53 protein-coding genes and 2 tRNA genes (1 of these 55 cut by a window edge) are annotated in these 57145 nt (G+C 71.6%); 26 read left to right on the top strand and 29 right to left on the bottom strand.

Features of this window, described 5'->3' with window-relative positions:
• Together G6R13_RS10140 and G6R13_RS10135 are read left to right on the top strand one after the other, a co-directional pair.
• Positions 1-114, top strand: the end of a protein-coding gene (locus tag G6R13_RS10140) for a cytochrome c biogenesis protein CcdA (protein WP_058623030.1). It extends 807 nt beyond the left edge of the window; the window shows 114 of its 921 coding nt (coding positions 808-921); the start codon falls outside the window, past its left edge; the stop codon is at positions 112-114.
• 69 nt (positions 115-183) lie between these two features.
• Positions 184-1185: an IS481 family transposase gene (locus tag G6R13_RS10135; protein ID WP_145950735.1), complete on the top strand. Its 1002-nt coding sequence runs from the start codon at positions 184-186 to the stop codon at positions 1183-1185.
• Here the strand turns inward: G6R13_RS10135 and G6R13_RS10130 are convergent.
• Together G6R13_RS10130 and G6R13_RS10125 are read right to left on the bottom strand one after the other, a co-directional pair.
• Complete coding sequence (locus G6R13_RS10130) at positions 1182-2123, bottom strand: rhomboid family intramembrane serine protease (RefSeq protein WP_012750684.1); 942 nt, start codon at positions 2121-2123, stop codon at positions 1182-1184. The two genes, G6R13_RS10135 and G6R13_RS10130, sit on opposite strands and share 4 nt — an antisense overlap.
• Positions 2124-2134: 11 nt before the next feature.
• Positions 2135-2665 carry a peptidylprolyl isomerase gene (locus G6R13_RS10125; protein ID WP_163721618.1) on the bottom strand — a complete coding sequence of 177 codons (531 nt, stop codon included), beginning with the start codon at positions 2663-2665 and terminating at the stop codon, positions 2135-2137.
• A gap of 186 nt (positions 2666-2851) precedes the next feature.
• Between G6R13_RS10125 and G6R13_RS10120 the strand changes: the two genes are divergently transcribed.
• Positions 2852-4087, top strand: coding sequence for a hypothetical protein (locus G6R13_RS10120; RefSeq protein WP_163721615.1), 1236 nt, complete (start codon positions 2852-2854; stop codon positions 4085-4087).
• A gap of 216 nt (positions 4088-4303) precedes the next feature.
• The gene (locus tag G6R13_RS10115; protein WP_163721613.1) at positions 4304-4951 is read left to right on the top strand and encodes an MBL fold metallo-hydrolase; all 648 of its coding nucleotides are present in this window, start codon (positions 4304-4306) and stop codon (positions 4949-4951) included.
• Between the two features lie 33 nt (positions 4952-4984).
• On the opposite strand, the gene G6R13_RS10110 is transcribed toward G6R13_RS10115, so the two are convergent.
• The 12 genes from G6R13_RS10110 to dnaA all read right to left on the bottom strand — a co-directional run bounded on the left by G6R13_RS10110 (position 4985) and on the right by dnaA (position 17797).
• Positions 4985-5212, bottom strand: coding sequence for an amphi-Trp domain-containing protein (locus G6R13_RS10110; protein ID WP_020624434.1), 228 nt, complete (start codon positions 5210-5212; stop codon positions 4985-4987).
• 76 nt (positions 5213-5288) lie between these two features.
• Positions 5289-6077 (bottom strand): queuosine precursor transporter, encoded by a 789-nt coding sequence (locus G6R13_RS10105; protein WP_049145006.1) that lies wholly within the window; start codon positions 6075-6077, stop codon positions 5289-5291.
• Positions 6078-6329: 252 nt separating this feature from the next.
• Positions 6330-6402 (bottom strand) — tRNA-Ala (locus G6R13_RS10100).
• 11 nt (positions 6403-6413) lie between these two features.
• On the bottom strand, positions 6414-6575 hold the full coding sequence (locus G6R13_RS12240; RefSeq protein ID WP_020624432.1) for a hypothetical protein: 162 nt from the start codon (positions 6573-6575) through the stop codon (positions 6414-6416).
• Between the two features lie 58 nt (positions 6576-6633).
• A tRNA-Ile gene (locus tag G6R13_RS10095) sits at positions 6634-6707 on the bottom strand.
• Positions 6708-6807: 100 nt separating this feature from the next.
• Positions 6808-7308 carry a DUF3566 domain-containing protein gene (locus tag G6R13_RS10090; protein ID WP_163721611.1) on the bottom strand — a complete coding sequence of 167 codons (501 nt, stop codon included), beginning with the start codon at positions 7306-7308 and terminating at the stop codon, positions 6808-6810.
• Complete coding sequence (gene gyrA / locus G6R13_RS10085; RefSeq protein WP_163721609.1) at positions 7305-10001, bottom strand: DNA gyrase subunit A; 2697 nt, start codon at positions 9999-10001, stop codon at positions 7305-7307. Before gyrA ends, G6R13_RS10090 begins: the two co-directional genes overlap by 4 nt.
• Before the next feature lie 68 nt (positions 10002-10069).
• A complete protein-coding gene (gene gyrB, locus G6R13_RS10080; RefSeq protein WP_095353490.1) occupies positions 10070-12232 on the bottom strand; it encodes a DNA topoisomerase (ATP-hydrolyzing) subunit B in 2163 nt (720 codons plus the stop codon).
• Positions 12233-12590: 358 nt separating this feature from the next.
• The gene (locus G6R13_RS10075; protein ID WP_010079771.1) at positions 12591-13154 is read right to left on the bottom strand and encodes a DciA family protein; all 564 of its coding nucleotides are present in this window, start codon (positions 13152-13154) and stop codon (positions 12591-12593) included.
• Positions 13147-14361: a DNA replication/repair protein RecF gene (recF, locus tag G6R13_RS10070; protein WP_073117166.1), complete on the bottom strand. Its 1215-nt coding sequence runs from the start codon at positions 14359-14361 to the stop codon at positions 13147-13149. Before recF ends, G6R13_RS10075 begins: the two co-directional genes overlap by 8 nt.
• A gap of 21 nt (positions 14362-14382) precedes the next feature.
• Entirely contained in the window at positions 14383-15498 is a 1116-nt protein-coding gene (gene dnaN, locus G6R13_RS10065; protein WP_002856446.1) for a DNA polymerase III subunit beta, read from the bottom strand.
• 751 nt (positions 15499-16249) lie between these two features.
• Complete coding sequence (dnaA, locus tag G6R13_RS10060; RefSeq protein ID WP_095353492.1) at positions 16250-17797, bottom strand: chromosomal replication initiator protein DnaA; 1548 nt, start codon at positions 17795-17797, stop codon at positions 16250-16252.
• A gap of 342 nt (positions 17798-18139) precedes the next feature.
• Between dnaA and rpmH the strand changes: the two genes are divergently transcribed.
• The 8 genes from rpmH to G6R13_RS10020 all read left to right on the top strand — a co-directional run bounded on the left by rpmH (position 18140) and on the right by G6R13_RS10020 (position 26286).
• Positions 18140-18277: a 50S ribosomal protein L34 gene (gene rpmH / locus G6R13_RS10055; protein ID WP_002856443.1), complete on the top strand. Its 138-nt coding sequence runs from the start codon at positions 18140-18142 to the stop codon at positions 18275-18277.
• A 28-nt stretch (positions 18278-18305) separates the two neighbouring features.
• Complete coding sequence (rnpA, locus tag G6R13_RS10050; protein ID WP_002856442.1) at positions 18306-18704, top strand: ribonuclease P protein component; 399 nt, start codon at positions 18306-18308, stop codon at positions 18702-18704.
• The gene (gene yidD, locus G6R13_RS10045) at positions 18705-19073 is read left to right on the top strand and encodes a membrane protein insertion efficiency factor YidD (RefSeq protein ID WP_002856440.1); all 369 of its coding nucleotides are present in this window, start codon (positions 18705-18707) and stop codon (positions 19071-19073) included. It begins immediately after the preceding gene.
• 5 nt (positions 19074-19078) lie between these two features.
• Positions 19079-20077 (top strand): membrane protein insertase YidC, encoded by a 999-nt coding sequence (yidC, locus tag G6R13_RS10040; protein ID WP_119217656.1) that lies wholly within the window; start codon positions 19079-19081, stop codon positions 20075-20077.
• Positions 20078-20079: 2 nt separating this feature from the next.
• Positions 20080-20664, top strand: a complete 585-nt coding sequence (locus G6R13_RS10035; protein WP_049145024.1) for a R3H domain-containing nucleic acid-binding protein — start codon at positions 20080-20082, stop codon at positions 20662-20664.
• Complete coding sequence (rsmG, locus tag G6R13_RS10030; protein ID WP_095353493.1) at positions 20657-21382, top strand: 16S rRNA (guanine(527)-N(7))-methyltransferase RsmG; 726 nt, start codon at positions 20657-20659, stop codon at positions 21380-21382. The genes G6R13_RS10035 and rsmG overlap by 8 nt, the downstream gene beginning before the upstream one ends.
• 74 nt (positions 21383-21456) lie before the next feature.
• Positions 21457-22401 carry a ParA family protein gene (locus tag G6R13_RS10025; protein WP_036384450.1) on the top strand — a complete coding sequence of 315 codons (945 nt, stop codon included), beginning with the start codon at positions 21457-21459 and terminating at the stop codon, positions 22399-22401.
• Between the two features lie 2511 nt (positions 22402-24912).
• On the top strand, positions 24913-26286 hold the full coding sequence (locus G6R13_RS10020; protein WP_081097781.1) for a ParB/RepB/Spo0J family partition protein: 1374 nt from the start codon (positions 24913-24915) through the stop codon (positions 26284-26286).
• Between the two features lie 117 nt (positions 26287-26403).
• Here G6R13_RS10020 and trxA read toward each other — a convergent pair whose 3' ends face one another.
• From trxA to G6R13_RS09995, 5 genes are all read right to left on the bottom strand, one after another.
• Complete coding sequence (gene trxA / locus G6R13_RS10015; RefSeq protein WP_002857810.1) at positions 26404-26793, bottom strand: thioredoxin; 390 nt, start codon at positions 26791-26793, stop codon at positions 26404-26406.
• A 31-nt stretch (positions 26794-26824) separates the two neighbouring features.
• On the bottom strand, positions 26825-27826 hold the full coding sequence (gene trxB, locus G6R13_RS10010; protein WP_002857809.1) for a thioredoxin-disulfide reductase: 1002 nt from the start codon (positions 27824-27826) through the stop codon (positions 26825-26827).
• A gap of 148 nt (positions 27827-27974) precedes the next feature.
• Complete coding sequence (locus tag G6R13_RS10005) at positions 27975-30098, bottom strand: hypothetical protein (protein ID WP_163721607.1); 2124 nt, start codon at positions 30096-30098, stop codon at positions 27975-27977.
• A gap of 65 nt (positions 30099-30163) precedes the next feature.
• On the bottom strand, positions 30164-32017 hold the full coding sequence (locus G6R13_RS10000) for a lipid II flippase MurJ (RefSeq protein ID WP_163721605.1): 1854 nt from the start codon (positions 32015-32017) through the stop codon (positions 30164-30166).
• A 46-nt stretch (positions 32018-32063) separates the two neighbouring features.
• Entirely contained in the window at positions 32064-32675 is a 612-nt protein-coding gene (locus tag G6R13_RS09995) for an NUDIX hydrolase (RefSeq protein WP_073117174.1), read from the bottom strand.
• 65 nt (positions 32676-32740) lie between these two features.
• Between G6R13_RS09995 and G6R13_RS09990 the strand changes: the two genes are divergently transcribed.
• The 3 genes from G6R13_RS09990 (at position 32741) to G6R13_RS12355 (ending at position 36826) form a co-directional block, all read left to right on the top strand.
• On the top strand, positions 32741-34192 hold the full coding sequence (locus tag G6R13_RS09990) for a CCA tRNA nucleotidyltransferase (protein ID WP_163721603.1): 1452 nt from the start codon (positions 32741-32743) through the stop codon (positions 34190-34192).
• Positions 34193-34244: 52 nt separating this feature from the next.
• Positions 34245-34544: a Rho termination factor N-terminal domain-containing protein gene (locus G6R13_RS09985; protein ID WP_002857801.1), complete on the top strand. Its 300-nt coding sequence runs from the start codon at positions 34245-34247 to the stop codon at positions 34542-34544.
• A 143-nt stretch (positions 34545-34687) separates the two neighbouring features.
• Positions 34688-36826, top strand: coding sequence for an acyltransferase family protein (locus G6R13_RS12355; RefSeq protein ID WP_240335736.1), 2139 nt, complete (start codon positions 34688-34690; stop codon positions 36824-36826).
• Between the two features lie 106 nt (positions 36827-36932).
• On the opposite strand, the gene G6R13_RS09970 is transcribed toward G6R13_RS12355, so the two are convergent.
• On the bottom strand, positions 36933-38018 hold the full coding sequence (locus tag G6R13_RS09970) for an inositol-3-phosphate synthase (RefSeq protein ID WP_010079791.1): 1086 nt from the start codon (positions 38016-38018) through the stop codon (positions 36933-36935).
• A 168-nt stretch (positions 38019-38186) separates the two neighbouring features.
• Between G6R13_RS09970 and G6R13_RS09965 the strand changes: the two genes are divergently transcribed.
• Positions 38187-39710 (top strand): glycosyltransferase 87 family protein, encoded by a 1524-nt coding sequence (locus tag G6R13_RS09965; RefSeq protein WP_163721599.1) that lies wholly within the window; start codon positions 38187-38189, stop codon positions 39708-39710.
• Here G6R13_RS09965 and G6R13_RS09960 read toward each other — a convergent pair.
• Complete coding sequence (locus tag G6R13_RS09960) at positions 39701-40030, bottom strand: hypothetical protein (RefSeq protein ID WP_240335737.1); 330 nt, start codon at positions 40028-40030, stop codon at positions 39701-39703. The two genes, G6R13_RS09965 and G6R13_RS09960, sit on opposite strands and share 10 nt — an antisense overlap.
• 106 nt (positions 40031-40136) lie before the next feature.
• Between G6R13_RS09960 and G6R13_RS09955 the strand changes: the two genes are divergently transcribed.
• Positions 40137-41624 (top strand): M18 family aminopeptidase, encoded by a 1488-nt coding sequence (locus tag G6R13_RS09955; protein ID WP_163721594.1) that lies wholly within the window; start codon positions 40137-40139, stop codon positions 41622-41624.
• Between the two features lie 64 nt (positions 41625-41688).
• Here the strand turns inward: G6R13_RS09955 and G6R13_RS09950 are convergent, their stop codons facing one another.
• Positions 41689-42267: a hypothetical protein gene (locus G6R13_RS09950; RefSeq protein ID WP_163721592.1), complete on the bottom strand. Its 579-nt coding sequence runs from the start codon at positions 42265-42267 to the stop codon at positions 41689-41691.
• Positions 42268-42611: 344 nt separating this feature from the next.
• Between G6R13_RS09950 and rpsF the strand changes: the two genes are divergently transcribed.
• From rpsF to G6R13_RS09925, 5 genes are all read left to right on the top strand, one after another.
• On the top strand, positions 42612-42917 hold the full coding sequence (rpsF, locus tag G6R13_RS09945) for a 30S ribosomal protein S6 (protein WP_002857790.1): 306 nt from the start codon (positions 42612-42614) through the stop codon (positions 42915-42917).
• A gap of 132 nt (positions 42918-43049) precedes the next feature.
• Entirely contained in the window at positions 43050-43649 is a 600-nt protein-coding gene (locus G6R13_RS09940) for a single-stranded DNA-binding protein (RefSeq protein ID WP_002857789.1), read from the top strand.
• Between the two features lie 230 nt (positions 43650-43879).
• Complete coding sequence (gene rpsR, locus G6R13_RS09935; protein ID WP_002857788.1) at positions 43880-44119, top strand: 30S ribosomal protein S18; 240 nt, start codon at positions 43880-43882, stop codon at positions 44117-44119.
• Between the two features lie 28 nt (positions 44120-44147).
• Positions 44148-44609 (top strand): 50S ribosomal protein L9, encoded by a 462-nt coding sequence (gene rplI, locus G6R13_RS09930; protein WP_002857787.1) that lies wholly within the window; start codon positions 44148-44150, stop codon positions 44607-44609.
• Between the two features lie 103 nt (positions 44610-44712).
• On the top strand, positions 44713-45936 hold the full coding sequence (locus tag G6R13_RS09925) for an MFS transporter (RefSeq protein WP_239074468.1): 1224 nt from the start codon (positions 44713-44715) through the stop codon (positions 45934-45936).
• Between the two features lie 40 nt (positions 45937-45976).
• Here the strand turns inward: G6R13_RS09925 and G6R13_RS09920 are convergent, their stop codons facing one another.
• Both G6R13_RS09920 and G6R13_RS09915 read right to left on the bottom strand, forming a co-directional pair.
• The gene (locus G6R13_RS09920) at positions 45977-47092 is read right to left on the bottom strand and encodes a succinylglutamate desuccinylase/aspartoacylase family protein (protein ID WP_163721588.1); all 1116 of its coding nucleotides are present in this window, start codon (positions 47090-47092) and stop codon (positions 45977-45979) included.
• Positions 47089-47619: an ATP-dependent zinc protease gene (locus G6R13_RS09915; protein WP_144861770.1), complete on the bottom strand. Its 531-nt coding sequence runs from the start codon at positions 47617-47619 to the stop codon at positions 47089-47091. The genes G6R13_RS09920 and G6R13_RS09915 overlap by 4 nt, the downstream gene beginning before the upstream one ends.
• Positions 47620-47646: 27 nt before the next feature.
• Here G6R13_RS09915 and rimK point away from each other — a divergent pair, with 27 nt between their 5' ends.
• On the top strand, positions 47647-48882 hold the full coding sequence (rimK, locus tag G6R13_RS09910) for a 30S ribosomal protein S6--L-glutamate ligase (protein ID WP_144861768.1): 1236 nt from the start codon (positions 47647-47649) through the stop codon (positions 48880-48882).
• Positions 48883-48897: 15 nt separating this feature from the next.
• Here rimK and G6R13_RS09905 read toward each other — a convergent pair whose 3' ends face one another.
• Both G6R13_RS09905 and G6R13_RS09900 read right to left on the bottom strand, forming a co-directional pair.
• Positions 48898-50124 carry an acyl-CoA dehydrogenase family protein gene (locus G6R13_RS09905; RefSeq protein WP_102708266.1) on the bottom strand — a complete coding sequence of 409 codons (1227 nt, stop codon included), beginning with the start codon at positions 50122-50124 and terminating at the stop codon, positions 48898-48900.
• Between the two features lie 25 nt (positions 50125-50149).
• Positions 50150-51325: a CoA transferase gene (locus G6R13_RS09900; protein ID WP_163721586.1), complete on the bottom strand. Its 1176-nt coding sequence runs from the start codon at positions 51323-51325 to the stop codon at positions 50150-50152.
• Positions 51326-52107: 782 nt separating this feature from the next.
• Between G6R13_RS09900 and dnaB the strand changes: the two genes are divergently transcribed.
• Positions 52108-53436 (top strand): replicative DNA helicase, encoded by a 1329-nt coding sequence (gene dnaB, locus G6R13_RS09895; protein ID WP_111763569.1) that lies wholly within the window; start codon positions 52108-52110, stop codon positions 53434-53436.
• 43 nt (positions 53437-53479) lie between these two features.
• Positions 53480-54235 (top strand): type II toxin-antitoxin system death-on-curing family toxin, encoded by a 756-nt coding sequence (locus G6R13_RS09890; RefSeq protein WP_098471014.1) that lies wholly within the window; start codon positions 53480-53482, stop codon positions 54233-54235.
• On the opposite strand, the gene G6R13_RS09885 is transcribed toward G6R13_RS09890, so the two are convergent.
• Positions 54128-54481: an endonuclease NucS domain-containing protein gene (locus G6R13_RS09885; protein WP_237069428.1), complete on the bottom strand. Its 354-nt coding sequence runs from the start codon at positions 54479-54481 to the stop codon at positions 54128-54130. The genes G6R13_RS09890 and G6R13_RS09885 overlap by 108 nt on opposite strands.
• A 135-nt stretch (positions 54482-54616) precedes the next feature.
• Positions 54617-55606, bottom strand: a complete 990-nt coding sequence (locus G6R13_RS09880; RefSeq protein WP_152744298.1) for a GIY-YIG nuclease family protein — start codon at positions 55604-55606, stop codon at positions 54617-54619.
• 89 nt (positions 55607-55695) lie between these two features.
• Here G6R13_RS09880 and G6R13_RS09875 point away from each other — a divergent pair, with 89 nt between their 5' ends.
• Positions 55696-56697 (top strand): GIY-YIG nuclease family protein, encoded by a 1002-nt coding sequence (locus tag G6R13_RS09875; protein ID WP_152744299.1) that lies wholly within the window; start codon positions 55696-55698, stop codon positions 56695-56697.
• 152 nt (positions 56698-56849) lie between these two features.
• Here G6R13_RS09875 and G6R13_RS09870 read toward each other — a convergent pair.
• A partial coding sequence (locus tag G6R13_RS09870) for an integrase core domain-containing protein (protein ID WP_163721584.1) occupies positions 56850-57145 on the bottom strand: 296 nt, incomplete at its 5' end.

The raw sequence follows: 57145 nt of genomic DNA, 5'->3' as shown, positions 1-57145 counted from the left end.
GCCCTTGGCGCCGCCCATAGGCGGCGTCGAGCCAGTTCCGAATCGCCGGAGGCCTGCTGCGACACCACGAACGTCGGCCTCGGCGTGTCAGGCGGCGACCACGAGGGTCAGTAGCCGACGGCTGAATGGGGGGCTTGGTCCGGGACTCAGCGACTCGACTGGAACATTCTTCGAAGGACGTGCATGACTCACCGCAACTCGCCACTGTCAGTCGAGGGACGTCGGCGGCTGGTCGAGCGTTGCAAGACCCGGCCGATCGCTCACGTGGCAGCTGAGATGGGAATCTCCCGCGCTACCGCGTCAAAGTGGGTCCATCGCCATCGTGAGTTCGGTGAGGTCGGTCTGCTCGACCGCTCATCGACGCCTAAGCAATCCCCGACAGCCACCCCCAACGTCGTTGTTCGCGAAGTCGAACGCATGCGGCGCGAGCACAAGTGGTCAGCGGCTCGGATCACGTTCGAGCTCGAACAGGTCGGCATTCAGATCAGTCGGCGCACGGTGAGTCGCATCCTCACCGACCTGCAGCTCAACCGGCGCCGCTTCATCGACCCGACCGGGGAAAGTAACCGCGAAGCGAGGAAGATTGTCGCTCGGTGCCCCGGCCACATGGTTCACCTGGACGTCAAGAAGGTCGGCCGAATCCCCGATGGCGGCGGATGGCGGGCTCATGGCAAGGACAGCCCGGAAGCTCGCGCCGTCGCGCGGACGAAAACCCGCGGCACGCGAGCCGGCTACGTCTACCTCCACTCAGCGATTGACGGCTACTCACGCCTCGCGTACACCGAGGCTTTGCCGAACGAGCAGGCCGCGACGGCCGTTGCGTTCCTCGCGCGAGCGCGGGCATGGTTCGCGGCTCATGGCATCACGCACATCGAACGGATCGTGACCGACAACGGATCCTGTTACCGCGCCTCAGCGTTCGCCGATGCACTGGCCGGGTCGCGGCACCAACGGATCACGCCCTACACGCCCCGCCACAACGGAAAGATCGAGCGGTACAACCGGATCCTTGCCGAAGAGTTCCTCTATGCACGGACATGGACCTCAGAAGACGAACGCGCCAACGCCCTCGAGCGCTGGAACCTGCACTACAACTACCACCGCCCGCACGGTGCCGCGGACGGTCAGCCGCCGGCCACGCTCGTGCCAATTCGCGTCAACAACCTCCTGGCCTCATACATCTAGCCGAGCAGGCCGGCCACCGTGACCCGTGCGGCGCCGAGCACCGTGAGCGCCGCCAGCGCCGCCGCCACGACCACGAGGCCGGCTGCCTGGGCGCCCACGGACGGCACGCGCGCGCGGCCGGGCCGCAGCCCGCCGGCCAGGGAGAACACGACGGCGACGACGGCGCCCGTCAGCAGCCCGCCCACGTGCACCTGCCAGGCCACCCCGGGCAACAGGAACGAGAACACGAGGTTCAGGCCGATCAGCACGGCGATCGAGCGCACCTGGCCGCCCCGCACCCGGGTGAGCAGGAACAGGGCCGCGAACATGCCGTACACGGCGCCGGACGCCCCGACGACGGGCTGCAGCGGGTCCGAGACCCACAGCGCGAACACCGCGCCGCCCACGGCGGAGAGCACGTAGAGGGCGAGGAACCGCCACCAGCCCAGCGCGGGCTCGAGCACGCGCCCGATCACCCACAGCGCGAGCATGTTCAGCAGCAGGTGCGTGGGACCGGAGACGTCGTGCACGAGCGCGTAGGAGGCCATCCGCCACGGCTCCATGCCGTACGGGGACGTGTAGAGCCCGGCGTACCAGAGCGCCTCGGTCACGCCGGACGCCTGGTCCCGGGTCATCCACTGCGCCGCGTAGACCACCGCCGTGACCGCCAGCAGGATCCAGGTGACGGGCGAGGCGGCGAAGCCCGTCCGCCGTCGGACCGGGACCGACGCGGCGGCGCCGGCGGGAGCCACCGTCGGAGCAGGGCCGGCCACGACGCCGGACGCACAGTCCACGCAGACCGGTCCGGCCGCGGAGCCGGGACGCTGGCAGTCGAGGCACGCGGGGCGCCGGCAGACGGCGCAGCGCACATACGCGGCACGGCCCGGATGCCGCGGGCACACCGGGGGTGTGCCGTCCGCGGAGTCCGGGCCGTGCGGGTCAGAGGGGGTGGTGCTCACCGAGGGGCTGCTCAGGCCTCGTCGATGTCGATGGACTCGATGACGACGTCCTCGAGCGGGCGGTCACGGGGATCGGTGGCGACGGCGTTGAGCTCGTCCACGACCTTCTGGGAGGCCTCGTCCTTCACCTGGCCGAAGATGGTGTGCTTGCCGTTGAGCCAGCCGGTGGGCACGGAGGTGATGAAGAACTGCGAGCCGTTGGTGCCGGGGCCGGCGTTGGCCATGGCCAGCAGGTAGGGACGGTCGAACTGCAGCTCGGGGTGGATCTCGTCGCCGAACTGGTAGCCGGGGCCGCCGATGCCCATGCCGAGCGGGTCGCCGCCCTGGATCATGAAGTCCTTGATGATGCGGTGGAACACGGTGCCGGAGTACAGCGGGGCGCCGTTGTTCTTCTCACCGGTCTGCGGGTGGGTCCACTCCTGCTCGCCGGTGGCGAGACCCACGAAGTTCTTCACGGTCTTCGGGGCGTGGTTGCCGAACAGCTCGACGACGATGTCGCCGTGGTTCGTGTGGATGGTCGCGGTGTGCGTCTTGTTCGCCATGCGCCCCATTGTTCCATCCGCGGCGGCGGGCCGTCCGGATCCCGCCGTCCGGGCTCGGGATCTTCCGCGATCGGCGTACGCACTCCCGGCGTGCCGGGACCCGTGCCACGGCGGGGGTCGGCCACTAGGCTGGGCCTCGAGGACCACCGCGTTCAACGACCATCCAGAACTCACGGGAGGCATCACATGGCTCGCACGACCCTGCACGACGAGATCCAGCACGACGGCGGCGCGAACGCGTTCGTCGCACGCCAGGCGGAGAACCTGCGCCACTGGGCCGCCCCGAAGGTGGAGTCCACCCGCGCCTGGAGCGAGGTGGCCGCGGCCTACGGGCTGATCGGCGGCTCCGCCGCGGCCGAGGAGGGCCGCCGCAAGGCCCAGGACGCCAAGAAGGAGTACGGCCCCGTGGTCGAGCGCGGGGCGCGGAAGGCCGGCGAGGCCGTCGCGCACCAGTACGGGCTGCTGGCCCCCGCCGTCGCCAAGGGCGTGGACACCGTCCAGGACTTCCTCGAGCACCTGCAGGCCCAGGCGCAGGACGCCGGCCACGAGGTGCAGCAGCAGTTCGCCGCGGCGCGCAAGGACGCCGAGAGGGCCGCGAAGAAGGGCCGCCGTCGTGGGGGCCGCAAGGCCAAGCAGCTGCGCCGGGACGGCCGCCAGACCGCCAAGGGCCTGCGCAAGGACGCGAAGAAGGCCGCCAAGGGCGCCCGCAAGGACGCGCAGCGGTCCGCCGCCCTGTTCAGCGACCGTGCCGGCCAGGCCAAGGACGCCGCCGCCGCGGGCGGCCTGACCCTCGCCGGCCTCCTCGCCACGGGTCTGTCCGCGCTGCAGGAGCAGGGCGGGAAGGTGGGCCCGCAGGTGCAGGCCCGCCTGGCCGACGCCGGCGACTACGCCCAGCGCCGCAAGGAGGAGGTCCTCCCCGTGGCCGCCGCCCGCCTGGCCGACGGTGCCGCGCACGCCCGCAAGACCGCCCACGACGTCGAGGTCCCGGACGCCCTGGAGCAGGCCCTGATCAAGCTCACCGGGGACAAGGCGATCGTGAAGCGCCTGCGCCAGGGCGCCGAGCAGTACGCCGGCGCCGCCGAGAAGGACCTGAACCGTGCCGCCGGTCGCCGGGCCTCCCGCTCGGGCGGCCGCGCCTGGATCGTCGCGGGCATGGCGGCCGCCGCCGCCGGCGCCGGCTTCGCCCTGTGGCGCCTGACCAAGCCGGTGCAGGATCCGTGGACCGCCCCGGTGCCGGGCCCGATCACCGCGAACATCCCGGTGGTGGAGGCCAACAACCCCTACGCCCAGCAGCAGAAGGTCGTGGCCGAGGCCGGCTCGGCCGCGGCGGGTCAGGGCGTGCGGGTGGACACCGCCACGCCGGACCCGGTGGCCGCCGCCAACGCGAAGGTGCTGGGCGTCCAGCCCGGGCAGCAGCGCTGACCCGCTCCCCCGCGCCCTGAGCGCGCAGCGGACGGCGACCGGCCCGCGCATCCTCGGCAGGACCGAGGGGGCGCGGGCCGGCGCGCGTCCGGGCGCAGGTCGGGGCGGGAGCCGGTGGGCCGCCGTCGAACGGGGCGCGGGCCTTGTCCGCCGCCGGGAGCGCGCGGGAGGCTGGGAGCGCCCGGGATCCCGACGCCGGGCGGAGGAGTGATCTGCATGAGCACGACCCTGACCCTCTTCGGCCACTCGGCCGTCCGCCTCGAGAAGGCCGGCCGGTGCCTCGCGTTCGACCCCGGCGCGTTCAGCGACGCGGCGGTCCTGGACGGCGCGGACGCCGTCCTCGTGACGCACGGCCACCCGGACCACGTGGTCCCCGAGCAGCTGGCCCGGGCGTTGGCCGGCACGGAGACGCACGTGTGGGCGCCACGGGACCTCACGGGGCCGCTGGCGGAGGCGGGGCTCGCCGCCGGGCGCGTGCACACGGCCGTCCCCGGGGAGACGTTCGAGGCCGCCGGCTTCCGGGTGGAGGTGCTCGGCGGGGAGCACGCGGTGATCCACGCCGAGGTGCCGCGCCCGGTCAACGTGTCCTACCTCGTGGACGGGGCCGTGCTGCACCCCGGCGACTCGTTCACGGTGCCGGACGCCGACGTCGAGGTGCTCCTGCTGCCCGCCGCGGCGCCGTGGCTGCGCATCGCGGACGTGGTGGACCAGATGCGGGCCATCGCGGCGACGCACACCCGCCCCATCCACGACGGCATCCTCAGCGAGGACGGCAAGGGCGTGGTGGATCGGGTGCTCTCGGGTCTCGCCGAGGGCGTGACCGACTACCGGCGCCTGGCCCCCGGGGAGCCCTGGACGTTCTGAGGCACGGGGAGGCAGCGGCCGGCCCGGGGCCGGTCACCAGCTGAGGGTGATCTCCAGCTCGGCGTCGCCGCCGTCCTCGACCTCGAGCTCCACCTCGAGGCCCACGCGGTCCGGGACGGTGACGACGACGTCGCGGCCGCCGTGCTCGACCCGCACCTCGTTCTGCCGGGAGAGCTGGTCGGCGAGGTCGCGTAGGCGTGCGGCGGCCTGCTCACGGCTGAGGGTCTGCTGCTGCTCGTGCTCGAAGAGGTCCTTGCCCATGGCACCGACGGTAGCCGGTGGGCGGGGTGCGCGCGACGGACGGGCCCCGGCGCGGCCGCGCCGGGGCCCGTGCGGGTCAGCGGGACGCGGCCGGGGCGAGGGCGGGATCGTCGTCGCGGTGGATCTCGAAGCCGGGTGCCCGGTAGGTGGGCTCCCGGCGCTTGAGGGCGCGGATGACGAGCAGGGTCACCGGCACGATGAGGATCTCCACGAGAGTCTTGTACGCGAAGCCGGTCACCGTGTAGTTCGCCAGTTCCAGCAGCGAGATGGTGCCGGCGTAGGCGATGGTGCAGAAGATCAGGGTGTCGAAGAACTGGCCGACCACGGTCGAGAGGATGAGCCGGAACGCCACGTGCCGTTCCCTCATGCGCTCCTTGAGGCGGACCACGATGGACGCGTTGAGCAGGGAGCCCACGAGGAACGCGACGAAGCCGGCCACGGTGATCCGCAGCATGGGCGCCAGGGCCTGGTCCCACACCTCGAAGCCCTCGACGGGCGTGGTCCAGGAGACCACCGTGTAGGTGAGGGCGGCGAGCACGAGCATCGCGAAGCCGAGGACGATGGCGCGGCGGGCCCGGCGCCAGCCGTACACCTCGGCGAGGATGTCGCCGACGATGTACGCGAACGGGAACAGGAAGGCGCCGCCGTCGAAGATGAGCGGGCCGCCGTCGTAGAAGAGGTCCGAGATGACCGGGACGGTGGGGCCGTAGAAGAGCTTGGCCGCGGTGACGCCGGAGAGGATCAGGAGGGCGATGAAGACGCCCACGAAGATGTCGTAGTAGCTCGCGGGCACCCGGGCGTAGGCCGGAGTGCCCTGCCCAGAGGCGGGTCGGTCGGGGGACGGGGTGTCGATGGTGGTGTTCACCGGACCATCCAACACCACGCACGACGGCGGTGGGCGCGGTGGGCGGGTCCGGCGGCGGGGGTTCGGGGCAGGCCATCCCCGTCCCTCCGTGGGCAGAAACGCCCTCTCTTCTGCCCACGGGGCCCGAAGTCCTGCGGTTTGTGCCCCAGGAGCCCCCGGGTCGCCGGTTTCTGCCCACGGTGCCGGCGCCGGCGGCCACCCTGGGCATACGAAAGGGCCCGGGAGTCTCACGACTCCCGGGCCCTTCTTCGGTGGAGGCAAGGGGACTCGAACCCCTAACCCCCTGCTTGCAAAGCAGGTGCGCTACCAATTGCGCCATGCCCCCGTGAGGACCGGTCAGTCCTCCGGTGCCGGCTCGACGCCGTCGGCGTCCTCCGGCAGGTCGTCCGTGGCCGTGGCCCAGACGTCCTTCCCCGCACTGTTCTCCCGCCAGAGACGCGCCCCATAGGCGGCTGCCGCGGCGCTGACCACGAGGGCCACGCGTGCCAGTCGACCCATGGGAAGACCTCCGGAGACGAACGGAGCCCCAGCGGACCGGGGCTCTGTGTGGTGGGAGTGGGCGTACCAAGACTTGAACTTGGGACCTCTTCGTTATCAGCGAAGCGCTCTAACCGCCTGAGCTATACGCCCTCACCATCGCTCACGGCTGACGCCGTTCACAACAGGAGATGACTGTACAGGAACGCCGACGCCCCGCGCAAATCCGCGCGGGGCGTCGTCGAGGGTCTGCTCAGTCGTCCGTCAGCGTGACGCCGAGGCCGCCCACGAGGCTCGCGCAGAGGTTGTAGAGCAGCGCGGCCACGGTGGCCAGGGCGGTCAGCAGGATGACGTTGACCACGGCCAGCACGGTGACCAGCGAGGTCACGGTGCTCAGCGGGGCCAGGGACGCCACGGTGTAGCGCCCGGCCTCGGAGCCGAGCACGGTGCCGATCACGTCGTTGACCCTGTCGAAGATCCCGAGGACGTCGGACAGCGAGTACAGCGCCACCGCCGCCACCACCGTGAGGATGCCCAGCGCCACCGAGAGCAGGAACGCCAGCTTCAGCACGGACCACGGGTCCACCCGGGTCAGGACCAGGCGGGCGCGGCGCACCTTGGCCTTCGGGACGGCGCGGACCAGGTCCTCCTGCGAGGACCCGCTGGCCTTGCGCACCGGGCGGCCGGACCGCGGCTCGGCGGCCTTCCCGGTGCTCCGCCCCTGGCCGGGACGCGACGACGCGGACGTGCTCACTGCTCTCCTCCGTCTGCACCCTCACCGGCGTCCTGCGTCAGGGCGTCCTCCGGTGCGGCTACGGGGTCGGTCGGGTCGATGTCTGCGTCCAAGGGTACATCCGGCCCCGCCTCGGCCTCGGCGTCCGCCTTCGCCTCCATCTCCTGCTCATTGTTCAGGGTGACGGCGACGATCCGGTCCCGCTTGTCCGGCTTGGCGAAGATCACGCCCATCGTGTCGCGGCCCTTGGCCGGCACGCCGGCGACGGCGGAGCGCACCACCTTGCCCGAGGCCATCACCACGAGGACCTCCTGGTCCTCGCGCACCACGAGACCGCCGGCGAGCTCGCCGCGGTCGTCCACGAGCTTGGCGACCTTGATGCCGAGGCCGCCGCGGTTCTGCAGGCGGTACTCGTCCACGTGGGTGCGCTTGGCGAAGCCGCCGTCCGTGACGGTGAAGACGTAGCCGTCCTCCTCCACCACGTCCATCGTCAGCAGGGAGTCGTCGTCGCGGAACTTCATGCCGGTCACGCCCGAGGTCGCACGGCCCATGGGACGCAGCGCCTCGTCCGTGGCGGTGAACCGCAGGGACTGGCCCTTGTGCGAGATCAGGATGAGGTCGTCGTCGGGTGAGACCACGCGGGCCGAGACCAGCTCGTCCCCCTCGCGCAGCTTGATCGCGATCAGGCCGGCGGTGCGGTTCGTGTCGTAGTCCAGCAGCGGCGTCTTCTTCACGAGGCCGCCGCGCGTGGCGAGCACGAGGTACGGGGCCCGGCCGTAGTCCACGAGCGGCTGGATCTGGGCGATCCGCTCGTCCGGCTGGAACGCGAGCAGGTTGGCCACGTGCTGGCCCTTCGCGTCGCGGCCGGCCTCGAGCAGCTCGTACGTCTTGATGCGGTACACGCGGCCGAAGTTCGTGAAGAACAGCAGCCAGTGGTGCGTGGACACGGTGAGGAAGTGCTCGACGACGTCGTCGCCGCGCAGCGTCGCCCCGCGCACGCCCTTGCCGCCGCGCGCCTGGGACCGGTACTGGTCGATCCGGGTGCGCTTGACGTAGCCGCCGCGGGTGATGGAGACGACCATCTCCTCCTCGGGGATCAGGTCCTCGATGGACATGTCGCCGTCGAAGCCGGCCATGATCTCGGTGCGGCGGTCGTCGCCGTGCTTGGCCACGATCTCGGCGAGCTCCTCGGAGATGACCTCGCGCTGACGCTGCGGGGACTCCAGGATCCGGTTGTACTCGGCGATCTTCGCCATGAGGTCGTCGTACTCGTCCTGGATCTTCTGGGACTCCAGGGCGGCGAGCTGGCGCAGCTGCATCTGCAGGATGGCCTGGGCCTGGACGTCGTCGATGTCCAGGAGCTCCTTGAGGGCCTCGCGGGCCACGTCCGCCGAGGCCGAGCGGCGGATGGTCGCGATGACCTCGTCCAGCATGTCCAGGGCCTTGAGCAGGCCGCGCAGGATGTGCGCGCGCTCCTCGGCCTTGCGCTTGCGGAACGCGGTGCGGCGCACGATCACGTCGATCTGGTGCTTCACCCAGTGGTGCACGAAGCCGTCCAGGGACAGGGTGCGCGGCACGCCGTCCACGAGCGCGAGCATGTTGGCCGAGAAGTTCGACTGCAGCTCGGTGTGCTTGTAGAGGTTGTTCAGCACCACCTTGGCGACGGCGTCGCGCTTGAGCACGATCACCAGGCGCTGGCCGGTGCGGCCGGAGGTCTCGTCGCGCATGTCCGCGATGCCGTTGATCTTACCGTCCCGCACCATCTCCGCGATCTTCGCGGCGAGGTTGTCCGGGTTGGTCATGTAGGGCAGCTCGGTGACCACGAGGCACGTGCGGCCCTGGATCTCCTCCACGTTGACCACGGCGCGCATGGTGATGGGGCCGCGGCCGGTCCGGTAGACCTCCTCGATGCCCTTGCGGCCCAGGATCTGGGCGCCCGTGGGGAAGTCGGGGCCGTGCACGCGGGCCAGGAGCGCCTCGAGCAGCTCCTCGCGGGTGGCCTCGGGGTGCTCGAGGTACCACTGCACGCCCGCGGCCACCTCGCGCATGTTGTGCGGCGGGATGTTCGTGGCCATGCCGACGGCGATGCCCGAGGAGCCGTTGACCAGCAGGTTCGGATACCGGGCGGGCAGGACGACGGGCTCCTGCTGCTTGCCGTCGTAGTTGTCCTGCATGTCGACGGTGTCCTCGTCGATGTCCCGGACCATCTCCATGGCCAGCGGGGCCATCTTGGTCTCGGTGTAGCGCTGGGCGGCCGCGCCGTCGTTGCCCGGGGAGCCGAAGTTGCCCTGGCCGAGCGCCAGCGGGTAGCGCTGGACCCAGTCCTGGATGAGGCGCACGAGGGCGTCGTAGATCGCGGTGTCGCCGTGCGGGTGGTAGTTGCCCATCACGTCGCCCACCACGCGGGCGGACTTGTTGAACGCACGGTCCGGGCGGTAGCCGCCGTCGTACATCGCGTAGAGCACGCGACGGTGCACGGGCTTGAGGCCGTCGCGCACGTCCGGCAGCGCGCGGCCGACGATCACGGCCATCGCGTAGTCCAGGTACGAGCGCTTCATCTCCGACTCGAGGTCGACGGGCTCGACCTTGTCGGCGGCGCCCTCGGGGAGCACGTAGTGCTCCACCTCGATGTCCAGGCCGGTCTGCGGGGGCTGCGGGGTCGGGGCGCCCTCGACGGGCTCGTCCGGGGTCTGGGGGGTGGTCTCGTCGCTCACGCGGGTCCTCTCGTGCTCCCCGCGACGGCGGGGAGGATGGTCGGCTCAGGCAGGTCTGCGGGTCCGGCTCAGACGTCCAGGAAGCGGATATCCTTGGCGTTCTGCTGGATGAAGGTGCGGCGGGACTCCACGTCCTCGCCCATGAGCATGGAGAAGACGGCGTCCGCGGCGGCGGCGTCCTCCATGGTCACCTGCAGCAGGGTGCGGTGCTCCGGGTCCATGGTGGTGTCCCACAGCTCCTGGTAGTTCATCTCGCCCAGGCCCTTGTAGCGCTGCACCCCGTTGTCCTTGGGGTAGCGCCAGCCCTTGGCAAGGCCGGCCTCGACGGCGGCGTCGCGCTCCTCGTCCGAGAACACGTAGTCGTGCGGGGCGTTGGACCACTTGATGCGGTACAGCGGCGGCTGCGCGAGGAACACGTGGCCGGCCTCGATGAGCGGGCGCATGTACCGGAACAGGACGGTCAGCAGCAGCGTGGTGATGTGCTGGCCGTCCACGTCCGCATCCGCCATGAGCACGATCTTGTGGTACCGCAGCTTGGAGATGTCGAACTCCTCGCCGATGTTGGTGCCGAACGCCGTGATCATCGACTGGATCTCGGCGTTGCCGAGGGCCTTGTCCAGGCGGGCGCGCTCCACGTTCAGGATCTTGCCGCGCAGCGGCAGGATGGCCTGCGTCTCCGGGTTGCGGCCCTGCTTGGCCGAGCCGCCGGCGGAGTCGCCCTCCACGATGTACACCTCGCAGCGCTCGGGGTCCTTCGAGGAGCAGTCGGCCAGCTTGCCGGGCATGCCGAAGGACTCCAGCGGGGACTTGCGGCGCGCGTTGTCCCGGGCCTTGCGGGCGGCCAGGCGGGCGTGCGAGGCCATGATGGCCTTGCGGATGATCTCCTTGGCCGGGCCCGGATTGCGCTCGAACCAGTCGCCGAGGTGGTCCGTGACCGCCTTGGACACGAACCCGCGGGCCTCGGAGTTGCCGAGCTTGGTCTTGGTCTGGCCCTCGAACTGCGGCTCGGAGAGCTTCACGGAGATCACGGCGGTCAGGCCCTCGCGGATGTCCTCGCCCGTGAGGTTGTCCTCCTTGGGCTTGAGGATCTCCTTCTCCCGCGCGTAGCGGTTGACCAGGGAGGTCAGCGCGGCGCGGAAGCCCTCCTCGTGGGTGCCGCCCTCGTGGGTGTTGATCGTGTTCGCGTAGGTGTGCACGGACTCCGAGTAGGCGGAGGTCCACTGCATGGCCACCTCGACGGCCATGGAGCGGCCGTCCGAGACGTCCTCGGCCTCGAAGGCGATGACGTCGTCGTGGACGTACTCGACCTTCTTGGCGGAGTTGAGGTGCTGGACGTAGTCGAGCAGGCCGTTCTCGTACAGGTAGGTGACGGAGCGGCGCTGGGGCTCCTGCTCCGCCTCCTCCGCCAGGCCGTTCTCCGCGACGTCCTCACCGGCGGCGCCCTCGCCCGCGATCTCGTCGTCGACGACCTCGTTGGACTCCTGGACGCGCTCGTCCGTGAGGGTGATGCGCAGGCCCCTGTTGAGGAAGGCCATCTGCTGGAAGCGGGCACGCAGGGTCTCGTAGTCGAACTCGATCGAGTCGAAGATCTCCGCGTCCGGGTAGAACGTCTGCACGGTGCCGGTGGCGTCCGTGGCCTCCCCCTTGACCAGCTCACCCTGGGGCACGCCGCCGTCCGCGAAGGACATGCGCCACACGTGCCCCTGACGGCGGACCTCGGTGTCCACGCGGCGCGAGAGCGCGTTGACCACGGAGATGCCCACGCCGTGCAGGCCGCCCGAGACGGCGTAGCCGCCGCCGCCGAACTTGCCGCCGGCGTGCAGGATCGTCATGACGACCTCGACGGTCGGCCTCCCCTCGGTGGGGTGCAGGTCCACGGGGATGCCGCGGCCGTCGTCCGCCACGCGCACGCCGCCGTCGGCCTGCAGCGTGACGTCGATGCCGGTGGCGTAGCCGGCCAGCGCCTCGTCCACGGAGTTGTCCACGACCTCGTACACGAGGTGATGCAGGCCCCGCGGGCCGGTGGAGCCGATGTACATGCCGGGGCGCTTGCGGACGGCCTCGAGGCCCTCGAGCACGGTGATGGCGCTGGCGCCGTACTCACCGGGCACCTTCCGGTCCTTCACCGGGGCCTCGGGCTGCCCGACGGCGTCCGGCACGGCCTCCGGGTTCGGCGCGGCCGACGCGGCGGTCGGCTCCTCCGCGGGGTTCTCGGGCATGGCGTCAACCACGGGTGGCTCACTTCCTCGGACGTCGGCGACAGGGTCGACCCGCGCGCAGGCGCGCGACGCCGCCCGGACAGGACCGGCACGCGACACGCTCCCGCAGATCCACGGGGGCGGGGGACGGACGACGGCCGGCCCCCTTTCACTGGTTCCAGTGTACCGCCTGACACCCCGAGGGCCCGCATCGACGGGGGTCCGCCGCGGGAGAACACCCGCTCAGCGGCCAGGGACACGGCTCAGGACGTGCGCAGGAGACCGCCCATGCCTCCCGGGCCGTCACCGACCCTGTGAGCGCGCCAGAGCGGCACCCATGGCCTCGCCGCGTCCGGGACGCCGTCGTGCGCCGCGGGGGGCGGCCCCGGACTCAGCCGTAGGTGTCGCGTGGCCCGCGGCCGCCGCGCACGGTGCGCGGCCCCTTGCGCCAGCTCGGGGCCTGCGGCCCCGCCACCTCGATGCGGGTCACGACGCCGGGCCCGAGCGCCTCGTCGAAGCGCTGCAGGAGCACGGGGCTCATCAGGCGCAGCTGCGTGGCCCACGCGGTGGAGCTCGTCCGGACCCGCACCACGGAGTCCTCGAAGCTCTCCGGGCGGCAGTGCAGCGCGATCTCCGGCCCCACCAGCTCGGCCCAGCGAGTGAGCACGGAGCCGACCGCCACGGGGGTGGACCAGCCGCGGTCGCGGATGAGCCGGCCGAACACGGTGGACACCGTGGCCGGGTCCCGGTCCGCACCCCCGAACGGGCGTCGACGGTCCTGCCGCTCCCGGCCGGCCGACGTCGTGCCCGCCATGGCCCCGGCCAGGCCCGCGCCCGTCCCCCGCGCCCGCAGCGGCGCCTCGCCCCGCTCCCGGGCGGCCTCGCGGACCCGGCGCAGCTGCACGAGCGCCAGGTCCGGCCGGTCCGGCTCGAACGGGGCGGGGGTCTCAGCCATCGGCGCCGCCCTCGCGCCGGGGCTCACGGATGTCCCCCTCCACGGGGGCCGCGGCGGCCACGGCCTCGGAGCCCTCTGCGTCCTGGCGGATGAGCACGCGGTGGGCCGTGAGCTCCTCGGGGACGTCCTCGAGCGCGGCGGCCGTGACGATCACCTGCTCGGCCCGGTGGACGAGCGCGGCGAGGCGGCGGCGACGGGCGGCGTCGAGCTCCGCGAACACGTCGTCCAGGATCAGGACGGGGCGGGCGTCGGGGTCCGGGTCGTCGGCCACGAGCACGTCGTAGGCCGCCATGCGCAGGGCGAGCGCCAGCGACCACGTCTCCCCGTGGGAGGCGTAGCCGCGCGCGGGCGCCGGGCCCAGGAAGAGGGCGAGCTCGTCCCGGTGCGGGCCCACCAGGGTGAGCGCCCGCGCCCGCTCCTCCTCCCGTTGGGCCTCGAGCGTCCGGTGCATGTCCGCGGCCAGGTCCGCCACGGCCGGGACCTCCGCGTGGGTGCCGCGGGCCAGCGGGACGGTGGACTCGTAGGCGTAGGCCGCGGCCTTGGAGCCGTTGGTCAGCGCCGCGTACATCTCCTGGAGGGGGCGGGCCAGCAGGCGCAGCACGTGCAGGCGGCCGTGGAGCAGGCGGGCGCCGGCGGCGCAGAGGTGCTCGTCCCAGACGGCGAGGGTCGCGTCCTCCTCGGGGCCCCAGCGGCGAGAGCCGCGGCTCGACTTGAGCAGGGCGTTGCGCTGGCGCAGCACGCGTTCGTAGTCGGCGGCGGCCTCACCGAGGGCCGGACGCAGCTGCACCATGAGCTGGTCGAGGAGACGACGACGGCCACCGGGCTCCCCCGTCACGAGGCTCAGGTCCTCCGGGGCGAAGACCACGGTGCGCAGGATCCCGAGGCCCTCCTTCGCCCGCACGGGGGCGCCGCGGTTGATGGCCACCCGGTTGGACCGGCCCGGCAGGATCTCCAGCTCGAGGGCGACGGTGCGGGACCCGCGGTGCACGCGCCCGGCGATCCGGGCCCGGTCCCGGCCGAAGCGCACGAGCTGCGCGTCCGAGCTGACCCGGTGGGACTGCTGGGCGCCGAGGTAGCCGATCGCCTCCACGAGGTTGGTCTTGCCCACCCCGTTGGCCCCGAGCAGCACCGTGGACCCCGGCGTCAGCTCCAGGTCGGCCCAGCGGTAGGACCGGAAGTCCGCGACGGTGAGGTGGGACAGGTACACGGGAGCGTCCAGCCCCCTGCGTCAGGCGATGCGCACCGGCATCACGAGGTAGCGGTAGTCGGAGACGACGCCGTCCTCCTGGTTCACGCCGGTGAGCAGGGCGGGCTTGGGCGCGGACGTGAACGCGAAGCGCACCTGCGGCTGGTCCACCACGGCCAGGCCCTCGGAGAGGTAGGACGGGTTGAACGCCACGGTGATGTCCTCGCCCTCGAGCGTGCACGGCACGGACTCGTTGGCGCTCGCGTCGTCGCCGGTGCCGGCGTCCAGGGTGACCTGGCCGTCCGTGAACACCATGCGCAGGGCGGTGTTGCGCTCGGCGACGAGGGCCACGCGGCGGGACGCCTCGACCAGGGCGGCGGTGTCCACCACGGCCTGGATGGGGCTGGACTCGGGGAAGAGCGAGCGGATCTTGGGGTACTCGCCGTCCACGAGCACGGAGGTGGTGCGACGGCCGCCGGAGGCGAAGCCCACGAGGTCGGCGGTCTGACCGAGCAGGATCTCCAGGTCGCCGCCGGAGCCGAGGGACTTGGCGACCTCGGTGAGCGTGCGCGCCTTGATGAGCAGCGACGTCGAGAGGGACGGGTCCGCCGGGGTCCAGCGGATCTCCTTCATGGCCAGCCGGTAGCGGTCCGTGGCCAGGAAGGTCATGGTGTCGCCCTCGATCTCCACCTTCACGGCGGTGAGGATCGGCAGGGTGTCGTCCTTGGAGGCGGCGACGGTGACCTGGGCGACGGCGTGGGCGAACGCGGCGCCGTCCACGGTGCCCGCGGGGGCCGGCAGCTCGGGCAGGGCCGGGTAGTCGCCCACGGGCATCGTGGCCAGGGCGAAGCGGGAGGAGCGGCAGGTGACGAGCACCTTGCCGCCGTCGAGCTCCACCGTGACCTGGGCCTGCGGCAGGGAGCGGACGATGTCGTTCAGCAGGCGGCCGGAGACGAGCACCTGGCCCGCGGTCTCGACGTCGGCCTCGATCTCCAGGCGCGCGGAGGTCTCGTAGTCGAAGCTCGCGATGGACACGACGCCGGCCTCGGCCGTGATCAGCAGGCCCGAGAGCACCGGCACCGGCGGGCGCGGGGACAGGGAGCGTGCGGCCCAGGAGACGGCGTCGGTGAGGATGTCGCGTTCGACGGTGAACTTCACGAGCTGCACTGCCTCTCTGGGGGTGATGACGGGGGTTGCGGGCCCGGGGGGAACGGCGACACGCGGGCCTCAGCATAGGCGGTCCGCGCGGTGGGTGTCAGGTCGCCCACGAATGACAGTGGTGTGATTCCACGGATTCCGAGCGCACGGGCGCAGCCCGGGCCCTCGAGGCGCTCAGCTCGGTGCGGGGCGGCGGAGATGATGTTGCTTGGCGGGATCTCTCCAGAGGGATCAGAAGGAGTGGTAGCGGGTGTGGATCCTGTGGAGAACGCGGTTCTGCCGCGCCGACATGCGGATCCGGTTGGGGGAACCGTGTGGACGCCCGCTCGTTCGGGGTGTGCATCCGATGTGGACGAGACTCGGAGGCCCTCCCCCCGCTCTGCACAGGCCCGACCGGAGTTGTCCAGACTCATCCCCGGATCCACCCCCCAGTTGTCCACATTCCTGTCCACAGGGTGCGTCCACACCCGTCGAAATCCGCGAGATCATGCGGTTTTCGGCTGTGGAGATCTGTGGATACGTGTGGACCATCGAATGACACCCGTGTGATTCACCAGCCTGTGCACCGTCGTCGTCCCCAGGGGTGTGGACGCGGCGTGAGCGGCCTGATTCCGCCATCCACAGGGGCGGAGGTTGTCCACAGCGGCGGGGGTTCTCCACAGAGTTGTCCACACCGGTGGACAATGTGGAAGAAGACTCGAGTCCCGGTCGAAGGTTCGAACCGGGACTCGAGGGTGGGACGGCGGGTGGCTCAGGCGCCGCGCTGTTTCCGCTTGATCTCGTTGGTGAGCTCGGTGACCTGGTTGTAGATCGTCCGCCGCTCGGCCATCAGCTCGCGGATCTTGCGGTCCGCGTGGATGACGGTGGTGTGGTCGCGACCGCCCAGGACCTGGCCGATCTTGGGCAGGGACATCTCGGTCAGCTCGCGCAGCAGGTACATGGCGATCTGCCGCGCCGTCACCAGCGTGCGGGTGCGGGACTTGCTGGTCAGCTCCTCGAGGGTGAGATTGAAGTACTCCCCCGTGGCGTGCAGGATCAGCTCCGGCGTGATCTCGTGCGCCGTCTCGTCCGTGATCAGGTCCTTGAGCACATGCTCGGCCAGCTCGATGTCCACGGTCTGCCGGTTGAGCGAGGCGAACGCGGTCACGCGGATCAGCGCGCCCTCGAGCTCGCGGATGTTCGTGGAGATGCGCGAGGCGATGTACTCCAGCGCCTCCGGCGGGGCCACGAGCCCCTCGGCCTCCGCCTTCTTCCGGAGGATCGCGATGCGCGTCTCGAGGTCCGGCGGCTGGATGTCCGTGATCAGCCCCCACTCGAAGCGGGAGCGCAGCCGGTCCTCGAACCCGGAGAGCTGCTTGGGCGGCAGGTCCGAGGTGATGACCACCTGCTTGTTGTTGTTGTAGAGCGTGTTGAAGGTGTGGAAGAACTCCTCGACCGTCGCCTCCTTGTCCGCCAGGAACTGGATGTCGTCGATCAGCAGGATGTCCACGTTGCGGTAGACCTGCTTGAACGAGGCGCCCTCGTCGTGGCGGATGGAGTTGATGAAGTCGTTGGTGAACTCCTCCGAGTTCACGTACCGCACCCGCAGGCCCGGGTAGAGGCGGCGGGCGTAGTGCCCGATCGCGTGCAGCAGGTGCGTCTTGCCCAGGCCGGACTCGCCGTAGATGAACAGCGGGTTGTACGCCTTCGCCGGCGCCTCGGCCACCGCGTTCGCGGCGGCGTGCGCGAACCGGTTGGACGAGCCGATCACGAACGTCTCGAAGTGGTAGCGGTCGTTGAGGCGGCTGGTCTCCGCGGACGTCGACGGCGGCGCGGGGGTCGGCTTGCCGTTCCCGTTCGAGGCCGCGTTCGCGGCGGGCACGACGTCGGCCGGCGGCTCGATGCGGAAGCCCGGCAGCTCCTCGGCGACGGCGCGGCGGGAGGTGGCGGCGGTCGCGGCCGGGGGCAGCTCGACGTCCGGCGCCGCGGCGTCGGACGGCCCGCCGGCGAGGGAGGAGCGGCGGGCCTCGGAGGAGGGGGTCCGCGGCGGCTGCAGGTTCGCATCGATCGAGATGGCCAGCAGGATCTCCTCGCGGAACTCCTTGGTCAGGGCGTCCGTGAGGGCGTCGGCCACCTGGGTGCCCTGGAGGGTCTCGCGGGTGGTCTCGTTCGGCACGGCCAGCAGGAGCGTGTTGCCGATGAGGCCCTGCGGCTGGGCCAGGTAGACGAAGCCCATGAGGCGGGCGCTGACCCGCGCGTCGTCCTCGAGGGAGCCCACGACGGAGCGCCACGAGCTGAGCACGGCCTGGTCTGCCACCACGGAGGCTTCCTTTCCTGGGACAGACGTCCCCGAGGACGGGGGCGGCTGCGCGAGACGGACGACGGTGCTCGGAGTCTAACGGTTGTCCACAGGGTTGTGCACAGACGGTGGACAACCCCTATCATCCTGTGGACGACCGTCCCGGGCGCCCACGGGCGTCCGGGATCCGCGCGCACCCGTTTGACCCCTGCGTACCCCGGCCACTAGAGTTGTCTGGTCCCCCGGGTGTCGGTTGATCGTGCCCGCCGGGGATTTCATGTCAGAGCCTCACCGGTCCTTCCCCCTGGTCCACCTGCTCAGGTCGACGGTCGAAGGCACACAACACGTCGTGGAGAGATCACAGTGACCAAGCGCACGTTCCAGCCCAACAACCGCCGTCGTGCCCGCAAGCACGGCTTCCGTGCCCGCATGCGCACCCGCGCCGGCCGCGCCATCCTGTCCGCTCGCCGCGGCAAGAACCGCGCCGAGCTGTCCGCCTGAGGACCTCGGTCCAGGGACGGCGCGCCCCGTGCTGCCCCGTGACCGTCGCGTCCGCACGCCCGCGGAGTTCCGTCACCTCGGTCGCACCGGCACCCGCGCGGGTCGGCGCACCGTCGTGGTGAGCGTCGCCACGGACCCCGATCAGACCCGGTCCACGTCGCCGAGCGCCCCTCGGCCGCGGGCCGGGTTCGTCGTGTCCAAGGCCGTGGGGAACGCGGTGACCCGCAACCGGGTGAAGCGGCGGCTGCGCGCCGTCGTCGCGGATCAGATGCGTCTGCCCCCGCTGCGCGACCTGCCGGTTCTGGTGCAGGTCCGCGCGCTGCCGGCCGCCGCCGAGGCGGACTACGCGCTGCTGCGCCGCGAGACCGTCGGCGCGCTCGGCAAGGCCCTGAAGCCGCACCTGCCCGCCGCCTCGGAGCACGCGTAGATGACCGTCACGCCCTCGCCCTTCGTCGTGCTCGAGCCCTCCCGTGAGTGGGGGCCGCTGCGCGCGCTGCCGTCCGCCCTGCTGGCGGGCCTGCTCACGGTCTATCGGGCCGTGGTCTCCCCGCTGTACGGACCCGTGTGCCGGTTCTTCCCCAGCTGCTCCGCCTACGGGCTGGAGGCCGTGCACGTGCACGGCGCGGTGAAGGGGTCGTGGCTCGCCGCGCGGCGCATCGGCCGGTGCCATCCCTGGAACGACGGCGGCGTGGACCCGGTCCCGCCCGGGCACCGACGCTGGCCGCCGGGCCGGCAGCCGCGCATCCTCGCCCTGAACCACCCTCCCATCCCACCTGATCTCCCGCAGGAGGATTGACCCCCATGTTCGAAGCCATCCTCTCCCCGTTCCGCTGGCTGATGTCCTGGCTGCTCGGGGCGTTCCACAGCATCCTGGAGTTCGCGGGCCTGCCCGTGGACTCCGGCTGGACGTGGGCCCTGTCCATCCTCCTGCTGGTGGTGCTCATCCGCACCCTGCTGATCCCGCTGTTCGTCAAGCAGATCAAGGCGCAGCGCGCCATGCAGGCCATCCAGCCCGAGCTGCAGAAGCTGCAGGCCAAGTACAAGGGCAAGAAGGACCAGCTCTCCCGCCAGGCCATGGCCATGGAGCAGCAGGCGCTCATGAAGGAGCACAAGGCGAACCCGTTCGCCGCCTGCCTGCCGCTGCTGATCCAGATGCCGTTCTTCTTCGCGCTGTACCAGGTGCTGATCGGCGCCCGCGGCGCGGCCGAGCGCGGCGAGGCCATGGACGCCCTGTCCGCGGACCAGATCCGCTCCTTCGAGGGCTCCACGATCTTCGGCGCCCGCATGTCGGACACCTTCATGAACTCGCTCGGCGCGCCGGGCAGCACGCCCGTGATCGTCACGGCGATCGTGCTGATCCTGCTGATGTCGGGCTCGATGTTCTTCATGCAGAAGATGCTCATGACGAAGAACATGACGCAGCAGGCCCTCTCCGGCCCGATGATGCAGACGCAGCAGATCATGCTCTACGCCATGCCCCTGATCTTCGGCATCGGCGGCATCAACTTCCCCATCGGCGTGCTCCTGTACTGGACCTACTCCAACTTCTGGGCCGTCGGCCAGCAGTGGTGGATCATCCGCAACAACCCGACCCCGGGCTCCCTCGCCGAGAAGGAGCTCAACGAGCGCCGCGCCGCCAAGGGCCTGCCCCCCGTGGGCCAGAAGGTGTCGAACGCCGAGGCCACGCCCTCGTCCGCGCACACCCAGGCGGGCCGCGGCGGTGCCGTGCTGAACGGTGAGGTCGTCCGCCAGTCGGGTCAGCGCGTCCAGCCCCAGCGCAAGAACCGCAGGAGGAAGTGAGCATGTCCGCCGAGAACGTGACCCCGGCCCCCGAGGCCGAGGACGCCGTCGTCGAGACCCCCGCGGGCCAGGGCTCCCGCGTCGCGGAGCAGGACGATGCCGCCGTCTCGGAGGCGGTGCGCCGCCTCGAGGAGGAGGGCGACGTCGCCGCGGACTACGTCGAGGAGCTGCTCGACATCGCGGACCTGGACGGGGACATCGACATCGAGGTCCGCGACGGGCGCACGTACGTGTCCGTCGTCTCCGAGGACCACGACGAGCGCCTGGACGGCCTCGTCGGTCCCGACGGCCGCACCCTGGAGGCCCTGCAGGAGCTCGTCCGGCTGGCCGTGCTCGCCGCCACGGGGCACCGCTCCCGGCTGATCCTGGACGTCTGCGGGCACCGGGAGCGCCGCAACGTCGCCCTGCGCACCGCCGCCCAGGCGGCCGTCGAGCGCGTCCGCGCCGGCGAGGGTCCCGTGCACCTCGAGCCCATGGGCGCGTACGAGCGCAAGATCGTCCACGACGTCGTCGCGGACGCCGGCCTGACCTCCGAGTCGGAGGGCGAGGGCGCCCGCCGGCACGTGGTCATCTCCGCCGATGACTGAGCGGGGCTCGGCCTACGAGCGGCGCCCCGGGCTGGATCCGCGGGACCGGGGCGACCGTCCCGCACCCGTGGGACAGCCGGCACCGCCGCTGACCGATGCGCTGCGGCCGGCCGCCGTCGAGCTGTTCGGCGAGGCCCTCCCCCGGGCCGAGGCGTACGTGGCCCACCTGGCGGACACCGGCATCGAGTGGGGCCTGATCGGTCCGCGCGAGGCGCCCCGTCTCTGGGAGCGCCACGTCCTGAACTGCGCCGTGGTCGAGGAGCTCCTCCCGCAGGGTGCGCTCGTGGCCGACGTCGGCTCCGGTGCGGGCCTGCCCGGCCTGTGCCTCGCGCTCGCGCGCCCCGACTGCCAGTTCCTGCTCATCGAGCCGCTCGAGCGGCGCGTGGAGTGGCTGGACATGGTGGTCGCCGACCTCGGCCTGGAGAACGTGGACGTGATCCGCGGCCGCGCCGAGCAGGTCTCCGGGAACCTCGACGTCGACGTCGTGACCGCCCGCGCCGTGTCCGCGCTGAAGACCCTCGTGCCGCTGACCATGCCGATGCTGCAGGGCGCCGGGGAGCTGCTGGCCATCAAGGGCCGCTCCGCGGCCGACGAGATCGCCGCCGCCCGCAAGGTCCTGCGCAAGTATGGTGGTGCCGAGCCCGAGATCCTCACGGTGGGCGAGGGCCTGCTGCCCGAGACCACCACCGTCGTGCGCGTCAGCGCGCGTCCCCGCTGACCCCTCCCCCACCGGGACGGGACGGGCCGGGCGGCAGCAGATCCGCACACCCGCGACCCAGGAGGTAGAGCCGCATGGCGCAGGAGCAGGAGAGCCGGGGTGGGGCCTGGAGGGCCCTGCGCCAGAAGTGGACCGGCCGGACCGCCGAGAAGGGCGGCGCCGACGCCGAGGAGCCCGCGCGGCTCCAGCGGCGCCGTCTGACGCGCCCCGACCGCACCCGCGTGTTCACGACGTCCAACCAGAAGGGCGGCGTCGGCAAGACGACGACGACGGTCAACCTCGCCGCGGCCCTCGCCCGCGCGGGCATGCGGGTGATGGTGGTCGACATCGACCCGCAGGGCAATGCGTCCACCGCGCTGAACATCCCCCACACCGGAGACGTGGCCTCCGTGTACGACGTGCTCCTGGGCGAGATGGAGATCCAGGACGTCGTGCAGGACGCCCCGGACGTGGACGGCCTGCAGGTGGTGCCCGCGACGATCGACCTGGCCGGTGCCGAGATCGAGCTGGTCTCGCTGGTGGCCCGCGAACAGCGACTGTCTCGAGCGCTCGAGGCGTACACCGCCTGGCGCGAGGAGGACGGCCAGGAGCGGCTGGACTACGTGTTCATCGACTGCCCGCCGTCCCTGGGCCTGCTGACGGTCAACGCGTTCGTGGCGGCCGAGGAGGTGCTCATCCCGATCCAGGCCGAGTACTACGCCCTCGAGGGCCTCTCCCAGCTGCTCAAGAACGTGCAGATGATCCAGAAGCACCTGAATCCGCGCCTCCAGGTGAGCACCATCCTGCTGACGATGTTCGACGCGCGGACCAACCTCGCCGTGCAGGTGGCGGAGGAGGTCCGGACGCACTTCCCGGAGCAGCTGCTGAACACCGCGATCCCCCGCAACGTCCGCATCTCCGAGGCCCCCAGCTATCAGCAGACGGTGCTGACCTACGACCCGGCCTCGGCCGGCGCCGTGGCGTACCGGGAGGCGGCTGCAGAGATCGCCAGCCGCGGTGCCCCGGCCGTGAAGGGCTGACGCGCAGGCGACCCGCTGCTGCGGTCGCCGGATGGCGCTGCCGACGACGACGGAGCCCGCCGGAGGGAGCGATCCCCCGGCGGGCTTCGTCGTGAGTGAGTGCGGCCCGGGGGATGAGGGGTGAAAAGACAAGCGGAATCGCTGGGCATGGCGGACGGCCGTGTTTCACGTGAAACGGCCCTCTCTGAGGGTGCGCGCGTGGTGCCGCCGCGGCGGGACGATGGGGAGGGGTGCCCGTGGTCGACCGCTTCCGACAGACATGCCGCCCTCTCCTCCCCTGGGCCGAGCCCTCTGCCGCTCCGTCGTGGGCGGGGCGCATCTGTCGCCGGGCGTGGGGGTAGCAGGGGCGGCGACGCACGAAGTCACGGGGAGGACGGTTTTGCCCTGGAGCGGGACCGCGGCTGTGATGGCCGGCCGGCGGTGCACCGTGCGTTGAGGTGCGCCTCGGGAGCTGCGCGGTTCGTAGGGAACGTCCTGGCCGGCTGGTGCGGACGTGCAGGGCATGGCCCGTCCCTGCCCCTCAGGCGGGCTCGTGGCAGCCCCGAGAATGCAGCCGTCGAGCAGGCCGGGTGCCGTGGCTGGGTGCCCCCTCCCCCCACGTCAGACCTCCTCGCCGTCGGTGACGTGCAGGGAATCGGGGGCCAGAGCGGAGCTCGAGTCAGAGTGCCGTCGCGGGGGTGCGCGGCCGGTCTGTCAGTCAGCGTGTCCGAGAGGGCACGTGAGCGGCGAGGTGGTCTCCTGTGATTCGTCTGAGTTGGAGGGGCCGATTGGGGGCGCCTGAAGCTCAGTTCGGCTGTGCATTCCTGTGTGCGGAGAAAGAGAGCCTCCAGTGAGGAAGCGCGGTCGTGTGCCCCCAGTGTATACAGAGACAAGTGGTTGAGCTGGCCAACAAGCGTCTTGACGTGGTCACCAGCGAACGTCGATGTTGATATGTGGACAACATCTGTGGACAGTGTACGTCTAGGGTGTGCGGCCGTAGATGCCTCTGCGGTGCTGATGAGCCCTGCTCAGTCTCCTGTCGCGTCTGACGACTGGGCACGGGGACGGCGTGTGAATGGTGACTGCGGTGGAGGCCCCCCGGGAAGCCCGCGGCGGCTCCGTGCGGGATGGGGCGGGCCGTGTGGTTCTGTCTTGCAGCGACGTGGGAACCAGGGCGTCGAGTAATCGGCCGGTCGCCGGGGGTTTCACGTGAAACACGGTGGTTCCGCGCTCACCTAGCGTCGATCCCTGACCGCAGCTGTACGCGGATGGAGGCATTGAAGACCCAGTTTCCCCACGAGGCGGTCCTGAAACTTTGATGGGCGGCCTCAGCTGACAGGACGGATGGAGTCAGTGGGTGGGGTGGAGCGCCGGCCGCGTCACTGTACTGCCGCCCGTGACATCGGCGACCACATCGAGCAGTACTGTCAACGGCGGAAGTGGATGCTCGCTGCCCCGACATGCGACCCGCGACCCGGCGTTCCCTCCCAGCCGTTTCACGTGAAACTGAACGACCGGTGATCGGGGCTCACTAGATCGAGCCAGTACCATCAGCGACGCGGCAAGTCTGAACCTCTCAAGATATAGAGGACCCTGCGCACGCCGGCCTCGGGGTGCGACCCGCTGGTGGGCGAGCTTCCATGGATGAGCGCACGGTCGATTCTTCGAACGATACGTTTCACGTGAAACGAGCTTCGGGTGAAAGCGCCGTGCCGCGAGGTCACAATCCCAGGCGATCCAGGGAGCACACGATCCGTGCCGGGAGCGAGCTGACTGAGAATGGCGCAGGAATGTGGCACTGACTTGCGGGTGAGCGAGCACGTGGCCCACCCGAACTCATGTCGTACTTGGATGACAGACTCGTCCGTGTTTCACGTGAAACGCGGATGGTGAAGCAGCGTTCAATTCGTGAGCTGCGCGGGTGTGAGGAAGCACTGACGGCGAAGCGACGAGCAGGCCGAGCTCATCCGTTCGGCGATTCGAGTGTTCACATCACACCGAGGGGAAGTCGGACGAGTGCTTCGCTGCTGGTCCGCCATTGCGCGTCCGATGAAGCACATCATCATGCGGGTAGCCAGCGATCTGAGTACCGTCCGCACGGAGGGCTGATCGGCCCGGGAATACATGAAAAACAAACTGAACAACCGTGATTCTGATACCGCCCGCTCGTCGTCGCGGGCTCGCGTTTCATGTGAAACGAGTGAACCTCGAGAGGGAACATGAGGAGGTCTTGAGGATTGCAGCGGCACCCTTCCGAAGCGCCCCCACTCGGAGTGTTCCACGTGAAACACTCACGCTCGCGGCAGGTGCTGTCCGCGCGCCCGCATCCTGCCATCCGAGCCCAATGCGGACGTCTCACCCCAGAAGCGAGGCCCGAACCTCGCCGCGCCCCTTGCACGTGTCAGGCCCTCGCGCGCCCCCCGGCGGTCAGGGCCAGAGCTCCTTGAGAAGTGTCTTCCCGCCGCCCGGGACCATCGAGACCAGGCCGCTCACCTACACTGATCGCAGACCCACTCACTGCAGGAGGACCCGTTGAAGACGAGCCGTCGAGGAGGCCTGGGGCGAGGCCTCGGCGCCCTGATCCAGAGCACTGTAGAAGCCCCGGAAGAGAACGCGGAGGCCTCCTCCCCGAGGGACTCTGCGGTGCCGGTGAAGAGCGGCCCGAAGGCTGCCGCGGCAGCGGAGGCAACCACGACATCGACGCGGAGCACCGCGACGACCGAGACGCCAGGGGAGTCCAACGAGCCCGCCCCGTCGGCCTCGCAGCGGAAGACCGCGGGCCGAACGACACAGGCCGGGAAATCAACGGCTGCGACTGGCCGGAACGCCACGTCCGCCACGAAGGCAGGGCCCACCTCGTCGAAGCGTGCCTCGCGACCCGCGCAGCGTCCCGTCGACGTGTTCTTCTCCGCAGACTCCGAGGATGCACCCGCGGCGCGGCCGACCAAGGGGCGTCCGGCCATGCCGACGGTGAAGGCGCCCAGCAAGCGTGCCACCTCCGCGACGTCGTCGAGGAAGGAACCGGCGGACTCGACCGCGGACCCCGTCGCGACCGAGGGGACCGTGTCCGCGGACATCGCGGTCCTGCGGGAGATCCCGGTGGGGGACATCCACCCCAACCCGCGGCAGCCGCGTGAGGTGTTCGACGAGGACCACATGGCGGAACTGGTCACCTCGATCCGCGAGGTCGGCATCCTGCAGCCGATCGTCGTGCGCGAGGTGGACGGCCCCACCCCCTACGAGCTGATCATGGGCGAGCGCCGGTGGCGCGCCACCCAGAAGGCGGGTCTGGACACCATCCCGGCGATCGTCCGCCAGACCCCGGACCAGGACCTCCTGCGGGACGCCCTGCTGGAGAACCTGCACCGCTCCCAGCTGAACCCGCTCGAAGAGGCCGCCGCCTACCAGCAGCTCATGGAGGACTTCGCCTGCACGCAGGAGGAGCTCTCCCAGCGCATCGGCCGCTCCCGTCCGCAGATCTCCAACACGCTGCGGCTGCTCAAGCTGCCGCCCCTCGTGCAGCGTCGCGTGGCCGCCGGCACGCTCTCGGCCGGCCATGCGCGTGCGCTGCTCGGTCTCACGGACCCGTCGGACATGGAGCGTCTGGCGCAGCGGATCCAGTCGGAGGGCTTGTCCGTCCGGGCCACGGAGGAGGCTGTCGCGCAACTGCAGGGCGGGCTCCGGCCGGGCCGCACGCCGCGGCGCAGCACGGACGACGCCCGCCACGAGCGCCTGGACCACTACGCCACCGCGCTCACCAGCCGCCTGGACACCGCCGTAAAGATCACCCTCGGCGCGCGCAAGGGCCGCATCGCCATCGACTTCACCACCGTGGAGGACCTGAACCGCATCATGGACCTCATTCAGGACGGCGAGGACGGCAAGGGGAAGGGCAAGAAGTCCTGATCCGGACCTCCCGCGGACGGCGTCCACGGGCACCCGCCGCTTGTCCTGAAGATCGACGCGCGACGGCCCCGCCACCCTCTCGGGTGGCGGGGCCGTCGTGGTGAGTGGGGGAGGGGCTCAGCCGAGCAGGGCCGAGAACTCCTTCTCCAGCGCGGCCTTGGGCTTGGCGCCCACGGACTCGACGACCTTCTCGCCGTTCTGGAAGCCCACGACGAGCGGGATGGAGGTGACGCCGTAGCGCGCGGCGATGGCCGGGTTCTCGTCCACGTTGAGCTTGGCGATCACGGCCTTGCCCTCGTGCTCCACGGCCATGTCCTCCAGGACGGGCCCGAGCATGCGGCACGGGCCGCACCACTCGGCCCAGAAGTCCACGAGGACGGGCAGCTCGGACTGGAGGACCTTCTGGTCGAAGTCGGCGTCGGTGACGGTGATGGTGCTCATGGCAGCCTCCTGGGGGTTGTTCTGTGTCTGACGGGGGTGGACAGGGGTGTTATCGACATGACTCATGACGCTCGGTCAGGGGTGATGAGTCAGTGGCTCATGCCGGAACCGCGTCCGACTCCGGGCCGGCCGGCGCGGCCTCCTCCACGTCGGCCACGGTCGCGAGGTAGTGCTCCACGTCCTGGGCGGCCACGCAGCCCGAGCCGGCGGCGGTGATGGCCTGGCGGTAGGTGTGGTCCGTGACGTCGCCGGCGGCGAAGACGCCCGGCTGGGAGGTCCGCGAGGACGGATGGTCGATGCGGATCGTGCCGTGCTCCGTGAGCTCCACCTGGCCCTGCACCAGGTCCGTGCGCGGGTCCTGGCCGATGGCCACGAACAGGCCGGTCACGTCCAGCGTGGACGCCTCGCCGGTGCGGGTGTCCCGCAGGCGGAGGGTGTTGACCTTGTCGTCACCCGTCACCTCCGTGACCTCGGTGTTCCAGCGGAACTCGATCTTCTCGTTCTCCATGGCCCGGTGGGCCATCACCTTGGAGGCGCGCAGCTCGTCCTTGCGGACCAGCACGGTCACCTTGGACGCGAACTTCGTGAGGAACAGGGCCTCCTCCATGGCGGAGTCGCCGCCGCCCACGACCGCGATCTCCTGCTCGCGGAAGAAGAAGCCGTCGCACGTGGCGCACCAGCTGACGCCGTGGCCGGAGAGGCGCTCCTCGCCGGGAACGCCGAGCTTCCGGTAGGCGGAGCCGGTCGTGAGGATGACCGCGTGGGTGCGCAGCTGGGTGCCGTCGCCGAGCGTGAGCACCTTGGGGTTCGACGTCAGGTCGGCCTGCACGACGTCGTCGTAGACCACCTCCGTGTTGAACCGGCGGGCCTGGGCCTCGAGGTTCGCCATCAGCTCGGGCCCCTGCACACCCTCCGGGAAGCCCGGGAAGTTCTCCACCTCGGTGGTGTTCATCAGCTCGCCGCCCGCGGTCACCGCCCCGGCCACGAGGACGGGGGAGAGGTCGGCGCGGGCGGTGTAGATCGCCGCGGTGTATCCGGCGGGGCCGGATCCGACGATCACGACGTTGTGGACGCTCGGGTCCTGGGCGGTGGGGGCCACGGGTTCCTCCAGTGGATCGGGGTGGTGGGCGCTCCTCCAGGACAACGGCGGAGCCTCCGGCGGGTATTCCGCGGTGTCGGGGCCGCGGTGCGACGACGTCCGGCGACGGCGGCCGGAAGGTCCGGCGCGCCGTCGCCCGGGCGCGGGGTCAGCGGACGGCGATCTCGCCGAGGCGCAGGCCGAACGGGAGGTCCGACGTCGTGCCCTCCAGCTGGGGCAGCGAGGTGAGGCTGACGATCACGTACTCGGCCTCGGCCTCGGTGCCCTCGAACGGCACGGGGATGGAGACGGTGTCCTGGTCGAAGGTGCCGTTGCCGATCTCCTGGGCGTTCGCGCCCTCGGGGGAGTCGGCGATGTAGGCGAACCAGGCGCCACCGGTGGCCCCCGTGCTCTGCAGGGTCACCTCGTTCACCTCGGTGCGCTCCTCGAGCTGGACCACGAGGTTCATGCTCTCCACATAGCCGCCGAAGTTCGGCCGTGCGTAGGCGAAGGTGCGCCACACGGTGGTGGGGTCGCCGTCGATGAGGTTGCTCAGGTCCGCGTCGTGCTCGGCCTCGTGCTCCGGCAGGTCCGGCACCGAGCGCAGGGCCTGGACGGGCTGCGGGGCGGCCGCGGCGCTCTCGCTGGTCGGGGTGGGGGAGGGGCTGGTGCTCTCCGACGGCGACGGGGTGTCCGATGCGGACTCGGACGACCCGGACCCGGACGACGCGGCCGCGGCCTGCGGGGTCGGCCCGCCGCGCAGGTTCTGGGCCAGCAGCACCCCGCCCACGACGAGTGCGGCGAGCAGGCCGACCACGAGGACCAGAGCCAGCGGACCGCCGCCGCGCGTGCGGCCGTGGCCGTCGCCCGGGTCGGCCACCGTGGCGCCGTCACCACTCCCGGTGGTGGCCGGGGCGGCCAGGACATCCGGAGCCGCGGCGGCGGCCGTCGAACCGGCAGCCGCGGCACCCGCCGCCGTTGCGGCCCCGGCCGCGGCAGCCACCGGAGCGGCCGTGCCGCGCGACTCCTCACGGACGGTGGGCGCGGACTCGGCCACGATCGCTCGGCGGGGGACGGGGCGCTGGCGCCGCACCGGGATCGCCTCGGTGTCCGGGGCGACCGGCTCCGGCGCGTCGGTCTTCTCGGCCGCCACGGGCTCGACGGGCTCGGTGGGCGGCATGGCCCCGTCGGCATCGGCGTCGGTGGCCTGCGCGGCGGCGGCCCCCGCCGCGACAGCCGGGAGTGCGGCGGTGCCCGCCTGGGCCTCGCGCTTCTCAGCCTCGCGCTCCGCGGCCTCGCGTTCCTGGGCCGCGCGCTTCTCAGCCTCGCGCTCCGCGGCCTCCCGGGCGCGCTCCTCCTCGGCACGACGGCGGGCCTCGGCCCGGCGCTCGAGCTCGCGGCGCTCGGCCTCCTCCCGCTCCGCGGCCAGCCGGGCCTGCTCGGCCTCCCGCTCGCGCGCGGCCCGCTCCTCAGCCTCCTGCTCCGCCTGGCGACGGGCGCGCTCGGCCTCGGCGCGGCGCTCCTCCTCGGCACGCTCCTCCGCCTCCCGACGCTCGCGTTCTGCACGCTCGGCGGCCTCCTTGCGCTCCCGCTCGGCCCGCTCCGCGGCCTCCCGTTCGGCGCGTGCCTTCTCCTCGGCCTCCTTGCGCTCGCGTTCTGCACGCTCGGCGGCCTCCCGCTCCGCGCGCTCGCGCTCCTCCTGCTGCTTCCGGGTGGCGGCGTCCGCCGCGGCCAGGGCCGACGCCCCGGCGGCCGCCTTCGCCGCGGTGCCGTCGGAGGGACGGACCCGCTCGGCGAGGCGCTCGGAGAGGCGGTTCAGGAACCCGGGACGACGCTGGGCCTCGTCCTCGTCCGCGCGGAGCCGGCGGTCGAGGTCGGTGTAGTACGCCTCGTCGTCGTCGTAGGCGTGGGGGTCTCCGGTCCGCGACTCGCCGAACAGCTCGGAGCCGAGGCTGTCCGTCTGGAACGGCTCCACGTACAGCTCCTGCGGGTACGCCAGACCCAGCAGGACGTCCGGGTCGGGGTCCCCGCCGGCGATCAGGTACGTGCGGCCCTCGGACAGCCCCAGGTCGAGCACCTGCACGTCGTCGGTGCGCTCGCCCGTGGCCAGCTCCCGCGCGGACGAGGCCACCTGCGTGGCGTTCTCACGTGAGGCCACGAGCACGGTGACGCGGCGGTTGAGCACCTGGTCCGTGCCCAGGAACACCATGTCCTGGTCCGCGGACGTCACCACGTGCTGGGTGATGCGATAGCGGCCGCCCAGGACGGCGCCGACGGCGATGGGCTGGGGCACGGGCTCTTCTCCTGACGACGGGGTCGGAATCCGATGATACGTGGCGTGGCCGTCGCGGCCAGAGATCAGCCGACGCGCAGCAGACGACCCAGCGCCGGCACGCGGGCGACGAGCGGCCGGAGGGCGTCGTCCAGCTCGGGGAACCGCATGGCCCGCAGCACCATCAGGTACACCGGACCCATCGCCACGGCGGCCACCGCGCACGTGAGCAGCGCCGTCCCGATGGAGTTCCACGCGAACCCGCCGGTGTACCCGCCCAGCAGCCACACGACGACGACGCCCGCGGCCGCCGCGGCCAGCGCGGCCAGGCCGGTCTGGACGTGGGCACGCAGCACGGATGCGAGGCCGTAGTCCCCGAACCGGCGCACGGTGAGCACATGGGTCAGGACGAACTGGTACACGTACGAGACGGACGAGGCGACCGCGACCCACAGGGCCATGGACCACAGCGGCAGCAGCATCGCGCCCGCCCACGAGAGCAGCAGCATCAGGAGCGAGCCGCTGACCTGGACCACCATCGGCACCTTGGCGTCCTCGGCGGCGTAGAACACGCGCAGCAGGTAGAAGGAGCCCGAGCGGAACGGGATGGACAGCGCCAGCGCGAGCAGGACCGAGCCCACCGCGACGCCGGCCACCATCGCCGTCTCGGCCGTCGAGCCGAAGACGCGGCCCAGGGGGCCCGCCAGGACCACCACGCCGGCGAGGCAGAACATCAGCGGCACGGTGAACGCGCGCAGACCCTGCGCCGTCGTGCGCCGCACCGCGGACATGTCCTGGCGGCCCATGGCGCGGGCCAGCCGGTTGAAGAGCACGGTGGCCAGGGAGAGCACGAACACCGAATGGGGCAGCACGGCCATCAGCATCGCCATGTTGTACGCGGCCACACCGGGGATGGCCGCCTGCGCCATCTCGGCGCTCCAGGTCTCCGTGCCCGGGATGCGCAGCTCGCCGCGGTCGCGGGCCTCCGTGGCGGAGGTGACGTACCGCTGGCACAGCAGGAGCACCACGTTCGTGGCGACCATCGTGACCAGGGTGTACCCGGCGATCCGGCCGGTGTCCCGCAGGCCGATGCCCTTCCAGCCGAACCTCGGGCGCAGGCCCAGGCCGAGCCCGCGCAGCGGCAGGAAGAGGATCACGGCCTGCAGCACGACGCCCAGGGTGTGGCCGCCGGCCAGCACGACCGTCTGCGCGGTCGTCCACCCGGCGAGGTCGTCCCCGGCCCGGTACGCCCCGAACATGCCCAGATACAGCACGATCGCGCCGATCGCGACGACGTTGTTCAGCACCGGCGCCCACATGTAGGCGCCGAAGCGCCCGTTGGCGTTGAGCACCTGCCCCACCAGTGCGTACATGCCGTAGAAGAACACCTGGGGCAGGCACCACAGGGCGAACACGGTGGCCATCTCGAGCTTCTCCGGCGACCAGCCGCGGGTCAGGGCCGTCATGAGCGGGGCCGCCGCCAGCATGACCACCACCGTGCCGGCGAGCATCACGAGCGTGCCGAGCGTCATCAGGCGGGAGGTGTAGTCCGCGCCCCGGTCGGCGTCGCGGGCGTGCTTGATCAGCTGCGGCACCAGCACCACGTTGAACACGCCGCCCACCAGGAGCAGGTAGATCACGTTCGGCAGGGAGTTGGCGATCTCGAAGATGTCGGCCATGTCCGCGGACAGGCCGATCGCCACCGTCACCAGCGTCGCACGGACAAGGCCCAGCACGCGGGAGAGGAGCGTGCCGGAGGCCATGATCGCGGTGGACCGGCCGGCGCGGCGCTCACCCTCGGGGGTCTCGTCCGCGGGGTCCGCCGCGGGCGGGGCGGCCGGATCCGTGGCGGGGGCGGGGTCCGTCGTCGTCGGCTCCTCGTCGGCGACGCCGGCGTGGGCGGGGTCCTGCGCTCGGCGCGGGGCGGGTCTGCTGCTCAAGGGTCACCCAATCGTGGTCGGAAGGCCCCGTGCCGGGGGCGGCGGATCAGGGGCGGGAGCCCCGGGCACCGCCCGGGGGGAAGTGCTGATCGACCACCTGGCGGGCCAGGTCGACGATCCGGCGCTCGTTGGCGAAGGAGAGGCGGCGCGCGACGTCCTCGAGGCGCACCCACGCGACGTCCACGGCCTCGTGGTCCGGGTCGTTCTCCGTGGTCAGCTCGCCGCCCGTGGCGCGCAGCAGGAAGTGGTGCACGGTCTTGTGGACGCGGTGCCGGGCGACCGTGAACCAGTAGTCGATCGCGCCGAGCGGCTCGAGGATGTGGCCGGCGATCCCGGTCTCCTCCTCCACCTCGCGCACGGCCGCCTGCCGGTGGTCCTCCTCACCCTCGGGATGGCCCTTGGGCAGGCACCACTCGAGCCGGCCACCGCGGTTGTAGCGGGCGATCACGGCCACCTCGAGGCCGCCGTCGTGCTCGCGGACGATGACGCCGCCGGCGGAGACCTCCTCCACCGTGGGCAGGGAGGCGGCACCGGCGGAACGGGGTCCCGCGGGGGCCGGGGTGACGGGGCGCAGAGGCGGCTGCGGCCGGCGACGCCACGCCCCCAGCGCGGAGGGCAGGGGGGCGCCCCGGTGCGCGGAGGGATCGGGGCGGGTCATGCCGTCAACTCTAGCCCGGCCCGCGCGGGCCCGTGCCGGGACCGTCTGGCACCCTTGTAGGCATCATGGATCTGACCACCGCCACCCACGCGCTGCCCCCCGGCTTCCCCGCGGACGCCACCCTGCCCGCCGTCGTCGTGGAGCTGGGGCGGAGGTTCGAGGCCGCCGGCCACGAGCTCTCCCTGGTGGGCGGCCCGGTCCGCGACCTCTTCCTGGGGCGGACGTCGCCGGACCTGGACTTCACCACGGACGCCGACCCGGACGCCTCCGAGGCCGTGGGCGCCGGCTGGGCGGACGCCACGTGGGACGTGGGGCGGCGGTTCGGGACCATCGGCTTCCGCAAGGCCGGCTGGCAGCTCGAGGTCACCACCTACCGGGCCGAGCAGTACGACCCGGCCAGCCGCAAGCCGCAGGTGGCCTTCGGCGACAGCCTCGAGGACGACCTGCTGCGCCGCGACTTCACCGTCAACGCCATGGCCCTGCGCCTACCCGCCCTCGAGCTCGTGGACCCCTTCGGCGGCATGCGGGACCTGCACGCCGGCGTGCTGCGCACCCCCGGCACCCCCGAGGACTCCTTCTCCGACGACCCGCTGCGCATGATGCGCGCCGCCCGGTTCGCCTCCCAGCTCGGCTTCGCCGTGGCCCCCGAGGTGGAGGAGGCCATGACCGCGATGGCCGAGCGGATCACGATCATCTCCGCCGAACGCGTCCGCGAGGAGCTCGTCAAGCTCGTGTGCGGGGCGCACCCGCGCGCCGGACTCGACCTGCTCGTGCGCACCGGCCTGGCCGACCACGTCCTGCCCGAGCTGCCTGCCCTGCAGCTCGAGTCGGACGAGCACCACCGCCACAAGGACGTCTACGCCCACTCCCTGACCGTGCTGGAGCAGGCCATGGAGCTGGAGGGCGAGTACGCGCCGTCGACCCCCGACCCCGTGCTGCGCCTGGCGGCGCTGCTGCACGACGTCGGCAAGCCGGCCACGCGCCGCTTCGAGAAGGGCGGGGCCGTCACCTTCCGGCACCACGAGACCGTGGGCGCCAAGCTCGTCCGCAAGCGGCTGCGCGCCCTGAAGTTCGACAACGACACGATCAAGGCGGTGGCCCGCCTGGTGGAGCTGCACATGCGGTTCTACGGCTACGGCGACGCCGGCTGGACCGACTCCGCCGTCCGCCGGTACGCCCACGACGCCGGCGACCTGCTGCCCCGCCTGCACGCGCTGACCCGCTCGGACGTGACCACCCGCAACCGGCGCAAGGCCGAGCGGCTGGCCCACGCGTACGACGACCTCGAGCGGCGCATCGCCGAGATCGCCGAGGCCGAGGAGCTCGCCGCCGTGCGGCCGGACCTGGACGGGCAGCAGATCATGGCGCTGCTGGGGATCCGCCCGGGCCCGGTGGTGGGCCGGGCGTACAACCACCTGCTGGAGTGGCGCCTCGACGAGGGGCCGCACGAGCCGGCCGAGGCCGAGGCGGAGCTGCGGCGCTGGTGGGCCGAGCAGCCGGAGGCCCCGCAGGACTGAGGCGGCGCGGCGGACCTTCCACCCGTCGTCGGGCCGGGACCACACTGGCCGCATGGCTGAGAAGAAGACCGAGAAGAACGGCGCCCCCATGGGCCCCGGCACCTCCAACATCAAGGACCCCGAGGTCTACGAGGCGCTGCGCCGCGAGGGCGCGAGCGAGGAGAAGGCCGCGCGGATCGCCAACGCGTCCGCCCGGGACGGCCGGGACGAGGTCGCCGAGCGCGGCGGCGAGGCCGGCTCCTACGAGGACTGGACCAAGGACGAGCTCGCGAAGCGGGCCCGCGAGCTCGACATCGAGGGCCGCTCCACCATGACCAAGGACGAGCTCATCGAGGCGCTGCGGAACCACTGACCGGCGCCCGCCCCCCGCTTCCGGGGCGGAAACCGGTGCTGTGGGAGCGGAATACCGCCGGAAACCGCCCCCAACGCGGTGGGGTGGGCGGGGATAGCCGGAGGCTTTGGCCCATCCAGGTCCGGATGGAATGATCGACCGCTGTGAGTTCCGACCAGCGCCCCGCGCCCGTGCCCCGCCATGCCCTGTCGCCCCAGGACGGCGTGCCCGCCGTCAAGGTCGGCACGCGGGTCAGCCGCGGCCCCGGCCGGGTGACCGCCCTCGACGGGCTGCGGGGGATCGCGGTGCTCGCCGTGCTCGTCTTCCACGCCTGGCCCACCTTCCTGCGCGGCGGGTTCGTGGGCGTGGACATGTTCTTCGTGCTCTCCGGCTTCCTCATCACCACCGGCCTGGTCCGTGGTGTGGACGCGGGCCGGGGCGTGGCGCTGGGCACCTTCTGGATGAAGCGCGTCCGACGCCTCATCCCGGCCATGCTGATGGCGCTCGTGGGCACCACCGCGCTCGCGTGGCTGGCGGTGGACGAGTTCCCCGCGGGCCTGGGCCGCCAATGGTTCGGCGCCCTGACCTACACCAGCAACTGGGTGATGATCCTCGAGGGCGGGGACTACTTCAACCGCGCCTCGCCGCCACTGTTCGAGCACCTGTGGTCCCTGGCGATCGAGGAGCAGTTCTACATCCTCTGGCCCCTGCTCCTCTGGGGGCTGCTCCTGCTCACCTGGCCGCCGCGCAGCACGGTGAACTCGGGGCGGGTGGCGGACCGACGTCGTATCCTCGCGGTCGCGGTCGCGGCCGTGGCCTCCGCGGCGTGGATGGCCTGGGGCTCGTGGCACGGGTTCGAGCAGGCCCGCCTCTACTTCGGCACGGACACCCACGCCTTCGGCCTGCTGTTCGGCGCGTGCGTGGCGATCGGCCTGGCCCATGTGCCCCGGCCCGAGCACGGCGGCCCCGAGCCGCGGACCTCGGCCACGCGGGTGGCTGTCGCGTGGGGCGCCGTCGCGGTGCTCGCGGCAGGCTTCGCCCTGGTCGACGGCGGCCACGCGAGCACGTACCGCGGCGTGCTGGCGGGCCTGTCCGCCGTCGTCGCGTTCATCGTCTGGCACGTGGTGCAGGGCGACCGGCGCGACTCGCTCTCTCGCGCGCTGGGCAACGGGTTCCTGCGCTGGTGGGGGCGCCGCTCCTACGCCGCGTACCTGTGGCACTGGCCGCTGCTCGTGATCATGCGCGTGATGGTGCCCGTGGACGCCCCCGGGTGGGTCGAGCCCGTGGCCGCCGGCGCGATCCTGCTGCTGACCGCCCTGATCGCCGACCTGAGCACCCGGCTGATCGAGGAGCCCATCCTCCACGAGGGGTTCACGGGTGCCTTCGGTCGCTGGGGCGTAGCCGCTCGGCGGGCGTTCACGGGCGGGGCCGGGCCGATCGGCCGGCTCGCGGCCGCCGCCACGGCGCTGGGGCTCGTGGCCGTCCCCGCGGCGGCCGTGGCCGCCGTGGTGCACTCGCCCGCGCAGACCCAGCTCGAGCAGGACATCGCCCAGGCGGAGGAGTCCCTCAAGGCCGCCCAGGCGGCCCAGCAGGCGGCCCGCGAGTCCCGGGCGGCGGAGCAGTCGAAGCGGGCCGAGGCATCGGCCTCGGCCTCGCCCGGCTCGGCCGCCCCCGGGGACGCGGAGGGCTCCGCCGGTGCGACGTCCTCGCCCGGGTCGTCCGCCGAGCCGTCCGGGCTCGGGCTCGGCGACCCGGCTGTCACGCGCCCCACGTACTCCAAGGAGCAGCTCACCGCGGCCCTGCCGCCGTCCGAGCTCGGCCCGGACGTCACCCTGATCGGCGACTCCGTCTCGCTCTCGGCCGCGCCCACGCTCCTGGAGCAGCTGCCGGGGATGCTGCTCGAGGCGGAGGTGGGCTACCAGATCTGGGACGCCGCGGACGAGATCGAGAAGCTCAAGGCGGACGGCCAGCTGAGCGACGTCGTCGTGGTGGCCCTGGGCGCCAACGGCACCACCCACCGGGGCGACTGGGAGAAGATCCTGGCGGCCGTCGGCGAGGACCGGCTGCTCGTGCTCGTGGTGCCGCACGGCCCGATGGACTGGATCGCGGACGTGCAGGTGCAGATGGAGGCGCAGGCCGAGGCCCACCCGGACCGGATCGTCCTGGCGGACTGGGACGCCGCGGCGAAGCAGCACGTCACGGACTTCTCCGCCGACGGCGTGCACCCCCGCGCCGACGGCCAGGCCATGTACGCCCAGCTCGTCCGGCTCACCATCGAGGACCGGCTCGGCGCGCGGCGCTGAGCGCGGTGGCCGGGGCGGCACGCGCCCCCACGACGACGCCGGCCCGTCACCTCCACGGGGAAGGTGACGGGCCGGCGTCGTGCGCGGTCCGCGGGGACCGGGCGGGTCAGCGCTCGATGTCGCCGCGGATGAAGGCCTCCACGAGCTCGTGCGCCGCGTCGTCGTTGTGCTGCACGGGCGGGGACTTCATGAAGTAGGACGAGGCCGAGAGGATCGGGCCGCCGATGCCGCGGTCCAGGGCGATCTTCGCAGCGCGCACGGCGTCGATGATCACGCCGGCCGAGTTGGGGGAGTCCCACACCTCGAGCTTGTACTCGAGCGAGACCGGGGCGTCGCCGAAGTTGCGGCCCTCGAGGCGCACGAACGCCCACTTGCGGTCGTCGAGCCAGGCCACGTAGTCGGACGGGCCGATGTGCACGTCCTTCTCGCCCAGCTGCGCGGAGGTGTTGGAGGTGACGGCCTGCGTCTTGGAGATCTTCTTGGACTCCAGGCGCTCACGCTCGAGCATGTTCTTGAAGTCCATGTTGCCGCCCACGTTGAGCTGGTAGGTGCGGTCCAGGGTGACGCCGCGGTCCTCGAACAGCTTGGCCATCACGCGGTGGGTGATGGTGGCGCCGATCTGGGACTTGATGTCGTCGCCCACGATCGGCACACCCGCGGCGGTGAACTTCTCGGCCCACTCCGGGGTGCCGGCGATGAACACGGGCAGGGCGTTCACGAACGCGACGCCGGCGTCGATCGCGGCCTGGGCGTAGTGCTCGGTGGCCCGCTGCGAGCCGACGGGCAGGTAGCAGACCAGCACGTCCACCTCCGCGTCGCGGAGGGCCTGGGCCACGTCCACGGGCTCGGCCTCCGACTCCTCGATGGTCTCGGCGTAGTACTTGCCGAGGCCGTCCAGGGTGGGGCCGCGCTGGACGGTGACGTCCGCGTGGGGCACGTCCGCGATCTTGATGGTGTTGTTCTCGGAGGCGGTGATGGCCTCGGACAGGTCGAGGCCGACCTTCTTCGCGTCCACGTCGAACGCGGCCACGAACTCGAGGTCGGACACGTGGTAGTCGCCGAACTGCACGTGCATCAGGCCTGGGACCGTGTCCGTGGCCTTCGCCTCGCGGTAGTACTCCACACCCTGGATGAGGGATGTTGCGCAGTTGCCCACGCCGGCGATGGCGACGCGGATGGGATTGGTGGCCACGGTCTGGTTCTCTCCTCGACTGTCCGGAACGGGTGCGGGCACGCGGCGCGCGCAGGGGGGCCCACACCGTTCGGCGGGGCGCTCACCCGGGGATCAACCCCGCCAGTCTACGACCGACGACGGCGGCCCCGCCCGTCCGGTGTCCGGGCGGCTTCCTAGGATGGGGGCATGAGACCGGCCCCCGCGCACGCCGCGACCCCCAGCGAGCCGCCCACTCACGCCGCGGACGGCGCCCCGAGCGACGCCGTGGCCGCCCCGGGTGTCCCCGCCGGGCGTTCCGCTGACAGCGCACCGTCCGGGACCCTGCCCGCCCCCGGCGAGCGCGGCGGACGCTTCCAGCTCGCCGGCGGCCTCGCGGCGAACGGCCCCGGACGGGGGACCGGCTCCTGGGCCGGGCCCGTGGCGCTGACGGGGCTGCTGGTGGCTCTGGCCGCCGTCGTGACCGTGCTGCAGAAGTCGCCGTGCCTGCTGCACGGCTGGGGCGCCCCGGACGTCTACTACGCGGGCTGCTATTCGGACTGGGCCGCGCTCTACGGCGGGCGCGGGTTCGCGGCGGACCCGTGGGCGCCGTTCCGGGCGGGCTCCACGTTCGAGTACCCCGTGCTGATGTCCGTCGTGGGCTCGGTGGCGGCCTGGATCACGCAGGCGCTGCCGTTCTCGCCGGAGCAGGGCACGGTGGTGTTCTGGCTCGTGAACCTCGGGTTCGTGGTGGTGCTGTGGGCCGTCGTCGCGGTGCTGACCGTGCGGATGGCGGGGCGTCGGTGGATGGACGGGCTCATGGTGGCCGTGGCCCCGGGGATCGTGCTGGCCGGCACCATCAACTGGGACCTGTGGGCCGTGGCCCTGCTGGCGTGCGGCATGTACGCGTGGTCGCGCGGCCGGTCCCTGACGGCGGGGGTGCTGTTCGGCCTCGGCGCGGCCATGAAGCTGTATCCGCTGCTGATCCTGGGGCCGCTGCTGATCCTGGCGGTGCGCTCGCGGCGGTGGCGGCCGTTCCTGCTCGCGGCCGGGGGCACGGTGGCGGCGTGGGCGGCGGTCAACGTGCCGCTCATGGTCGTGAACTTCCAGGCGTGGTCCGTGTTCTTCACCTTCTCCGGCGAGCGCGGGCCGGGCCTGTCCAGCGTGTGGCACGCGTGGGACGTGACCGCCGCGCAGGCCGGGTGGGCGTTCGTGCCGGAGGACTCCCTGACCCTGCTGGCCTACGGCACCTTCGCGGTGTGCTGCCTCGGGATCTTCGTGCTCGGCGTGCGGGTGCGGCACACCCCGCGGCTGGCCCAGCTGACGTTCCTGGTGGTGGCGGCGTTCGTGCTCACCAACAAGGTGTACTCACCGCAGTTCGTGGTCTGGCTGATCCCGCTCCTGGCGCTCGCCCTGCCGCGCTGGCGGGACTTCTGGGTGTGGCAGACGGTGGAGGCGCTGCACTTCTTCGCCGTGTGGATGTACCTGGCCAAGGGGGTGGCCGAGACCCCGCCGCAGCACTCCATGGACGACTCCGTCTACGTGGCCGCGATCCTCGCGCACATGCTCGCGGTGCTGTGGCTGTGCGGGCGCGTCGTGTGGGAGATGCTGCACCCGGCGGAGGACCTCGTGAAGCGCGACCACGGCGGCCACCCGGACACCGACCCGCTCGCCGGCGCGTACGCAGGCCCGGCCCGGGGCCGCTCAGGCCAGCCGGCCGCGGTTCAGGCGTAGTCCCAGCGGTGGATCGGGCAGTCCGGGGACGACGGCGGCGTGCTCGTCCCCGCCTCGGCGGCGCCGCCCTCGCGGGGTGGCGGGCAGACGCACTGCGCCCCGGAGGCGGCCGTGGCCGCCTTCATCTGTTCGCGCCAGATCACGTGGGGGTCGGTGGCCGGGTCCGCGGCCGCGCCGGGGTGCGCCGGACGCGTGGCGCCGTCGTCGTGGGCGGGGGTGCGGGCCGCGTCCCCGTCCCGGGTGAAGCCCATCCGCACGATGGCCCAGCCGCCCACGGTCCACGCCACCAGGAGGAAGACCCCCACGGCGACGGCGATCATGATGTCCACGGCGGGCTCCTCCTGCGCTGACGGGGCGGGCGATGCGGCGGGCCCGCTTGCGGGCCAGGGTAGTCGGACGGATGGTGGGGCGCGGTACGGTCGGGTCATGACCCCCGTGACCCGTGACACCGTCGCCGAGCTGCCCGCCCACCTGCGGGACCTGGCCGACTTCGTGACCGCCTCGCCCTCCAGCTACCACGCCGCGGAGGAGGTCGCACGCCGCCTGGAGGCCGTCGGCTTCACCCGCCTGGACGAGACGGCCGACTTCCCGTCGGCCCCGGGCGGCTACGTGGTGGTGCGCGACGGCGCGGCGGTGGCCTGGATCGTGCCGACGGGTGCCGGGGCGCTGGGCCGCCACGAGGGTGCTGAGGCGCGCGCGGCCGGGCCGGACGAGGCGGGGCAGAGCGCCGGCGTCGTGCCGGTGTTCCGCGTGCTCGGCGCACACACGGACTCGCCGGGGTTCAAGCTCAAGCCGAACCCGGCCACCGTGACGGCCGACGGCTGGGTGCAGGCCGGCGTCGAGGTGTACGGCGGCCCGCTGCTGAACTCGTGGCTGGACCGTGAGCTGCGGTTCGCCGGGCGTCTCGCCCTCGACGACGGCACGCAGGTGCTCGCCGCGACCGGGCCCGTGGGGCGCATCCCGCAGCTGGCCATCCACCTGGACCGCGAGGTCAACGAGGGGCTGACGCTGAAGCGGCAGCGGCACACGAACCCCGTCGTGGGGGCGCTCGCCCCGCGCGGCGAGGGCGCCGACGAGGCGGAGGCCGACGGTCTGGCCGCCCGCGTGCCCGGTGATGTGCTGACCGCGCTCGCGGCCGCCGCCGGCGTGGACCCGGCCGCGGTGCGCGGGCACGACGTCGTGGTGGCCGACGCCCAGGCGCCCGGACTCTTCGGGCTGGCGGGCGAGTTCTTCGCGTCGGGCCGGCTGGACAACCTGAGCTCGGTGCACGCGGGCCTCGTGGCGCTCGAGGAGCTGGCGCGCGAGCACGGCGGCGCCGAGGGGGCGATCGCGTACGAGGGGACCGTCGCGGGCGGGGTGGCCGGTGAGGCGGCCGGCGCCCCGGTGATCCCGCTGCTCGCCGCGTTCGACCACGAGGAGCTGGGGTCGGCGTCGCGGTCCGGGGCGGCCGGGCCGCTGCTCGAGGAGGTCATGGGGCGCGTGCTCGAGGTGCTCGGCGTGGCCGGGCAGGGCCGGGCGCGGGCGATCGCGGGGTCCTGGCTGCTGTCCGCGGACGCCGGCCACCTGGTGCACCCGAACTACGCCGAGCGGCACGATCCCGTGAACCACCCGCGCGTGAACCACGGCCCGCTGCTGAAGATCAACGCCAACCAGCGCTACGCCACCGACGCGGGGGGAGAAGCCGCGTTCGCCCGCTGGTGCGGCGTGGCGGGGGTGCCGTTCCAGGAGTTCGTCTCGAACAACGACGTCCCCTGCGGCTCCACCATCGGCCCGATCTCGGCGACCCGCCTGGGCATCCGGACCGTGGACGTGGGCCTGGGCCTGCTGTCCATGCACTCGGCGCGCGAGATGTGCGGCGTGCGGGACGTGGAGCACCTGGCGGCGGCCGTGCGGGAGTTCTTCCGCGGGGTGTGAGGCGCGGCATGGGGGGCGCCGCGAGCGGCGTGCGCGGGGCTGCGTCAGCCGGCGGAGCCTGGGGTCACAGCTGTCGGTAGGTGCCGACATTGACCAAGGGCGTGCCGTTCACGACGGCACTGCCGCGGCCGTTGACCGACACGCCGGCGAGGGTCGTGCTGCAGTTGCTGTACCACCCGATGATCGGCAGGGTGATGGTGCCTGAGACGGGGGCGGGTACCGGGGTGGAGAGCTTGCTGACGTAGCGGTAGTACTGGATTCTATTGTTGGTGTACAGGACCGGACTGCCGGTCCCGGAGACCTCACGGACGGGGGTGCTCCAGGACGGTGTAGCGCTGCTCGTCCAGGTGAAGGTGGTGGGGTTCTTCCCAGTCTCCATCGCATCCACCATGTCCTTCTGCACCAGGACGGAGGCGGTCACATCCGTCACCGTGGAGCCGGTGCGCACATTGGCGATCCGGTAGTAGGTATTGACGTCGTCCGTGGTGACGCTCAAGCGGGTCGAACCCGAGCCGCAGGCCGACACCGACGCGCCGGGCACGTCTGCTGTGGTGGCGCGGCGGACACTGAACACGCGGTCGATCCGCGGGGGAGGGCTGGCCGCCTCGGCGGGGGCAGCGGCGGCGGCGACGACGGTCGGCACCGCCCACGCGAGGCTGCTGGCGACTCGGCGGCGGGAGGGGACGGACTGGGACGGCTGGGGCGCTGCCGACGTGGACTCTGACATGGGATGCTCCGAAACGTGAGAGGGGTGTGACACAGGATGTGTGTCCTCCTTCCAAGGTACGTCGTCGTCGACCGAGGGCAAGCCCCGGCCGCCCCACGGCCCCCTAGGGGTGGCACCTCATCTGCGGAGGCGCAGTGCTGGTATTCTTGACGGGATCCCCTGCGTGCCGCCGAAGAGTGCGGATGCATGCGTAAGGGGAGAACGCAGAACCTCCTGCCGCGGAGAGACCGCGGCCGCAAGCCCAGAGGAGGTGGGTTCGCATGCGTGCTTATGAGCTGATGGTGCTGATCGACCCTGAGGTCGACGAGCGCACCGTGGAGCCGACCCTGAAGAAGTACCTCGAGGTCGTCACGAACGCCGGCGGCACCGTCGACAACATCGACGTGTGGGGTCGCCGCAAGACCGCCTACGAGATCCAGAAGAAGTCCGAGGCCATCTACGTGGTCGTCAACTTCCAGTCGGAGCCGGCCGCCACCCAGGAGCTGGACCGTCTGCTGAACCTCAACGAGACGATCCTGCGCACCAAGATCATCCGTCCGGAGGAGCAGAAGATCACCGCTGAGTGATCCTCGTACCGTGTCCGGAGGGTCTGAGAGCATCGGATCAGTCCCCGACGCCCCCACCGGAACCCCGCTGAGCAGTCCCGGATCCCCGGATCCGGTCACTGACCGGCAGAACCCCCGAAGACAGGAGTGACCATGGCAGGCGAGACCGTCATCACCGTGGTCGGCAACCTCACCGCCGACCCGGAGCTGCGCTTCACCCCGAACGGCGCGGCCGTCGCGAACTTCACCGTCGCGTCCACGCCCCGCACGTTCGACCGCCAGACCAACGAGTGGAAGGACGGCGAAGCGCTGTTCCTGCGCTGCTCGGTCTGGCGCGAGGCCGCGGAGAACGTGGCGGAGTCGCTGACCAAGGGCATGCGCGTGATCGTGCAGGGCCGCCTCAGGGCGCGCTCCTACGACGACCGGGACGGCAACCGTCGCACCAGCTGGGAGCTGGACGTGGACGAGGTCGGCCCGGCGCTGCGGTTCGCCACGGCCAAGGTCACCCGCGCCCAGCGCGGCGGTGGCGGCGGCGGTGGCTTCGGCGGCGGCCAGCAGGGGGGCGGCTTCGGCGGCGCCCCGGCCGGCGGCGGCTTCGGGGGGAACAACGACGGCGGCTTCGGCGGCGCCCAGCAGGGCGGCGGCTGGGGCGGCCAGCAGCAGGGCGGCGGCCAGGCCGCACCGCAGGACCCCTGGTCCGGCGGCGGTGGCGGCGGATGGGACACCCCGTCCTCCAACGAGCCCCCGTTCTGATCCTGCACTGACCGGGCGCGGCCCCCGCGGCCGCGACGGACACGGAACACCACGGACCTCTCCGTCCGGGCGCACCTTGCCCGGAGGGCCGCCCCGGCGGCCCATCCCACCCGCGACCCGGCACCGCCGGGCCGCACTGCACACGGCCCCGTGCCCCGCACGGGACGCCGCGTGATCCCATCCCGCAGAACCGTTCTGCGGGCTCCAGAGAACTCTGAAGGAGCACCACGATGGCGAAGGCTGAACTCCGCAAGCCCAAACCGAAGTCCAACCCGCTCAAGGCCGCCAAGATCACCGAGATCGACTACAAGGACGTGGCCCTGCTGCGCAAGTTCATCTCCGACCGCGGGAAGATCCGTGCCCGTCGCGTGACCGGCGTGACCGTCCAGGAGCAGCGCAAGATCGCCCAGGCCGTCAAGAACGCCCGCGAGGTGGCCCTGCTGCCCTACGCCGGCGCCGGCCGCGGCTGATCGAGCGAGCGAAGGAAGGAACACCCAGATGGCAAAGCTCATCCTGACCCAGGAAGTGGCCGGTCTCGGCACCTCCGGTGACGTGGTCGAGGTCAAGAACGGGTACGCCCGCAACTACCTGCTCCCGCGCGGTTTCGCCACCGTGTGGACCAAGGGCGGGGAGAAGCAGGTCGAGTCCCTGCAGAAGGCCCGCGCGGCCCGCGCCGTGGCGAACCTGGAGGACGCGCAGGCCCAGGCCGCGCAGCTCCAGTCCGCCACCGTGAAGCTCGAGCGCACCGCCGGTGCGGAGGGTCGCCTGTTCGGCGCCGTCCAGACCGCCGACGTCGCCGAGGCGATCGAGGCCGCCGGCCTCGGCTCCGTGGACAAGCGCTCGATCACCCTGCCGGCGCACATCAAGTCCGTGGGCAACCACGAGGCCCAGGTCCGCCTGCACGAGGACGTCATCGCGACCGTCCAGCTGCAGGTCGTGGCCGCCAAGGCCAAGAAGTGATCATCCGCTTCTGAGCCCGTCGCGCCTGCGGCGCGCACCCGAGGCCCCGGTCCGCTCTTCACGAGCGGGCCGGGGCCTCGTGCCGTGGGGGAACATGGAGGCCATGCCCTCCGCCCCACCGCCCTCCGACCCCGCCGGCTCGACGGCGGCCCCGCGCCCGCCGCTGTGGACGCGCCCGTTCATCCTCGTCAGCGCGACCTACCTGTTCGTGGCGATGATCTTCTACACGCTCATGACCGCGATGGCGCTCTACGCCGTCACGTCCTTCGGCGCGTCGGACGCGGAGGCCGGCGTCGTGGTGGGGGCGTTCGTGCTGGGCGCGGTCCTCACCCGCATGACGACGACGCCCGCCACCTTCGCGTGGGGGCGCCGGCGGGTCCTGCTCGTCGCCTTGGCCTGCTACGTCCTCACGACGGCGGCGTACCTCTGGGCGGACTCCCTGGCCACGCTGACCGCGGTCCGGCTGCTCAACGGCATGTGCTTCGGCGCGGCCGGCACCGTGCTGGCCACGGCCGTGCAGCGGATCGTCCCGCCCGTGCGCCGCTCCGAGGGCACCGGCTGGTTCTCCACGTCCATGACGCTCGCGGGCGCCGTCGGGCCGATGGTGGCGCTGCAGCTGAGCACGGCCCTCGGCTACGACGCCCTGTTCCGGGCGTGCATCGGCTTCACGGGCATGGCCCTGCTGATCGCCCTGTTCCTGCGCGTGCCCGAGCCGCCGCTGACGGGCCGGTTCCGGCTGCACCGGGCGGACGTGTTCTCCGCGGAGGTGGCGCCGGCGGCGGGCGTGGCCCTGGCCTCCGGGTTCATGTACGGCGGCATCCTCGCGTTCATGGCCACGTTCGCGCAGCAGCAGGGCTACCCGGCGATGGTGCCGAGCCTGTTCTTCCTGCTCTTCGCCGCGGGCACCATCGTGGGCCGCGCCGTCCTGGGTGTGCTGCACGACCGGCACGGGGACAACGCCGTCGTCTACCCGATCCTCGCGGGCATGGCCGTCTCCTACGCGGTGCTGGCGCTGTGGCGGGAGCCGGCGGGCATGCTCGTGGCCGGCGCCCTGCTGGGGCTGACCTACGGGCCCGTGGTGAGCGTGTTCCAGACCATCGCGATCAAGGTGGTCCGGCCCACCGAGATCGGCGTCGCCACGGGCACGTTCTTCCTGCTCCTGGACCTCGGCACCGGCCTCGGCCCCATGGTGCTCGGCGCGGTGGTGGCCGCCGTCGGGATCCCGGTGATGTACCTGCTCTCCGGCGGCGTCGGGGTGGCGCTGCTGCTCTACTACCGGCTCGTGCACGGCGGCCGGGCCATCGCCCGGCGCCCGTCCCCGGCCTGAACCGGGCGGCTCCGACGCGCGGACGGCGCCCCGCCGCTGCTCATGCGTCCCATCCCCCGATGTGCACGAGGGCGTCGCCGCGGTGCACCAGGGGTGCCTCGGTGCGGCCGATGACCACGCCGGTCAGCTCGGCCTTCACGTGCGCGAGGCGGCGGCCGAACGAGTTGTAGAGCGCGCCGATCCGGTCCCCGGCGCTCACTCGTTCGCCGAGGGAGACGTCCAGGTGCACGAGGCCGTCCGCGCGGGCGCGCACCCACGTGGACTGCCACACCAGGTACGGGGAGTCCTGCTCGCCGTCGACGACGTCGGGGTGCACGGCGGCGGTGTCCTCGCCGGTGGCGTCGGTCGCCTCGGGCACGTCCGTGGTCCGCTCCTCGGGGACCTCGCCGGGCAGCGGCCCGGGGGCGTCGACGACGGCGTCCGGCCCGGGCTCGGTGAGCCCGACGTCCGCGGGGTCCACCATGTCCAGGGCCGCGAGCACGCGCAGGACCCCGTCCACGCCGGGGGCGATCGCGTACTCGTCGAACCGCCAGGCCTCACCGGCCTCGTAGAGCAGCACGCGGGCGCCGGTCTCGCGGGCCGCGGCGCGCAGGGAGCCGTCCCGCAGGCGGGCGTGGAAGAGCACGGGCGCACCGAACGCCTCGGCGAGCGCGCGGGTCTGGGGGTCCTCCAGGTCGCACCGGATCTGCGGCAGGTTGGAGCGGCGGTCCGCGCCGGTGTGCAGGTCGATGCCCACGGTGCAGCGGCCGATCACCTCGGTCATCATCAGGTGCGCGATGCGCGAGGCGAGCGAGCCCCGGGCGGAGCCGGGGAAGGAGCGGTTCAGGTCGCGGCGGTCCGGAAGGTAGCGGTCCCCGGCCATCACGCCGAGCACGTTGACGATGGGCACGGCCAGCAGGGTGCCGCGCAGCTGCGTGGGCTGCAGGCGCTCCAGGACGCGGCGGACGATCTCGATGCCGGCCACCTCGTCCCCGTGGATCGCGGCGGAGACCCACACGGTGGGCCCGTCCTCGCGGCCGTGCAGCACATGCACGGGCAGGGTGACGTCCGCGCCGGTGACGAGCTGGGAGATCGGCAGGGACAGCTCGTGGCGGCGGCCGGCCGGGATCTCGACCCCGCCGAACGCGAAGGGGGCGCGGGCGGGGCGACGGCTCACGCGCGTCCCCGGTTCCGGCGGCGGACGCCGCGCGGCGGCTGCCCGCCCACGTACGAGGCGGCGGGGTCCACGAGGAGGCCGCCGGCGGCCAGCGCGGTGCGCCCCACGAGCATGCGGAAGCCCATCTCGTCCCGGTGGGTCAGGGTCACCTCCGCCTCGATCGTGCGGCCGGCCAGGGTCAGCGGCATGACGACGACGACGCGCTCCTGCGCCTCGCCGTTCGAGGAGCGGACCGCGCGCAGGTCGGCCACCGGCAGCTCGACCGTCCGCGCGTCCGCGGCCGAGGTCTGCCACGGGTGCACCTCGAACCGGACCCAGGCGGCGCCGTCGCGGGCGAACCGCTCGATGCCGAAGGCGTGGAGCGCCGAGGTGCGGGCACCGGTGTCGATCTTGGCCTTGATCCAGGGGGTGTGGGCGGCGGGCAGGCCGACCCATTCGCGCCAGCCCACCAGCCCCGGGCGAGCGGCGCCGTCGTCGGTGAGGGGCGCGCCGTGGGGGGCCGGGCCCGTGTGCTTAGATTCAGACACGCCCCTCATCCTCCCAGGAAAGCGGTCATGAAGCTCGCCATCCTCTCCCGTTCCCTGCGCGCCTACTCGACGCAGCGCCTCAAGACCGCGGCGCTCGAGCGCGGCCACCAGGTGAAGGTCCTGGACACCCTGCGCTTCGGCATCGACCTCAGCTCGGACGAACCCGATCTGATGTTCCGCGGCCGCCCCCTGTCCGACTACGACGCGATCCTGCCGCGCATCGGCAACTCGGTGACCTACTTCGGCACCGCCGTGGTGCGCCAGTTCGAGCAGATGGACGTCTACACGCCCAACACGGCCGCCGGGATCATGAACTCGCGGGACAAGCTGCGGGCCACCCAGATCCTCTCCCGCCACGAGATCGACATGCCCGCCACCGTGTTCGTGCGCAACCGCGGCGAGGTCTCCACGGCGATCGACATGGTGGGCGGGGCGCCCGTGGTGATCAAGCTGCTCGAGGGCACCCAGGGCATCGGCGTGATCCTGGCGCCGACCAAGAAGGTGGCCGAGGCGATCATCGAGACGCTGCACGGCACCAACCAGCAGGTGCTCATCCAGCGGTTCGTGGAGGAGTCCAAGGGCAAGGACATCCGCGCGCTCGTGGTGGGGGACCGCGTGGTGGCCGCGATGCGCCGCCGGGCCCAGGGGGACGAGTTCCGCTCCAACGTGCACCGCGGCGGCACCGTGGAGCGCGTCGAGCTCTCGCCCGAGTACGCGGAGACCGCCGTGCGCGCCGCCCACATCATGGGCCTGCGGGTGGCCGGCGTGGACATGCTCGAGGGCGAGCACGGCCCGCTGGTCATGGAGGTGAACTCCTCCCCGGGGCTGCAGGGCATCGAGGCCGCCACCGACCTGGACGTGGCCGGCGCGATCATCGACTACGTGGCGGACCAGGCCGGCTTCCCGGACATCGACGTGCGCCAGCGCCTGGCCGTGTCCACCGGGTACGGGGTCGGTGAGATCACCGTGCACGCCGGCTCCGGCTGGGTGGGCCAGTCCATCGAGGACTCCGAGCTGCTCGCGAAGGACCTGCAGGTGCTCACCCTGCACCGCGGCACCTCCGTGTTCCCCAACCCCGCGGACACCAAGGTCCTCGAGGAGGGCGACCGGCTGCTCTGCTTCGGCAAGACCGAGAACATGCGCGCCCTCATCCCCGCCCGCGCCCGCCGCCCCAAGCGCGTGCGGAAGCTGCCGGCCACCCCGATCCTCGCCTCCGTGGCCGAGGAGGCTCCGGCGCCCGAGGCGCCCGCCGACGACGCCTGAGCCCGGGCGCGGGGCTCAGCGGGCCGGGGCGAACGCGCCGATGCCCGTGAGGTGCCGGCCGAGCGTGAGCTGGTGGACCTCGTCCGTGCCCTCGTAGGTGCGCACGGACTCGAGGTTGTTCGCGTGCCGCAGCGGCGAGTGCTCCAGGGTGATGCCGTTGCCGCCGAGCATCTCGCGGGCCTCCCGCGCGATGCCGATGGCCACGCGGCAGTTGTCCAGCTTGCCGGCGGAGATCATGGCGGGGGTGAGCGGGCCGGCGTCCTTGGCGCGGCCGATCTGGTGCGCCAGCAGGTAGCCCTTGCCGATGGCCACGGCCATGTCCGCGAGCTTGGCCTGCGTCAGCTGGTGGGAGGCCAGCGGCACCCCGAACTGCTGCCGCTGCATCGCGTAGTCGAGGACGGCGTCGAAGGAGTCGCGGGCCGCGCCCATCGCGCCCCAGATGATCCCGTAGCGGGCCTCGTTGAGACACTGGAAGGGGCCCTTGAGCCCGACGGCGGAGTCGGCCGGCAGCATCGCGGAGGCGGGCAGGCGCACGCCGTCGAGGTGGATCTCGCACTGCACCGAGGCCCGCATGGACAGCTTCTGGGTGATCGCCTCCGCGCGGAATCCGGGAGTGTCCGTGGGGACCACGAAGCCGCGCACCCCGCGCCCGTCGCCGGGCTCGCCGGTCTGCGCCCAGATGATCGCGACGTCGGCCAGCGTGGCCAGCCCGATCCAGCGCTTGACCCCGTCGAGCACCCAGTCGCCGCCGGGCTCCTGGCGGGCCGTCGTCGTCATGGAGGCCGGGTCCGAGCCGGCGCCCGGTTCGGTGAGGCCGAAGCAGCCGACCGCCTCGCCGGCGGTCATGCGCGGCAGCCACTGCGCCTTCTGCTCCTCGGAGCCGTGCTTGTGGATCGCGCCCATCGCGAGCGAGCCCTGCACGGAGACGAAGGTGCGTAGGCCGGAGTCGCCGGCCTCGAGCTCCTGGGCGGCGAGGCCGTACTCCACCGCCGAGCGACCGGGCATGCCGTGGCCCTCGTAGGGCATCCCGAGCACGCCGAGACGGCCCAGCTCGGGGACGATCTCGCGCGGGAACACGGCGTCGTCGTACCAGCGGGCGATGTGCGGGCGGATGTGCTCGTCCACGAAGCCGCGCACCTTGAGCGCGACGGCCTTCTCCTCGGCGGAGAACAGGGAGTCCAGGCCGACGACGTCGGCGCGGCCGAGGAACGAGTCGGCTTCGGCGTGGAACGGGGTGGTCATGGCGGGGGTCCTCTCTGCGGGGTGGTCAGCGGGCGTCGAGCCAAGTGTTGACGGCCGCCGTGTCCGCACCGAGCGCGGGCGGCGCGTGGCGCGGGTGCGCGACGGGCGGGTCCCACTGCACCGGGTGGCGGAACTGCCGGCCGGCGGGGGCGCCGGAGCGGTCCTGGACCTCGACGGTCGGCTCGAGGCCGAGGGACTCGGCCAGCTCGACGCCCTCGGCGACGGTGGACACGAGGCCGACCGGGAGCCGCTCGGCCTGCAGCACGTCCCGCCAGTGGGCGGCCGTCTCGGCCGAGAGCGCATCCTCCAGGGCGGTGCGCAGCTCCTCGCGGTGCTCGACCCGGTCCGTGTTCGTGGTGAAGCGCGGGTCCTCGGCGAGCCCGGGGACGCCGAGGGCCGCGGCGAAGGTGCGGAACTGCGCGTCGTTGCCGATGGCGACGGCGAGCGGCGCGTCCCGGCACGCCAGCAGCTGATAGGGGGCGATCGAGGGGTGGTCGTTGCCCATCCGCCGCGGGACGACGCCGGCGCCGAGCCATGCCTGGCCCTGGTTGGCGAGCGCCCCCTGCAGCGAGGAGAGCAGGTTCAACCGCAGGTGGGCGCCCTCCCCGGTGCGCTCGCGGCGCAGCAGGGCGGCGAGCACGCCGGCGGTGAGGTCCTTGGCCGTGAGCACGTCCACCAGGGCGACGCCCGCCTTCATCGGGGCGTCCGGTTCGCCGGTGATGCTCATGAGCCCGCCCGCGGCCTGGACGATGAAGTCGTAGCCGGGCAGGTCCCGGCCCTCGCGGTCGCCGAAGCCGGAGACGGCGGCGTAGACCACGGACGGGTTCTCCCGCGCGACGTCGTCGTAACCCAGGCCGAGGCGCTCCATGGTGCCGGGCTTGAGGTTGTGGACCACAACGTCGGCCCGGGCGGCCAGGGCGGCGGCCCGCCGCTGGTCCTCGGGGTCCTTCAGGTCCCAGCCGACCGACTCCTTGTTGCGGTTCACGGACTCGAAGTAGGTGGCGCCCGTCGCCGAGCGGGGCGGGGCCCAGCCGCGGGTGTCGTCGCCGCGCTCGGGGTGCTCCACCTTGATGACGCGCGCTCCGAGGTCCGCCAGCGTCATGGTGGCGAGCGGGCCGGCGAGGACGCGGGAGAAGTCGGCGACGAGGACGCCGTCGAGGGGGAGCGAGGCCGGGGAGGGGGCGGTGGTGGCCGGGGGCACGGCGGACTCCTCACTGTGGCGGACGACACGACGACGGGTTCCACCCAAGCACCGTGCTTGCGTTCCGTCCAATGACTCTGGGGCGGGTCACTGACGTGCGTGAGTCATCGGTGCGGGGCGGCCGGGAGAGGTGGGCACGGGGAGGACCCGGGGCCGGGTGCGGACGCTGTCAACTTCGCCGTCCCCAGATCCGGGCACCTTGTCCACAGGAGTTGTCCACAGATGTGGAGGGTGTGGACGACGGTGTGGATAGGCGTGTACCAGGCGGTGTGATGAGGGCGCAAACGGGGGTGCTGTCAAGTCCGGTGGCCGGGCCGAAAGGGGGGGTGGAGAATCTTCCTCCACAGCACTGGGGATCGCATCGTCCCAGGTCAGAGCCGGATTCCGGGAGTGGTCGAGCGGTTGTCCCCAGCGTGGTCCCCAAGCGATCCACACGACACGCCGCCGAATCCACACGTTGTCCACAAGGCCTGTGGGAAACGCGGTTGCCCAGCCTCCACGGCGCGCGTAGTGTCGCGTGGTATCCCCAACGCGAGGGCGGGTATTGGCCGCAGGTGACCACTGACAGGCGCGCATCCGCTCGGACCGTCGCCCCGGGGACCGTCGCACCGTCCGCCTGCAGGAGGGTGCGGCGGCACGGGCGGTGACAACAGAGGAATCAGGGCCGGGAAGACCGGCGAGGGCCGCCGTCGTGCGGGCTGTGGGAAGGGAGTCTCCGGACGTTGACTGAGAACTACGGAGACTCGGGCTCCTACGACGGCGGCCGTTCCTCTGAACGCTTCCTGCCGCCCCAGGACCTGGAGGCGGAGCGCTCGGTGCTGGGCGGCATGATGCTCTCCAAGGACGCGATCGCGGACGTGGTGGAGCTGCTGCGCGGCCACGACTTCTACCGGCCCAGCCACGAGATGATCTACGAGGCGATCATCGACCTCTACGGCCGCGGTGAGCCCGCGGACGCCGTCACCGTGGCGGACCTGCTGAACAAGCGCCAGGAGCTCAGCCGCGTGGGCGGCCCCGCCGTGCTGCACGAGCTCATCCAGTCCGTGCCCACCGCCGCCAACGCGAGCTTCTACGCGGAGATCGTGGCGGAGAAGGCCGTCCTGCGGCGCCTCGTCACCGCCGGCACCAAGATCACCCAGCTGGGGTATCAGGGCGACGGCGAGGTCGAGGAGATCGTCAACGAGGCGCAGTCCGAGATCTACAAGGTGGCGGAGAACCGCCAGTCCGAGGACTACGTGCGCCTCGCGGAGATCATGGAGCACGCCGTCGACGAGATCGAGGCGGCCGGCAACCAGGGGGAGGGCCTGACGGGCGTCCCCACCGACTTCTACGACTTCGACGAGCTGACGCAGGGCCTGCACGGCGGACAGATGATCGTGATCGCGGCGCGCCCCGCCGTCGGCAAGTCCACGCTCGCGCTCGACTTCGCGCGGGCCGCGGCCATCCACCACAACATGGCCACCGTGTTCTTCAGCCTCGAGATGGGCAAGAACGAGATCGCCATGAGGCTCTTGAGCGCCGAGGCGACGATCGCGCTGCAGGACCTGCGCAAGGGCACCATCCGGGACGACCAGTGGTCCAAGATCGCCGCGACCGTGGGGCGGCTGAACGAGGCGCCGTTCTTCATCGACGACTCCCCGAACATGACCATGATGGAGATCCGCGCCAAGTGCCGGCGGCTCAAGCAGAAGAACAACCTCAAGATGGTGGTGCTGGACTACCTGCAGCTCATGAGCTCGGGCAAGAAGGTCGAGTCCCGTCAGCAGGAGGTCGCCGAGTTCTCGCGTGCCCTGAAGCTGCTGGCCAAGGAGCTCGACGTACCGGTGATCGCCTTGAGTCAGTTGAACCGTGGATCCGAGCAGAGGACGGACAAGCGGCCGCAGGTGTCCGACCTGCGTGAGTCGGGCTCGATCGAGCAGGACGCGGACATGGTGATCCTGCTGCACCGCGAGGACGTGTACGACAAGGAGTCCCCGCGCGCCGGCGAGGCCGACCTGATCGTGGCCAAGCACAGGAACGGGCCCACGAAGACGATTGTGGTGGGGTTCCAGGGACATTACAGTCGCTTCAGTAACCTCGCACAGGATGGTGGGGGTTCGGGCGGATTTTAGCCCGCCGGAGCAATTTTAGCCGTTTTATAATTCGGAGGCCTACGTGAAGTACCTTGACGAAGAAGAGATTATCACCATTCGCGAGAGGCTGGCCACGGGTCCTCTCGCTGGACAAGACTTCGGAGCCGTTAAGGCACTGCGTCCAAACGGGTTGGCGAGTGCCGTGGCTCGACAAACGACCGGATTGGGATCAGCGTTTAAGTACACTGACGTTTTAGACGTCGCGGCCACGCTTTTCTATGGAATGGCCCTGAACCACCCATTTGAGAATGGAAACAAGAGGACTGCGCTGGTCGTTCTACTCGTTTTCCTGCAAAGAAATCGAATCCTTTTGGTGGGTGCCAACGAGGATGAATTATATGAGATGTCGACCCAGGTGGCTGGCCACACTTTCCAAGGGGGCACCCCCGAGACCCACGATGTAGACGAAGAGGTTGCAAAGATCAGCGCCTGGCTTAAGACACGTACGCGGGCGCTTGAGAGAGGGGATCGCAGTCTTAAGTTCAAGGAATTCAAGTCTCAGCTCGAGGGACTCGGTTGTGAATTCGAAAAGCCCAAAAACAACTTTATTAAGGTCAGAAGGTCCGTTGGTGGGGCAACCTATACGGCGAAGCTGGGCTACCCGCGCCCGGACTTCAACGTGGGAGTGGCGGATGTAAAGCGCGTCAGGGCGAATTTAAGACTTGACGAGTCACACGGTTATGATTCTGGGGCGTTCTATGAGGATGATCTTGAGGCCGTGGTTGATAAATTTGTTAACGAGCACCGACTGGTCTTGGAGAGGCTTGCGCTGACCTAACACGCCGAGGTTTGGCAACTGTGAGCCCTTTGATAGCGGAGGTTTCAAAATCTGGGCCACCACCTCTCGGGGCGTTCGATCCCTCTTCAGCTCGAGGACGTGCAGATTGCCCTCGACGTCCATTGCGAGGATGTCGATGCGGGTGCCGTATGGCGTGGGCACCTCTCGTCCGATCACCAGCAAGGGCTCGCCCAATATCGTGGGGTCCTCGGCGAGGAACGCCTGCAACTGGGCCTCGGACGACATGCTGGTGTGAGCCAGAGGGCGCGGGGTCCCGCCATCGCCCATCCGCCACATCTTCATCTCGACGGGCATGGTGTTTACTCCTCAATCAGCTACACGGACTCGAATTTCATCCAATGACGAGCCAGGGTGAGCCGCTTAGTCGTTCCCGGCCGTGGCCCACCCGTCCAGCACGTTCCCGATGTGGTCGAACGCCGCGTCGGCGAGGGCCCAGCTGTGGGCTCGGGAGAACATCGCCCGTCCCTTCCGCAACTGTGAGAGAGCTAGCTTGCGTGCGGCGAGGAGCACTGCGGGGTGTCCGAGGAGAACGCCGATGTCCTCCCACCCGTGGACGGTGGCGCTCCACACCGGGCCGGTGGTCCGGTAGGTGTTCCGAGAGAAGAGGGGGCGGAGTTCGTCGTCGATCTCCAGGGAGTCGTGGACGTTTAGGACCATGGTCTGCTCCCACTCGCCGTCCTCGGTCCGGTCCTCGTAGAGGTACAACATCTCCACGTTGTGGATGCTCAGGGTCGCGAACCGGCGGTGGTTCCGTGTGCGGTTCGTGGAGGGCCACGCGCTGAGCACCCAGCCGCGCCCTTCCGTCTCCGTGGGGAGGGGGATCACGTAGTACAGGTAGCCGGCGATCGAGTCGACGGCCTCTGCGAGATGCGGGTGGGCTCGGACCGGTTCAGGGAGGCGTCCTCCGTCCGCGCCTCGTCGGGCGCGGGCCTCAACGATCCGCTGCGGGGCGATCTCCCGCTCCGCGGTCAAGGGATCGTCCCCGATCCACCTGGCTTGTTCCTCCTGGGTGACGATGAAGTCGAGGGGGGAGTCTCCGAACGGTTGGGCGAGCAGCGTGCGGTTACGAAGGCGGACGCCCGCGCGTCGCTTCTCCGTGATCATGTCCTGTTCGACCCGATCCAACTCCTCCGGAGGCACCGGGGTGAAGTTCACGGCCACGATGTCCTGCCACCGCCGGCGGTGGCTCGCGAACCGGGTGGCGGGATGGATGCTTTGGCCCACGTACTGATCCCCGTTCGAGAACTCGAGGACGTAGATCCCAGGGCCGACGCCGTCTTCGAAGATCAGCGAAGGTGCCAGCCCTGCTGGGGTCTCCCAGCGGCGGAAGGGCAACGGGGCGGAAACCATGGGGCCATGATGCCGCGCTGTGGCGAGCGGGGCACCCTGAGCACAGCTGTGGGGCGCTAACGCGTCCGGATGTTCGCCATCATGGAGCCATGACGTACGAACTGACGCCGGTGCGCCTGGAGGCGACCGTTCAGGACGCGGTGCGCACTCTGGGCCGCGGGCCGGTGTTCGAGCTGCATCTCTTCGGAGACGTTGGCCCGGAGTGGGGCGTGACCGGTTGGTCGGAGGAGGGCGGCCCTGTCCCGGACGCCCCAGGCCTCTACGCCGTGTACGCGAAGGACGTGTCCCGTGTGCGTCGAGAGCTCGGCCCGGAGGTGCCGGTGGGGGAGGCCGGCCTGCTGTACGTCGGCAAGGCCGAGCGGAGCCTGGCCGCCCGGGACGTGCGGCAGCATTTCGGCACGGGCAAGACCGGCCGGTCCACCGTGCGCAGGACGTTCGCAGCGCTGCTGGAGCACTCCGCGCTCCTCTGGCCGGTGCTGCGGGCCGGGGGCAAGCCTTCCAGCAAGAGTCCGGCGACCTTCGACCTCAGCGAGCGCTCGGAAGAAGCGCTGACCAGGTGGATGGTCGACCACCTGGTCCTTCGCGTCTGGGTGCCCGAAGTGCCCGTGGCCCTCGGTGACGTCGAGAAGCACGTGATCACGGCGTGGCGCCCGCCGCTGAACCTCACCCACGCAGGCCCCCGCCCCCACATCAAGGCGGCTCGAGCCTGGATGGTCGCACTGGCCGCTGCGCAGGACGAGGAGCAGCCGCAGGCGGACTGGGAACCCGCGACCCTCGGCGACCTCTTCCGTGTGCGCCCCGAGCAGTACGGGCTCCGTGGGAGCGTCGGGCTCTGGACCGAACTGCGGGTGCGGTTCGCGAGCGAGCCGATGCCAGCGTCGCGCGCCGAGCTGCAGGGCCTCGTGGAAAGCGCCATCGAGGAGATCCTGGCCGAGGCCATGCCCTACGACCGGGAGAGCGTGCACATGGTCCGATACAACGTGGGCGGGATGAGCCAGGGGCTCGTCCACCTGCCGTGGTGGCGGGAGACCGCCGTGCCGATGATCCTCGGCCGCTGGCAGAAGTGGGCCGATGCAAGGAGAGCTGGCTGACGGGCACAGAACTCGGCTTACAGTCGGTTCATCCCTCGGCGGCCTCGCCGCGGGCGTCACTTTGACCCTGCCCACGGAGCGGCTGTGCCCGGTGTCGTGAGAGCGCTCGGCGCGATTCTTCGAGAAGCGTCCACGACGGTGAGCCGCCCCCTTCATTCGGTCCGGACGTTCTGTGAGTCGTCGGTTTTCATTTGATGGGTGCACTGCCGAGCGTACTCGGCTGGGGTTAGGTAGCCGAGCGAGGAGTGCCGGCGGTGGTGGTTGTACTCGTCCTTCCAGTCGCCGATGATGACCTGTGCGTGCAGCAGCGAGTAGAAGCTGTTGATGTTGAGGCACTCGTCGCGGATCCGGCTGTTGAACGACTCGACGTACCCGTTGCGCCACGGCGAGCCCGGAGGGATGTAGGACAGGCCGGTGCGGGTGCCGGCCCAGTCGGCCATCGCCTCGC

The organism is Micrococcus sp. Alg238-R198, assembly GCF_900537135.1.
Lineage (GTDB): Bacteria > Actinomycetota > Actinomycetes > Actinomycetales > Micrococcaceae > Micrococcus > Micrococcus luteus.
This window is presented reverse-complemented; position numbering and strand designations above follow the sequence as displayed.

Coding starts and splice junctions, on each gene's coding strand:
- G6R13_RS09955 (WP_163721594.1), top strand. CDS start 40,137: ATGACCCCCGTGACCCGTGACACCGTCGCCGAGCTGCCCGCCCACCTG.
- G6R13_RS09940 (WP_002857789.1), top strand. CDS start 43,050: ATGGCAGGCGAGACCGTCATCACCGTGGTCGGCAACCTCACCGCCGAC.
- trxA (WP_002857810.1), bottom strand. CDS start 26,793: ATGAGTCATGTCGATAACACCCCTGTCCACCCCCGTCAGACACAGAAC.
- G6R13_RS10135 (WP_145950735.1), top strand. CDS start 184: ATGACTCACCGCAACTCGCCACTGTCAGTCGAGGGACGTCGGCGGCTG.
- G6R13_RS10115 (WP_163721613.1), top strand. CDS start 4,304: ATGAGCACGACCCTGACCCTCTTCGGCCACTCGGCCGTCCGCCTCGAG.
- G6R13_RS09905 (WP_102708266.1), bottom strand. CDS start 50,124: ATGACCACCCCGTTCCACGCCGAAGCCGACTCGTTCCTCGGCCGCGCC.
- G6R13_RS10110 (WP_020624434.1), bottom strand. CDS start 5,212: ATGGGCAAGGACCTCTTCGAGCACGAGCAGCAGCAGACCCTCAGCCGT.
- G6R13_RS09985 (WP_002857801.1), top strand. CDS start 34,245: ATGGCTGAGAAGAAGACCGAGAAGAACGGCGCCCCCATGGGCCCCGGC.
- G6R13_RS09990 (WP_163721603.1), top strand. CDS start 32,741: ATGGATCTGACCACCGCCACCCACGCGCTGCCCCCCGGCTTCCCCGCG.
- G6R13_RS09875 (WP_152744299.1), top strand. CDS start 55,696: ATGACGTACGAACTGACGCCGGTGCGCCTGGAGGCGACCGTTCAGGAC.
- yidC (WP_119217656.1), top strand. CDS start 19,079: ATGTTCGAAGCCATCCTCTCCCCGTTCCGCTGGCTGATGTCCTGGCTG.
- G6R13_RS09885 (WP_237069428.1), bottom strand. CDS start 54,481: ATGTCGTCCGAGGCCCAGTTGCAGGCGTTCCTCGCCGAGGACCCCACG.
- G6R13_RS09965 (WP_163721599.1), top strand. CDS start 38,187: ATGAGACCGGCCCCCGCGCACGCCGCGACCCCCAGCGAGCCGCCCACT.
- G6R13_RS09925 (WP_239074468.1), top strand. CDS start 44,713: ATGCCCTCCGCCCCACCGCCCTCCGACCCCGCCGGCTCGACGGCGGCC.
- rimK (WP_144861768.1), top strand. CDS start 47,647: ATGAAGCTCGCCATCCTCTCCCGTTCCCTGCGCGCCTACTCGACGCAG.
- G6R13_RS09960 (WP_240335737.1), bottom strand. CDS start 40,030: ATGATCGCCGTCGCCGTGGGGGTCTTCCTCCTGGTGGCGTGGACCGTG.
- yidD (WP_002856440.1), top strand. CDS start 18,705: ATGACCGTCACGCCCTCGCCCTTCGTCGTGCTCGAGCCCTCCCGTGAG.
- G6R13_RS10075 (WP_010079771.1), bottom strand. CDS start 13,154: ATGGCTGAGACCCCCGCCCCGTTCGAGCCGGACCGGCCGGACCTGGCG.
- rpsR (WP_002857788.1), top strand. CDS start 43,880: ATGGCGAAGGCTGAACTCCGCAAGCCCAAACCGAAGTCCAACCCGCTC.
- G6R13_RS09880 (WP_152744298.1), bottom strand. CDS start 55,606: ATGGTTTCCGCCCCGTTGCCCTTCCGCCGCTGGGAGACCCCAGCAGGG.
- G6R13_RS10120 (WP_163721615.1), top strand. CDS start 2,852: ATGGCTCGCACGACCCTGCACGACGAGATCCAGCACGACGGCGGCGCG.
- rsmG (WP_095353493.1), top strand. CDS start 20,657: ATGACTGAGCGGGGCTCGGCCTACGAGCGGCGCCCCGGGCTGGATCCG.
- rplI (WP_002857787.1), top strand. CDS start 44,148: ATGGCAAAGCTCATCCTGACCCAGGAAGTGGCCGGTCTCGGCACCTCC.
- G6R13_RS09995 (WP_073117174.1), bottom strand. CDS start 32,675: ATGACCCGCCCCGATCCCTCCGCGCACCGGGGCGCCCCCCTGCCCTCC.
- G6R13_RS10035 (WP_049145024.1), top strand. CDS start 20,080: ATGTCCGCCGAGAACGTGACCCCGGCCCCCGAGGCCGAGGACGCCGTC.
- rpsF (WP_002857790.1), top strand. CDS start 42,612: ATGCGTGCTTATGAGCTGATGGTGCTGATCGACCCTGAGGTCGACGAG.
- G6R13_RS12240 (WP_020624432.1), bottom strand. CDS start 6,575: ATGGGTCGACTGGCACGCGTGGCCCTCGTGGTCAGCGCCGCGGCAGCC.
- G6R13_RS10125 (WP_163721618.1), bottom strand. CDS start 2,665: ATGGCGAACAAGACGCACACCGCGACCATCCACACGAACCACGGCGAC.
- G6R13_RS10025 (WP_036384450.1), top strand. CDS start 21,457: ATGGCGCAGGAGCAGGAGAGCCGGGGTGGGGCCTGGAGGGCCCTGCGC.